We start from the raw sequence: 57,671 nt of genomic DNA on the forward strand, positions 1-57,671 counted from the left end.
TCTGGCCCAGGAGTATGCCAGCCGGTATCAGGAAAAGAAAAAGGAACGGAATGTGGTGGATTTTAACGATTTAGAGCACTATGCCCTGAAGATTCTTCTGACGAGAGAGGATGGAAAAACCGTTCCGTCAGAGGCTGCTGACGAATTGAGCCGTCAGTTTGAGGAGATACTGGTGGATGAATACCAGGACAGCAACGATGTGCAGGAGGCGCTCATCACCAGCATATCCAGAGAACGGTTTGGAAATCCCAACGTGTTCATGGTGGGGGATGTAAAGCAGAGCATTTACCAGTTCCGCCTTGCAAGGCCCCAGCTCTTTCTGGAAAAGTATGAGACGTACTCTGCTGAGGAAGGGAAGTACCAGAAAATCGAGCTCCACCAGAATTTCCGAAGCAGGACAGAGGTCCTGGAGAGCATCAACCAGGTTTTTTACCAGATCATGACCAGAAACCTGGGAAATATCCGGTATACCAGGGAAACGGCCCTTCATCCGGGAGCCAGCTTCCCTGACTGTGAGGAAAGAGGAACGGAAAAATCAGAGCTTCTCATGATCCATGGGGAAGGAAGTCTGCTAAAGCAGTTGGAGGGAGACGATGCCGATTATACCGGCAGGGAGCTGGAGGCAAAGGCCATTGCAGCCAGAATCCGGGAGCTTACGGACCCTGTAAGAGGCTTAAAAGTATGGGATGGAAAGCTGGGCGGAACGGGAGGCTACCGGAGTGCCGGCTACGGGGATATTGTCATCCTGTTAAGAAGCACCAGCGGATGGGCTGAAGATTTTGTCAATGTTTTGATGAATGAGGGCATTCCTGCTTATGCGGAGAGAAAGACCGGATATTTTACCGCAACCGAGGTGGAGGCTGTTTTATCCATGCTCAGCATCATTGACAATCCCATGCAGGATATTCCTCTGGCCGCTGCATTCAAATCTCCGGTGGCAGGTGTGACGGATGAGGAAATGGCACATCTCATGGCCTTATGGAAAAAAACGGCCAAAAAGGGCCAGGACCGGGGCTTATATGGAGCCTGGCAGAATTATCTGGAGGAATACAGGGAAAAGGAAGACGCTGAATATCCGGGACTTTTTAAGAAGCTGGAGGATTTTTCTCTCATGCTGGCAGGCTATCGGAAGAAGTCGGCTTACCTTTCCATTCATGAGCTGCTGTATGATCTGTATGAAGGAACCGGATATTATGATTACGTTTCCGCCATGCCGGCAGGAGAGGCCAGAAGGGCCAATCTGCGTATGCTGGTGGAAAAGGCCTCTGCTTATGAAAAAACCAGCTATACGGGCTTGTTTCATTTTATCCGCTACATTGAAAACCTGAAAAAATATGAAACGGACTTCGGTGAGGCTTCTCTGGCAGGAGAAGGGGATACGGTCCGGGTCATGACCATTCATAAGAGCAAGGGCCTGGAGTTTCCAGTGGTGTTTCTGGCCGGAATGGGGAAAAAGTTCAACAAACAGGATGCTTACGGAAAAATCCTCATTGATCCTGACCTGGGAATCGGAACCGATTACCTGGACTTAGACCGCAGAGTGAAGGCGCCGACTTTAAAAAAACACGTTTTAAAACGGAGCATGGAACTTAGTGCCATGGGGGAGGAGCTGCGGGTCCTCTATGTGGCTATGACAAGGGCGAAGGAAAAGCTGATCATGACAGGCTTTGACCGCTACCTGGATAAAAAGATGGAGCGATTTGACGGTATCTTGCGGACAGAAGGACAGATTCCCTTTACCATACTCTCCTCTGCCGACTCCTATCTGGACTGGCTGCTCATGAGCCTTTCGGGAAAGTATTCACGGGATGGTATTTTATCCGGGGAAGGGCTTGATACGGGAACTTTAGTGGTAAAGGAGCTTCCCCTGACCAATCTGGTGGGATATGAGATGGAGCGGCAGGCAGAGAAAAGGCTGACGAGGGAAAGTCTTCTCGCCCTTAACCCGGACCTGGTTTACGATTCGGCTTTTGAGGCGGATTTAAAGTCGGCCTTTGAGTATGAATACCCCTACGAATCTGACATCGGTTTATATACCAAGATATCCGTGTCTGAGCTGAAAAAGAGGGGGCAGTTTACCGATGAAGAGGAAAGCGCATTTCTTCCCACCATTCCTGCCTTTTTAATGGAAGAAGGACAGGAGGAAAAAGCCAGGGGTGCATTCCGGGGAACCGCGTATCACCGGGCTCTGGAACTTTTAGACTTTGGAAAGGTCCGCACCGGGGAGGAAGTGGAGGAAGCTCTGGAGGGCATTTTAAAGGCCCGGAAAATAGATGAGGAAAGCCTCTCCCTCTTATCAGCCAAACAGCTTGCCGCATTCTTAGGCTCCCCTCTGGGGCAGCGCATGGGAGCGGCACAGGCGGAAGGAAGGCTTAAAAAAGAGCAGCAGTTTGTGGTTGGTATTCCCGCCAGAGATATGGACCTGGGAGATTCCGGTGAGCTGATTCTCGTTCAGGGAATTATGGATGCCTGGATGGAAGAGGAAGGGGAACTGGTCCTGGTGGACTACAAAACCGACCGGATTAAAGAGGGCGAAGAACAGGTTTTGAGGGACCGTTATCAGGTCCAGATGGAGTATTATCAGCGGGCTCTGGAGCAGATGACCGGGAAAAAGGTGAAGGAAAAAATCATTTATTCCATGGCCCTGGAAAGGGAAATAAGGCTGGAGTAAAAAAATGTCCAAAATTGCACCGTAAAAATCCAGCCTTGATAAAAGGCCAGAATGTGTTAAAATAGTAATAGAAAATATCTATAAATAGAAAAAAGAGGGACAGATATGATACCAGATAGCGAAGTAAGACTTACACAAATGACAAAGACAGCAGGCTGTGCAGCCAAGATCGGACCGGGAACCCTTGCCGGGATTTTAGACAGCCTGCCTAAATTTCAGGACCCGGCCCTTATGGTGGGAATTGAAACCTCAGACGACGGAGCCATTTACCGGGTAAATGATGAAGTGGCCCTGATTCAGACGCTGGACTTTTTCACTCCTGTGGTAGATGATCCTTACGTGTTCGGCCAGGTGGCAGCAGCCAATGCCTTAAGCGACATCTATGCCATGGGAGGAGAGCCTAAGATTGCCTTAAACATTGTGGCATGGCCCAACTGCGTGAATCCGGAGATACTGGGAAGGATCTTGCAGGGAGGCGCTTCCAAGGTATTAGAGGCAGGCGCAGTGCTGGCAGGAGGCCACTCCATTCAGGATGACGAACCAAAGTACGGGCTCAGCGTCACAGGATTTGTCCATCCGGACAAGGTCTTTAAAAACAGCGGAGCAAAGCCGGGAGACGTGCTGATCCTGACCAAACCCCTTGGAACCGGCATCATCAACACGGCAGTCAAGGCGGACATGGCTTCAGAAGAAGCAAAGGAAGAGGTCGTCCGGGTCATGACAACTTTAAATAAGAAGGCAAAGCAGATCATCGAGCATTATGATGTCCACGGCTGCACCGATGTGACAGGCTTTGGCCTGGCAGGCCACGGTGCCGAGATGGCGGAGGGCAGCAATGTGACTCTGGAGATATCTGCAAAGGATCTGCCGGTTCAAAAAGAGGCCTTTTCCCTGGCCCAAATGGGACTGATTCCGGAAGGAGCCTATAAGAACAGATATTATACAGAGAACAAGGTGGACTATGGAGAAACCGAAGAGTATTTTCGTGACATTTTCTGCGATCCCCAGACCTCAGGCGGACTCTTAGTCAGCGTTTCCCCAGAGGATGCAAAGCGGATTGCAGAGGATTTTAAGGCTGCGTCAATGGAAACAGACTGGGCCGTCATCGGACGGGTCGTGGAACGCGAAGAAAAACTGGTAAAGCTGAGGTAATGATCATGATTTATCTGGACAATGCGGCCACCTCTTACCGGAAGCCGGAGGAGGTGGGCAAGGCTGTAGCCGATGCCATCATTCATATGGGAAACTCCGGAAGGGGAGCTTATGGAGCGGCCTTAGATGCCTCCCGCATGATTTTTCACACCCGGAAAATGCTGGCAGGGCTGTTTCACGCAGGAGACCCAACCAGGGTGGCTTTTACCGCCAATTCCACGGAGAGCTTAAACATCGCCATTCAGGGGCTGTTTAATCCGGGGGATCATGTGATCACCACCATGATGGAGCACAATTCCGTGCTGCGCCCCTTGTACCTCATGGAAACGAGAGGGGTGGAGCTGACCATTCTCCCTGCGAACCAGGACGGAAATATCCGGTATGAGGATGTGTCAAAGGCAGTCAGGAAAAACACCAGAGGGCTGGTCTGCACCCATGCCTCCAACTTGACCGGAAATATGAACGATCTGGAGGCTCTGGGAAAAATCTGCCGTCAAAACGGGCTTTTCTTTGTGGTGGATGCCTCTCAGACAGCAGGTGTATTTGACATTGATATGGAAAGAATGGCAATTGATGTCTTGTGCTTTACAGGCCATAAAAGCCTTCTAGGCCCTCAGGGAACGGGAGGGATATGCGTCAGAGAGGGAGTTTCTATCCGACCTCTTTTGGTGGGAGGAACAGGAGTCCACAGCTATTCCACCACCCAGCCGGAGGAGATGCCGGAGGCTTTGGAGGCGGGAACCTTAAACAGCCACGGAATTGCCGGGCTTCATGCCGCTCTGGAGTATTTGCAGAAAACCGGAATTGAAACCATCCGCAGCCGGGAACTGATGCTGATGAAGCGGTTTTATGAAGGCGTGAAGGAGATTTCCGGAGTCCGGATATACGGGGATTTTTCAGAAGAAAAGTTCTTTTTCCGCGCCCCGGTAGTGGCTCTTAACATCAGGGATTACGATTCAGGAGAAGTGGCCGATGAGCTGGCTTCTGAGTATGGGATATACACCAGGGCAGGAGCCCACTGCGCGCCCCTCATGCATCAGGCTCTGGGAACTGCAGAACAGGGAGCAGTCCGTTTTTCCATGTCCCATTATAATACAGAAGCAGAAATCGATCAGGCCGTTTGTGCAGTAAGGGAGTTAAGCCTATGAATTTAAAACAACTGGAAGCATTTGTATGCGTGGCAGAGGCAAAAAGCTTTTCTGCGGCAGCCAGGAAGCTCTATCTGACCCAGCCCACGGTCAGCGCCCACATAAGCGCTTTGGAAAAGGAGCTGGGAGCAAGGCTCTTTGCCCGCACCACAAAAGAAGTGGAGCTGTCCCATGAGGGAGAGCTGCTCTATGGCAATGCCAAAAAGATGCTGCAATTGGAAAAAAACATCCTCCGGGATTTCACTCAAAAGGATGTGAGCGGAGTACAGAAAATCGTGGTGGGAGCTTCCACAGTGCCGGGACAGTATATTCTGCCTCAGATTCTCTCACTCTTTGCCAGAACCTATCCGGGAAACCAGCTGGAGCTTAAGGAAGCGGACAGCATGGAAGTGGTCAGGCTGGTCCAGGAAGGGGAAGTGGAAATCGGTTTTACAGGAACCGCAGGAACAGACCCCACCTGTGTATTTGAGCCCTTTTATGCGGACCGCCTGGTGGTGGTTACCCCTAATATTGAACGGTACAAAAAATATGAACAGACCGGGTTTCCCCTGGAGCAGTTTTACAAGGAACGCTGGATCGTCCGGGAAGAAGGTTCCGGCACCAGAAAAGAAACGGAGCGCTGCTTAAGGGAAATGGGGCTGGATTTGAGCCGTCTGGAAACTGTGGCGACCATCAGCAACCAGGAGGCCATTAAAAAGTCAGTGGGAGCGGATATGGGGATTTCCATTCTCTCCGGAGCGGCTGCAGAGGATTTTGTCAGACAGGGACTTTTGCTGCGGTTTTCCCTGGGCTCAGAAGAGACTTACAGAAATTTGTATATGGTATGGAGCAAGAACCACAAGCCAGGCAAGGCTGCCAGGCTGTTTATCCGGTTTGTCCGGGAGCTTTATACCGGTCCTTAAAAATCGATCCCATTTACCGGTAAGGTGAATTTGCCCGAAGGGCAAAGAGAGGACCCCCTGGGGGTAAGGTGAATTTGCCCGAAGGGCAAAAAGAGGCCCCCCTGAGAGTGAGGAAATGCCATGAGAAAAAAAGAATTGAAAATCGTTATTTCTTTTCACACCACTGCAGAAGCCATTGCCATGGAAGCGGAGTGCCTAAAGGATGAAATTCCGGGCCGCTTAATTCCGGTTCCGAGACAGATTTCAGCAGGCTGCGGCCTGGCCTGGTCAATGCCGGTGACCTGGGAAGGGGATGTGGACCAGTGGATGAAGGAGAAAAAACTCCGTTGGGACAGCCTTGGAGTATATGAGATTTAAGGAGAAAATATTAATAGAAATAATCTATAAATAACGAATAAACGGTTTCCCCAATTTCAGGGAAAAATGCGATAAAATTGTGTAAAACATACAAAGATGAAAATCGTATTGACACATACTTGTGCAATATGATATGGTTAAAATGTAAAAAATCACAAGGCCTGTGATTCAAAAAAATTAAAATTTAAGAAACTTATATATGCTCATAATTGGTTGAGCGTTTCTACAAACTACCGTAATAGTTGTCTATAAGTTTCCGCGTATTCATAATTAAGTAATATTTATGGGATACGTCGGAAAAAATAGAGATATCGGTGGTTTTTTTATTGCTTAAAATTCTGCAATCTGGCTGCCGTATTTCATCTCATTAGTTCAATAACAAGGAGGAAATTCTATGACTGATGGCAGAAATTTTATTTTAAAGGGCAATATTTGCTACAGTAAGGATGTCAAAACCTTAAAGACGGTAGAACAGGGTTATTTGATTTGCCAGGCTGGAAGGTCAGCAGGAGTGTTTGAAGAGATTCCTGAACAGTACAAAGACTATCCTGTTAAGGACTGCGGGGATATGATGATCATTCCCGGACTGGTAGATATGCACATTCATGCTCCCCAATTTGCTTTCAGGGGTCTGGGCATGGATCTGGAACTTCTGGATTGGCTCAATACCAATACATTTCCGGAAGAAGCCAAGTACAAAGATTTGGAATATGCAAGAAAAGCTTATGAAATTTTTGCAGAAGCCATGAAAAAAAGCGGTACAACGAGAGCCTGTATCTTTGGCACCATTCACAATCAGGCTACAGAGCTTTTGATGGATTTAATGGAGGAGACCGGAATCAAGTCCATGATCGGAAAGGTCAATATGGACCGGAACTCTCCGGACTATCTCCGGGAACAGGATGCACAGCAGGCGGAGCAGAATACGATTCAGTGGCTTGAGCAGACGAGTACGAAGTATAAAAATGTAAAGCCGATTCTCACGCCAAGGTTCATTCCTTCCTGTACGGATGACTTGATGGAGCGCTTAGGAAGGCTCAGAAAAGAGCGTGAACTTCCTGTTCAGTCCCACTTGTCAGAAAACCAGGGGGAAATTCACTGGGTAAAGGAACTTTGCCCGGATTCACAGTCCTACAGTGACGCTTATGACAAATTCGGCCTGCTTGGGGAAGCGGGAGAAACAGTTATGGCCCATTGTGTATATTTAACAGAAGAAGAAATTGACCTGATCAAAGCGAGAGGAACTTACATCGCCCACTGTCCTAATTCCAATACGAATTTATCTTCGGGTGTAGCTCCAATCAGAACATTCCTGGAAAAGGGATTGAATATCGGACTGGGAAGTGACGTGGCAGGAGGAAGCGGGGAATCCATATTCCGTGCCATGGCAGATTCCATTCAGACATCCAAACTGAGATGGAGACTCAAAGACGACAGTTTAAAACCACTTACCGTGGAAGAAGTCTTCTATATGGGAACAGCCGGAGGCGGCTCTTTCTTTGGAAAAGTGGGAAGCTTTGAAGAAGGTTATGAATTTGATGCTTTGATTTTAGATGACAGCAGTCTTCGTCATCCACAGCCGCTGACTCTGCGGGAACGGCTGGAACGTTTTATCTACCTGTCTGATGACAGGCACATTACGGGGAAATACGCAGAAGGAGTAAAGGTATTTTAAAATAAAATCTGATTTGAGAATCAGAACAGCCGGTCGTGGGGAAACTATGGGGCATCACTTTGATAAGCATTTGCGCTTAAAAAGGTTTTGTCCCTGCCGGCTTTTCAAAGAGAAGGTTTCAAATAGCTGTTTATACATTCAGAATTAAAATTAGGAGGCATGTATATGATAATCGGAAAAAGTGTTACCCGTGTTGACGCATTTGACAAGGTCACGGGAAGAACTAAATACACCGATGACCTTTGTGAGAAGAATGCCCTGGTATGTAAGATTTACCATTCTACCATAGCAAATGGTGTGGTTAAATCAATTGATACTTCAGAGGCTGAAAAAGTACCAGGAGTGGTTAAGGTGGTGACCTGCTTTGATGTGCCCAAATATTATTTTCCGACAGCAGGCCATCCATGGTCCACAGACCCATCACATCAGGACGTGGCGGATCGTCTTCTTTTGACAGACCGCGTGCGTTTTTACGGCGATGACGTGGCTGCAGTCGTAGCAGAAAATGAAGTGGCTGCCAAGCAGGCTATCCATGCGCTGAAAGTGGAATACGAAGAGTATCCATTTGTTCTTGACCCTCAGGAAGCAATGAAAGAAGGAGCTCCTCTCCTTCATGAGAAATACACGAATAATATCCTTGGCCATTCCAGCATCAGAAAAGGAAACCTGGAAGAAGCGATTAAAGAGCCGGGACTGATCAAAGTGGAGCAGTGGTATGATACTCCAGTTGTTCAGCATTGTCACATTGAAAACCATATTTGTTTTGCCAGCATGGACAACGGAAAAATAACCGTGGTGTCTTCCACCCAGATCCCTCACATCGTCAGACGTGTGGTAGGTCAGGCTCTTGGAATTCCGTGGGGAAGTGTCCGTATCGTTAAACCATATATCGGAGGCGGCTTCGGAAACAAGCAGGATGCCCTGTATGAGCCCCTTTGTGCATATCTTTCAACCGCAGTGGGAGGACGTCTTGTAAAGCTTGATGTCACCCGTGAAGAGACCTTTGTAAGCAACCGTACAAGACACGCGATCCGCAGCCGTATCATAAGCTGGGTGCGTCCTGACGGAACCTTTGCAGCCCGTAAACTGGAGTGTTATTCCAACCAGGGAGCTTACGCTTCCCACGGCCATGGAATTGCAGCAAAGGGCATGGGTGCATTCCCTCAGCTCTATCCTTGTGAAAACGTGGAATGTGACGCTTATACGGTATTTACCAATATGCCTGTAGCAGGCGCCATGCGTGGTTATGGAATTCCTCAGGCCATGTTCCCGGTAGAGAGCCAGACAGATGATATCGCCCTGGCAATCGGTATGGACCCCGTAGAGTTCCGCCGCAAGAACCTGATGCCTGTAGGATACGTGGATGGATTCTCCAAAAATGAAAACTACTTTGACACCTTTAACCAGTGTATGGATAAAGGAAAGGCCTATATAGATTATGACCGCAAGATAAAGGAATACGCAAACCAGACCGGCCCCATCCGCAAAGGCGTGGGATGTGCAGTGTTCTGGTACAACACAGCGGTATGGCCAATCAGCTTGGAAAGCTCCTCCTGCCGTATGGTAATGAACCAGGACGGTTCCATACAGGTTCAGCTTGGAGAGACAGAAATCGGCCAGGGTGCTGATACGGCATTTGCCCAGATGGCAGCGGATACCCTGGGAGTGCCTTTTGAAATGGTTCATGTGGTTTCCTGCCAGGATACCGATGTCACACCGTTTGGAACAGGCTCCTATGCTTCCAGACAGACGTATGTAGGAGGCTTTGCTATCAAGCAGACAGCCCTTTTACTGAAAGAAAGAGTGTTAAAATACGCTCATGAACTGACCCGTATGCCAGTGTTCAACTTAGACCTCAAAGATGGAAAAATCATACGGACCACCGACGGAAGAGAGCTTTTGACCTTAGGCGAACTGGCTACAGAAGCCCTTTACAGCATGATCAACAGCCAGCACTTAACCTCTGAGAGCACCTACCAGATCAAGTCCAACGCATACTCCTTTGGCTGCTGTTTTGCCGAGGTAGAAGTGGATATTCCCATGTGTAAAGTGAAACTGGTCGACATCATCAATGTCCATGACTGCGGAACCTTAATCAACCCGGCTCTTGCCCAGGCTCAGGTTCACGGCGGAATGAGCATGGGAATCGGTTATGCCCTCTCTGAGCAGCTTCTCATCGATGAGAAGTCAGGAAAGACCTTAAATGACAACCTGCTGGATTATAAACTGTCCACCACCATGGATCATCCTCATTTAGAGGCTCAGTTCGTGGAAAATGGCGAACCCACCAGTGCGTATGGAACAAAATCTCTGGGAGAGCCCCCGGCTTGTCCAGTGGCACCAGCCATCCGTAACGCCATATTAAATGCAACAGGCGTTCAGATGTACAAAATACCGATGACATCCCAGGAATTATTCAAACGGTTCAAAGAAGAGGGACTGATCTGATAGAAGGAGGAAGGCTTTATGTATGACATGAAAGCATTATATGAAGCGCATACCGTAGAAGAAGCGGTAAAGCTTCGTTTAGAGCATCCGGAAGCCCAGATCATAGCTGGCGGAAGCGATGTTTTAATACAGATGAGAGAAGGAAAACGTGCTGGAAAAGAATTGATCAGCATTTATATGATCGATGAGATGAGAGGTGTGACGCTGGATGAAGAAGAATCCATCCGCATCGGTTCCCTCACCAGTTTTTCCCATATCACAAAGGACCCCATCATCCAGAAATACATCAACGTGCTCGGAGAAGCTGTTGATATGGTGGGCGGACCACAGATAAGAAATATTGCCACAATCGGAGGAAATACCTGTAACGGCGTTACCTCAGCGGATTCCGCTTCCACATTATTCGCGTGGGATGCAGTGATTGAGCTGACAGGACCGGAAGGCAGACGCCGCATTCCCATCAGCGAGTTCTATATAAAAGCAGGAACCGTGGATATCAGGGAAGGGGAGCTCCAGACAGCAGTAATTATCCCTAAGAAGAGCTATGAGGGCTATAAAGGCCATTATATCAAGTATGCCAACAGAAATGCCATGGATATCGCTACAACCGGCTGTTCGGTCAATGTGAAGCTGTCAGAGGATAAAAAGACAGTGGAAGATGTCAGAATCGCATACGGAGTGGCAGGACCTATTCCCATGCGCACCAGGAGCTCAGAAGCTCTGGCAAAGGGACAGCAGGTTTCAGCGAAGCTGGCAGAGGACTTTGGAAAAGCGGTTCTTGAAGACATCAACCCAAGAGACAGCTGGCGTGCTTCCAAGGACTTCCGTAAGCACGTTGCCGTAGAAATGGCAACCCGCTGCTTTAAAGAGTCAGTGAAACTTTCAGGAGGTGAGATCTGATGTCAGTACAATACAAATTAGTCAAATGTACCATCAATGGAAAATATACAGAGACAATGGTAGATGTCCGGGCTTCCCTGACTGATATGCTCCGGGATGATTACCGTCTGACCTCCGTCAAAAAAGGATGTGAGGTAGGAGAGTGCGGAGCCTGTAACGTGATCATCGATCATGAGTGCTTCAACTCCTGCATCTATTTAGCCATCTGGGCTGACGGAAAAGAGATCAAGACGCTGGAAAACCTTATGGGACCAAACGGAGAGCTCTCCGATATCCAGCAGGCATTTATCGACGAAGCAGCCGTTCAGTGCGGATTCTGTACACCGGGCTTTATCATGTCAGCGGTGGAGATTTTAGAGAGCGGAATAGAGTATACCAGAGATGAACTGAGAAAGCTGATGTCCGGCCACTTATGCCGGTGCACAGGCTATGAGAATATCATCAATGCGGTAGAGAAGACCATGCTCCGCAGACTGGGAAAATTAGATTAAAGAGACATCGAAATAAAAAGAAAAAGCTGAGAAGCCTTTGCAGGCCCTCAGCTTTTTCCTATTTTTTTTCCTTTCCTTCATACGGAAGTATGATGTTGAGGAAAATAGCCACAATCGTAGCCACAACTACCGGAGAACGGCCGAAGATAGTAACGACCCAGTCAGGAAAGGCGTGGAGAGCAGCAGCGGCTTCGGAAATACCCATGCCCAGAGCAGCAGCCAGTCCTACAATTGAAGAATTGCGGTAAGTCATTTCTTCTGACATTACAAGTTTCATACCAGTCATGGCGATGGAGGCAAATACAGACACTGTGGCGCCTCCCAGCACGCACTGGGGAATGGTTGTAAGAAGAGCTGAGAACTTTGGAATCAGGCCCGCTGCCAGCAGGATCACTGCTGTCAGGCCCATAACCCATCGGTTCACAACTTTTGTCGTGGTTACGATACCCACGTTCTGGCTGTAGGTTGCAGTCGGAAGACCGCCTAAAAAAGCGCTCAGAATGTTAGAAATACCGTAGCCCACAATACCGCCCCGAAGTTCCGGGTCGGTTGGCTCTCTGTCAATAGAGCCTGTGGTTGTAGCTGTAAAATCTCCGATTGCCTGGACTGAGTTGATTGCGAATAAAAGTCCGATGGCAACGCAGGAGGATGGTTCAAATACCACTCCGAAATGAAGAGGCTGGGGAACTTGGAAGTAAGTTGCGGTTCCTATGTTTGTAAAGTCTACCATGTTGAAGAACAGAGCAACAATATAGCCCACAATAATCCCGATCAGAATGGAAGCCAGCTTATAAAAGCCTTTTCCAAAGTGATTTAAGGAGGTAACAACGGTTAAAGTGATAACGGCTACGACCCAGTTCTGCCAGGACCCGTAGGTGGGACTGGAAACACCGCCAGCCATGTAATTAATGGCAGTGGGATAAAGAGAGAGTCCTATGGTAAAAACAACTGTTCCAGTAATGAGCGGCGGGAAAAACCTGCGGATCTGTGTAACAGCAAGTCCTACGACCACTGCAACGATACCGCCCACTATCTGGGCTCCTAAAATTGCCGCTACCCCGAAGCTTTCTGCAATAGCCTGCATACTTGGCACATAAGCGAAGCTGATGCCCATGATGACAGGAAGGGCCGAGCCCAGGCGGAATCCGTTTTTGGCTCCAATAGGGAAAAGCTGGAGCACTGTGGATAATGCGGATACCACCAGAGCAGCCTGGATCAAAATGACCCTGTCCGCCGGGTTGAGGCCAACAATGTTTGCAACAATGATAGGAGGGGTAACACATCCTACGATCATGGCAACCAGATGCTGGATAGCCAGGGGAAGTGCGTGTGAAAACTTTGGAATACCGTCTAATTCAAAAATAGAAGCATGTTGTGTATCTGTTTGTTTCATTACAAAAATTCCTCCTTAGGGAGCGGTTAACGGTTTACTTATGAATATGAGTTCCGGTCTTTCCCAGGATTCCTTCTTTTGCTTTTTCAAGCAGTGTGATAAGAGCGTTGCGTCCTTCTTTGGAATCTGCAAACTTTACTGCAGCCTGAACCTTTGGCAGCATGGAGCCTGGAGCAAAATGTCCTTCTCCGATGTACTGACGGGCTTCATCTGTTGAGATGTCATCCAGCCATTTCTCTTCCGGCTTGCCGAAGTTGATTGCTACTTTTTCAACTGCTGTGAGGATGATTAAGAAGTCTGCATCAAGCTCTTCAGCTAACAGCTCACTTGCGAAATCCTTATCGATAACTGCGCTTGCGCCCTTTAAGTGATTTCCCTGAAGAGTAACAGGAATACCGCCGCCGCCGCAGGCGATTACAAGCTGTCCTGAATCCACGAGAGAACGGATTGCGCCGATTTCGATGATTTCAGAAGGGTTTGGAGAAGCTACTACACGACGGTATCCGCGTCCAGCGTCTTCTTTTGTGATATATCCGTATTTTTCTTCAGCAACCTTTGCTTCTTCGGCTGTCATGAAGTGGCCGATTGGCTTGGAAGGAGCGTTGAATGCAGGATCATTTTCATCTACACGAACCTGTGTGATCATGGTGGTTACAGGGATGTTGGTGATGTTTCTGTTTACCAGTTCTTCTCTTAATGCGTTCTGTAAGTCATAGCCGATATAAGCCTGGCTCATAGCTACGCAAACGGAGAGAGGTGTGTTTGGCTGCTTCGGATCTTCTCTTGTCAAAGCGCTCATAGCGTTGTTGATCATACCAACCTGAGGTCCGTTTCCGTGTACAACAACTACTTCGCAGCCTTCTTCGATGAGGTCAACGATTGCCTTTGAAGTGATTTTTACTGCTGTCATCTGCTCAGGAAGAGTGTTTCCCAGAGCGTTTCCGCCTAATGCGATAACGATTCTTTTTTTCTTTGCCATGATTTTTTCCTCTCAATCATATGATTATTATTGGAATATATAGGAATTTTTAGAATAAAAGCGCACCTGCATCCATTGGCCGGTTGCAGGTGCGCACGGAGCTCATAAATATGGGGCATTACCCCAATATGAAATTACTCGTAGATTCTTGGTGTTTTCTCAGCAGCCAGTTTGTTTAAAGTCTCCTGAGGATTAGCAAACTTGCTTAAGAAGATCATAGCAGCGATTACATATGGCTTGTAGCTAGCTTCTTTGTATAACGGATCGCGGTAACGATCGAATACGGAAGCTACAACTTCACCGTCTTTGCAGCTTACATCGTTGATGTCAGCTGGCAGGCAGTGCATATAAAGAGCCTTGCCGTCTTTTGTTGTTGCCATTAATTCTTCTGTACAGCACCAGTCTTTGTGGTTAGCGTTCTGAGCCAGTAATTCCTGCTCAAGAGCTTTGATACCTGCTGTATCACCTTCGCCGTAAAGGTTGGTTCTCTTTTCCATAGCTGCAAATGGAGCCCAGCTCTTTGGATATACGATGTCAGCATCTTTGAAAGCGTCAGCCATATCGTTGGAGATACGGAAGGAACCGCCGGATTTCTCAGCGTTAGCCTTAGCAACTTCAGCAACTTCTGGCATTACTTCGTAGCCTTCTGGATGAGCCAGAACAACTTCCATACCCATACGTGTCATTAAGCCGATGATTCCCTGAGGAACGGATAATGGCTTTCCGTAGGAAGGAGAGTAAGCCCATGTCATAGCGATCTTCTTGCCCTTTAAGTTCTCAAGGCCGCCGAACTCGTTGATGATGTGAAGAGCGTCAGACATACTCTGAGTTGGATGGTCGATATCGCACTGTAAGTTAACTAAAGAAGGTCTCTGCTCTAAGATTCCGTCCTTGTTTCCCTGGGTAACTGCGTCCATGAACTCGTGCATGTAAGCATTTCCCTTGCCGATATACATATCATCACGGATACCGATAACGTCTGCCATGAAAGAAACCATGTTAGCTGTTTCACGAACAGTCTCGCCGTGAGCTACCTGAGATTTGCCTTCGTCTAAATCCTGAACTTCCAGACCAAGTAAGTTACATGCGGAAGCGAAGGAGAAACGTGTACGTGTGGAGTTGTCACGGAATAAAGAGATTCCAAGGCCGCTCTCGAATACTTTTGTGGAGATGTTGTTTTCTCTCATGAAACGAAGAGCATCAGCAACGGTCCAAACTGCTTCCAGTTCGTCTGTTGTCTTTTCCCAGGTTAAGAAGAAGTCGTTGTTGTACATTTCCTTGAAGTTTAAGGAATTAAGCTTGTCGATGTAATCCTGTAAGGTTTTCATTTTTTTGTTAGCCTCCTGATTTTCTTTGAGTTTAATAGTATCTATCCTTTATGCCGCGCCTGCCATTGATTTGGGGAAGGAATGGCAGGCAGCCGCAAAAATGATTGTAGGGAAATAATGAATTATTTGCAGTATGCGCTTGGAAGTGCTGCGTATACAGCTGCACATGTTACAAGATCCTGCTTCCATGTGATTTCGTTAGGAGCATGAGCCTGATCCTCTGCACCAGGTCCGAATCCGATACATGGGATTCCGTTACGGCCCATGATGGAAACGCCGTTGGTGGAGAAGGTCCACTTATCTGTCAGAGGACGAGCTGTTCTCTTAGCAAGAGTGAAGTCAGCACCGATTCTTGCATCGCCGTAAAGGTTCTTGTAAGCTTCTTCAAGAGCCTTAGTAACGTCGTGATCCTCCGGAATAACCCAGGTTGGGAAGTAGCACTCGATTGGGTAGGTAAGTCCTGTATAGGAAGGACGGGAATACTCGTACATGGAAACAGTAACGTCATCGCCGTATTTCTTTACGTTAGGCAGGTTACGGATTTCCTCTAAGCAGCTTTCCCATGTCTCACCAACTGTCATACGACGGTCTAAGGATACTGCACAGGAGTCAGCAACTGCACAGCGGCTTGGGGAGGTGAAGAAGATTTCAGAAGCAGTAACAGTACCGCGTCCTAAGAAGTTAGCTTCTTTCCACTCTTTGTTGTACTTCTCATCAAGCATCTTTACAAGGCCTTTGATTTCCTTGTCATCAGCAGCGTCATTCTCGTTAAGAGAGCGAACGTCCTGAAGAATGTCAGCCATCTTGTAGATAGCGTTGTCACCACGCTCTGGAGCAGAACCGTGACAGGAGATACCCTTAACGTCGATACGGATTTCCATACGTCCTCTCTGTCCGCGGTAGATTCCGCCGTCAGTAGGCTCTGTGGATACAACGAAATCAGGACGAACCTTGTCTTCGTTGATGATGTACTGCCAGCAAAGGCCGTCACAGTCTTCTTCCTGAACAGTACCTGTAACTAATACAGTGTACTTGTCATTTAAAAGACCTAAGTCCTTCATGATCTTAGCGCCGTAAACAGCAGATACGATACCGCCGCACTGGTCAGATACGCCACGGCCGCCGATTTCTGTGTCGTTCTCGTAGCCTTCGTATGGATCGAAAGTCCAGTTGTTCTTGTTACCGATACCAACAGTGTCGATGTGAGCGTCAAAACCGATTAAAGTTTTGCCGGTTCCCATATAGCCTAAAACGTTGCCCATGCCGTCGATTTCAACTTTGTTGAACTCCAGCTTTCTCATTTCTTCTGCGATGCGGTCGATATGAGCTTTCTCATCACAGCTCTCGCCTGGGAACTTTACGATTTCTCTTAAGAACTTGGTCATGTCTGCCTGATAATTCTGTGCTGCTTCTTTGATTTTGTTGTAATCCATTTTTTGTTGACCTCCATTTTTATAATTTATTTACGAAGTTCGACTCGCTTTTGGCTCATCGAACGTCTGATTTACTGAATCCAAGCGGTTTTACACCAGCTTTCATCAGGTAAATTACTCTTAGCGCTCTTTGCCTTCCCATACAATTGCTTTGTAACGGTCAGGATCAGTGTCTCCCTCGGTAGAGAAGAGAAGGATCTTGGAATCTTTGTTAAGTCCTAAATGCTCTCTTAATTCCTTGTACTCATCAAAGAGCATGATGCAGGCTAAAACTCCGAAAGGAGCGGCACCTGATTCGCCGGAAGTTACGGATACATCGCCTTTTACAGGAGCTGCAAGCATTCTCATGCCGAGTGCGGCTACCCAGTCAGGAGCGGAAACAAAGGTGTCTACGTGATTCTTTAAGATATCCCAGGAAATGGTGTTAGGCTCGCCGCAGGCAAGTCCGGCCATAATGGTCTGCATATCGCCGTCTACGATGCGGATTGCGCCGTCTCCAGCTTTAGCGCCCTTGTAAAGGCAGTCAGCCACATCAGCTTCCACAACAACAACTTTAGGAGGATTCTCAGGATAGCGGTTTGCAAAGTAACCCTGAACAGCTCCTGCAAGAGAACCTACACCGGCCTGTACGAATACGTGGGTCGGTCTGTCACAGCCGTACTCTTCAAGCTGCTCGTTGGCTTCTAAAGCCATGGTTCCGTAACCCTGCATGATCCATGCCGGAATCTCTTCGTAGCCATCCCATGCTGTATCCTGTACCACAACGCCGTTCTTTGTTTTAGAAGCGGCATCAGCAGCCATACGAACGCACTCATCGTAGTTAACTTCCTCGATGGTAACAGTAGCGCCTTCAGCCTTGATGTTGTTGAAACGGGTGAGAGTAGAACCCTTTGGCATGTAAACAACGGATTTCTGGCCTAACTTATTAGCTGCCCATGCAACGCCGCGGCCGTGGTTTCCGTCAGTAGCGGTAAAGAAGGTAGCCTGTCCGAATTCTTCTCTTAAAGCCTCAGAAGTGAGAACGCTGTAAGGAAGATCAGATACATCTTTGCCTGTCTGCTGCGCAATATACTTTGCAATAGCGAAGGAACCTCCCAGTACCTTAAAGGCATTTAAGCCGAAGCGGTAGGATTCATCCTTCAAGAAAATCTGGCCAAGGCCAAGATAATCAGCCATCTGGTCCAGCTTTGCAAGAGGAGTCTTGCTGTACTGAGGGAAGCTTTCGTGGAAGGTTCTGGCTTTCTTGATTTCCTCCAGAGCCATAACGGTAAGGTTCTTGTCCTCAGTCTTTGGCATGGTGTTTACAACCCATTCAAATGGTTTCATGATACTCATTCTCCTTTTTCTTTTATTTCCTATTTAATTAGGAAGTGATCACTTTTCTTTGTTTGCATCCATATAGCTGTACAAGGTGAACTTGGATATGCCGAAAAAATTGGATACTTTGTCGCCGGATTTGGTGATCAGGAAGGCTCCAGCATCGTTCAAATACTGAATGGCTGTGATCTTGTCCTCCTTGCTCATAAGAGCCACCGGCTTTCCGACCAGGGCCACAGATTCTTCGATCAGGGTATCCAGCAGGTCGTTGACGCTGTGGGTGATCTTTCTGGGCTTTCTGGTTTCGCCGTTTGTCTCGGAAGTGGAGAGAAGCGGCTTTAAGGCATTGTCTACGGTGAGCAGGCCCGTGATATCATAATTCACGGCTAAAATGTAATCGACGGTGTTATTCTTTCCTCTTACATACATGGTACTGGATTTTAGAATCCTTCCGTCATCGGTTCTGGTCAGATAAGAAAGCCGGTCTTTTAAGGCATCGGGTTTCTTCTTAAGTGTTTCCAAAACAATTTCAGAGGGGCCGTCCCCCAACTGGCGGTTGCTCACATGACCGTTTTCAATGTAGACCACGGAACGCTCTAAATCGTTCTTTTTTAAGTCATGGATAACCACCTCGCAGGTGTAGCCGAAATGGGCTGCAATTCCGTGGGCGATCTGCGTCAGTAATTCAAGATTTGAATCCATATCCGTATCCCCCTTATTTCAATTTCTTATACTCCCATCATAACATAAAAATTTTAAATTTCAAGGGGTTTCTAAAAATTTTTTAGGTAGACTAATTTATTTTGTATTTTTAGCTTGCATTTCTTTATATGAAATGATACACTGTACCTATAAAGAAAGTTATGGTGTAATGTGTATAGAAAAGTATAGAATCATTGATCAAGTGTGAGCAGATTGCCAGAATAAAGTACAGGCATATCGGAAAAGCTTATGTGCGGTTTGTATACTGAATGAAAAATCAAATTTTACCTCATAATCTTAAAAAACGAAAAAAAGGAGATGGAAACATGCTGATTATCGGTAATGGAAGAATGATCACAAGAGACCCTCAGAATCCATTTTTTGAAAATGGCGCAGTGGCAATGGAGGGAACAACAATCTGCAAGGTGGGAACCCTGGAGGAAGTGAAGAAAGCATATCCGGATGGGTCGTTTATTGATGCGAAAGGCGGAGTTATCATGCCGGCCTTTATCAATGCCCACGAGCACATTTACAGTTCCTTTGCAAGAGGTTTGAGCATCAACGGATACGATCCTCACGGTTTTCTGGAGATTTTAGACGGACTGTGGTGGACCATTGACAGAAACCTTACATTAGAAGATACCAGATTAAGCGCTATGGCGACTTATATCGATTCTATTAAAAACGGTGTGACAACTACATTTGACCATCATGCCAGCTTCGGCCACATTACGGATTCCTTATTTAAGATTGAAGAGGCTTCCAAGGAGACAGGCGTACGCTCATGTCTTTGTTATGAGGTTTCTGACCGTGACGGAATGGACAAGGCAAGAGAAGGCGTTCTGGAAAATGAAGCATTCATCAAGCATGCCCTTGCAGATGACAGCGATATGATCGCAGGTATGATGGGAATGCACGCTCAGTTCACCATCTCTGATGAGACTATGGAATTCGCAGCAGCTCACAAGCCTGAAGGTGTGGGATACCACATTCACGTGGCAGAGGGAATCGAAGATCTTCACCACTGCTTAAAGCATTACGGAAAACCCATCGTGAACCGTCTGATGGACTGCGGCATTTTAGGAGAGAAGACCCTTCTTGGACACTGCATCTACATCAACCCTCACGAGATGGCATTAATTAAAGAAACAAACACCATGGTCGTTCACAATCCGGAATCCAACATGGGCAATGCATGCGGCTGCCCTCCAACCATGGAGCTGGTTCACAGAGGAATCTTAACAGGCCTTGGAACTGATGGATACACACATGACATGCTGGAATCCTATAAAGTGGCAAACGTTCTTCACAAACACCACTTATGCGATCCTAACGCAGCCTGGGGCGAGGTTCCCAAGATGCTGTTTGAAGGAAATGCTCAGATCGCAGGCCGTTACTTCAAGAAGCCTTTAGGCGTATTGAAAGAGGGGGCAGCAGCAGACGTAATCGTTACCGATTACATTCCTCTCACACCGATGAACGCTGACAACTGCAACGGACACATTGTATTCGGCATGAACGGACGCAGCGTAGTGACCACAGTCGGAAACGGAAAGGTTCTCATGAAAGACCGTGCCTTCACCACCATTGATGAAGAGAAGGTAATGGCAGACTGCAGACAGGCTGCCGGAGAACTGGCAAGAAGAATCAACTCCAGATAGGACTTGACAAAAACCCTATAGAATATGGTAAAATAAGAAGCTATTCATTTATAGAATATTCACTGAGGCTGTCAGGCTGAAAAATCACTGGCAGCCTTAATACAGGAGGTAACCCTTTTGCGGGTACCCATATGCCCAGAGAATACGGGCAAGAAGGAGGAAAACAATGGGAGACAGAATGACACCAATGCCTTTTGAACAGTTAGTGAACTGGACATTAAAGGAGCACGAATTAAGCGGAAACGTTTTTGGCGTTTATAGACCATATAAGGCAGATGCGAAGAACAACCGCAGCATCTTCGGACGCAAACTGGAGACACCGGTAGGACCGGCAGCAGGACCTCATACCCAGCTGGCACAGAACATACTGGCTTCTTATTTTGCAGGAAGCCGCTTCTTTGAGCTTAAGACCGTTCAGATCTTAGACGGAGAGGACTTGCCTGTGAGCAAGCCATGTATCAAGGCTGATGACGAATGCTATAACTGCGAGTGGTCTACAGAGCTCTACGTTCCGGAAGCTCTTGATGAGTATATTAAGGCATGGTTCCTGCTTTATGTATTCGCAAAGGAATACGGTCTGGGAGATACTGACGGATTCCAGTTCAACATGAGCGTAGGCTATGACTTAGAGGGAATCAAGTCCCCGAAGATCGATAACTTCATTGAATCCATGAAGGATGCAAAGAACACAGAAATCTTTAAGGCATGTAAGCAGTACCTGATGGATAACATCGATCTCTTCAAGAACGTGACAAAAGAAGATATTGAAAAAATTCCTTCCGAAATCTGTAATTCCGTAACTCTGTCCACTCTTCACGGCTGCCCGCCACAGGAGATTCAGAGAATTGCTACTTATTTGATCGAAGTAAAAGGACTGAATACATTTATCAAATGTAATCCAACCCTTTTAGGATATGAATTTGCAAGAAAGACCATGGATGAGATGGGATATGACTATGTGGCATTCGGTGATTTCCATTTCCTCGATGACTTACAGTATGCTGATGCAATCCCAATGTTCAAGACTCTGATCGCTCTTTGCGAAGAGAAGAATCTGGCATTTGGCGTAAAGATCACCAACACCTTCCCGGTAGATGTAAAGGCAGGAGAACTTCCAAGCGAAGAGATGTATATGTCCGGAAAGTCCTTGTATCCTCTTTCCATCTCCCTGGCAGCAAAGCTCGCTGAGGAATTTGACGGAAAGCTGAGAATTTCCTTCTCCGGCGGTGCTGATTACCACAACATCAAAGCTATCGTAGATGCAGGAATCTGGCCTGTTACCGTGGCAACCACCCTGTTAAAGCCAGGCGGATACCAGAGACTGGTACAGATGACAGAGAAGCTGGAAGCAGGCAATGTGGAATTTACTGTCGTTGATCCGGAGAAGACAGCAAAGCTTGCATCAGACGCTATTACAGATCCTCACCATGTAAAATCCATTAAGCCTACTCCTAACAGAAAGATGGCCAAGTCTGTTCCCCTTGTGGACTGCTACGTGGCACCTTGTAAGGTTGGATGTCCTATCAACCAGGATATTACCACTTATTTACAGCTTTCCGGAGCAGGAAAATATGAAGAAGCCATCAAGGTTATTGCAGAGAAGAATCCGCTTCCATTCATCACCGGAACCATCTGTGCTCATAACTGTATGAGCGTATGTAACCGCAACTTCTATGAGGACCCGGTTAACATCCGCGGCGTGAAACTGGTTTGTGCAGAAGGCGGATATGACAGTCTGATGAAGGAAATCGAAGCAGGCGAGCTTAAAGGCAAGAAGACCGCTATCGTAGGCGGTGGCCCGGCTGGACTTGCAGCAGCATATTTCCTGACAAAACACGGAATGCCTGCAACTGTTTTTGAGAAGACCGGCAGCCTTGGCGGCGTGGTAAAACATGTCATTCCTGGTTTCCGTATTCCTGATGACGCCATTGAAAAAGATGCAGCTCTTTGCTTGGCTTATGGCGCAGAAGTCAGATATAACACAGAAGTAACCAGCTTAGAAGACCTTAAGAAGGAAGGATTTGACTATATCATCCTTGCTGCAGGCGCTTCCAAGCCAGGCGTACTGAACTTAAAAGCTGGAGAAGCCATCAACGCTCTGGACTTCCTGGCTCAGTTTAAGGCAACAGACGGCAAGCTGAACATTGGAAAGAACGTAGTCGTTATCGGCGGCGGAAATACAGCTATGGATACAGCAAGAGCCGTAAAGAAGACGGAAGGCGTAGAGCATTCTTACCTGGTATACCGCAGAACAAAACGCTACATGCCTGCTGATGAAGAAGAATTAGAGATGGCATTAGAGGATGGCGTAGAGTTCAAGGAACTGCTTTCCCCAGTAGAATTAAAAGACGGAAAACTGATCTGCAAGGTTATGAAGCTTGGCGATACTGATTCCAGCGGAAGAAGAGGCATTATCGAGACAGAGGAAATCGTAGAAGTTCCTGCTGATACCGTAATCGCAGCAGTTGGCGAGCAGGTTCCTGCAGAATTCTATCAGGCAAACGGCATTGAGCTGACCAGCCGCGGAAGAGTTATGGCAAACGACGATACTCTGGAAACCAGCGTAGCAGGCGTTTTCGCAATCGGTGACGGTCTTTACGGACCAGCAACCGTTGTAGAGGCCATGAGAGATGCACGTATGGCAGCAGAAGCTATCTTAGGCAAGAAGGCAGCCGTTGACTTTGACGATACCATCAAGGATTTAAGCGAAGTTTACGACAAGAGAGGTATCCTGGAAGGAACCAGAGACTACAAGGTAGAAGGCGCAAGATGTCTTGGCTGTTCCAATGTATGTGAGAACTGTGCAGAGGTATGCCCCAACCGTGCAAACCTGGCTCTCGATATCCCAGGACTTGATATGCACCAGATCGTTCATGTGGACTATATGTGTAACGAGTGCGGAAACTGTACAAGCTTCTGTCCTTATGACAGCTCACCATATTTAGATAAGTTCACCTTATTCGCCAGTGAGGCAGATATGGAAAACAGCAAGAACCAGGGCTTCACCGTACTGGATAAAGATGACGTTTCCTGCAAGGTTCGCTATCTTGGAAACATTTACGACTGGAAAGCAGGAGATGCAGACAGCGTAATTCCGGAGGCACTTGGAATGGTAATGGAGACTATCTGCAAAAAGTATGATTATCTTTTAGGTTAAAAACCATTATTTTAGCAGTGATTGGCGCAGTAGGAGAGATTTCTCTCCCTGCGCCTTTCAGGATTCAAAAGGAAAAAGAAAGCAGGTAAGTTTATGAAGACATTGTTAAAGGGCGGAACCGTGGTGTCGGGAAGCGGAGTCTTTGAAGCAGATGTATTGATGGAAGACGGAAAAATTAAGGCCGTAGAACTGGGACTCCAGGATCAGGAAGCTGAGGTCATTGATGTGTCAGGGAAGCTTTTATTCCCCGGATTTATCGATGCTCATACACATTTTGATTTGCATGTGGCAGGAACTGTGACTGCTGACAACTTTGAGACAGGAACAAAGGCAGCTTTGGCAGGCGGAACCACCATGATCATTGATTTTGCTACCCAGTACCATGGGGAAAGTCTTCATGAAGCCCTGGAAAATTGGCACAAAAAGTCTGATGGGAATGCTTCCTGCGACTACAGCTTTCATCTGGCAATATCGGACTGGACTCCGGCTGTGTGCGAGGAGCTGGAGACCGTTGTAAAAGAGGGAGTCACTTCCTTTAAAGTCTACATGACCTACACGGATATGGTTTTAGGTGACAAGCAGATTTATCTCGTCTTAAAGCGGTTAAAGGAAGTGGGAGGAATTGCAGGAGTCCACTGTGAAAATATGGGAATTATCCAGGCTCTGGTGGAAGAAGAAAAGGCAAAGGGAAACCTCGGTGTCAGCGGGCATAAAAATACGAGGCCGGCCGCAGTGGAAGCAGAGGCCATCAGCAGGCTGTTAAAAATCGCCGATCTGGTGAAAACTCCTGTCATTGTGGTTCATTTGAGTTCAGGCGCAGGATATCAGGAGGTCAAATACGCCAGAGAAAGAGGCCAGGAGGTCTATCTGGAAACATGTCCTCAATATCTGCTCATGGATGAAAGCCTTTACGATCTTCCCGGTTTTGAGGGCAGCAAGTATGTGATTTCTCCTACCATCAAAAAGACGACGGACAGCACCAGACTGTGGAATGCCATAAGAAAGGACAACATCCAGACCATTGCAACGGACCACTGCAGCTTTACCACCAGCCAGAAGGCAGCGGGAAAAGATGACTTTACCAGGATTCCCAATGGAATGCCGGGAGTGGAGTCCCGTCCTGCCCTGATCTATAACTTCGGCGTGCTGGAACACGATTTAAAGCTGGAGCAGTTCTGCCGCCTGCTTTCTGAAAATGTAGCAAAGCTTTACGGTGTTTATCCCCAGAAGGGCATAATTGCCCCCGGAAGCGACGGGGATATTGTGGTATGGAATCCGGATACCCAGTGGACCATGTCGGCGGAAAATCAACTGGCAAATGTGGATTACTGTCCTTTTGAAGGAACTGATGTGAAGGGAAGAGCAGAACTTGTATTCTTAAAAGGCCGCCTGGCTGCGGAAAACGGCAGGGTGGTTCTGGAAAAGACAGGTGAGTTCGTTCCCAGAAAGCCTCATATGGAGCTGTATTGATGGAATTAAAGTGGGCATATGCTTGTGAAATGCGGGATGGAAATCCTGTGATGATTCAAAAAAATTCCCTGTGGGAAGCCTTAGGGCTTCATTTGCCCGAAAGGCAAAGAGAAGCCCCCCTGGGGGGAATGGTAATCGCCTTTGTGGGCGGCGGCGGAAAGACAACTTCCATGTTTCGCCTGGCTGATGAGCTGGCAGAACAGGGAAAGCGGGTGATCGTCACCACCAGCACCAAGATTCGCAGGCCCGAAGACCGTCTCGTTGCAGAAGCGGAGACTGCGGAAGCGGTCAACTGCTTTATAAAGGCTCATGAAGAATTATTTCCTGGGGGCAGGGGGCAGGTTCTGGTCACAGGCCTGTCCAGCCCGGAAGGAAAGTTTCAGGGAATGAACCTTTCTGAGATGGAAAAGCTTGCGGACCTGGCCGATGTGCTTCTGGTGGAAGCGGACGGGGCGAAGATGCTGCCTTTAAAGATACCGAGAGAAGGAGAACCGGTCCTGTTAAAGGGAACCCACGCTGTGATCGGATGTGCGGGCCTGGACTGCCTGGGACAGACCTGGGAAGAAAAGTGTTTTCGGTATGAGCTTGCGGATAAGATATTTGACCGGGAAAAAGGTCCTGTCATCACTCCTGCCCATATTGCCCGGATTCTTACCAGTGACCAGGGAACGAGAAAGGGAGCCGAAAAACTGGAGTACCGGATTCTATTAAATAAAGCTGATGATGAAAAAAGGCTGTCTGCCGGAGCGGAGGTTTTAAAGGCTCTGGGAGAAGAGTGGGCCGGACACTGCGTGATAACCGGCTACTTAAGGCAATGAGAAGGAGGGCTTATGGCAGAAAATAAAGAACGGAAACTTCAATACCATCTGCGAATCCGTCTGTTTTACGAGGAGCGGAATTTCGGCCCCGGAGTGGTTGGACTGATGACCCTTGTCAGGGAACGGGGGTCTTTGTCTGCCGCCTGCCAGGAAATGCATATGGCTTATTCCAAGGCGTGGAAGATCATTCATAAGGCAGAAGAGGATTTGGGAATTGAGCTGATGGAAGGAAGAAGAGGGGGAGAGCACGGAGGAACCACTGTTCTGACTGAAAAGGGCGAGGATTTTCTGAATCAATATCTGGCTTTTGCAGAAGAAGTAGACATTTTTGCTGAAAAAGTGTTTCACAAATATTTCCCAGTGTGATATAATAGACAAGAATGATATTTTTTTTGAATATGGATATTCTTATTTGAGAATATCCCATTGAGAATCATAATCCGAAACCGGGTAAAAATATATACAATTGGTTTTAACAGATGAAAGGAAATGAATCATGAAGAAAATAAAAACAGTGGATGCGGTGGGACAGGTTCTCTGCCACGACATGACTCAGATTATTCCGGGTGTCACAAAAGACGCCAGATTCCGGAAAGGTCATGTGGTGACGGAAGAAGATGTCCCGGTGCTGCTGTCCATGGGAAAAGAACATATTTTTGTGTGGGAGAAGGATGAATCCTTATACCACGAAGACGAAGCCGCCGAGATTCTTTGCCGCCTGTGCATCAATGACCACATGGAGCGCAGTGAGGTAAAGGAAGGAAAAATTGAATTGAAATCAACGGTCCGGGGATTATTAAAAATCGATACCGGGCTTTTGGATAAAATCAACAGCATGGAAAACATGATGATCGCTTCCAGACACCCCAACACTCCGGTGGAGCCAGGGGACAAGCTGTGCGGAACGAGAATCATACCCCTTGTCATAGAAAAAGAAAAGATGGAAGAGGCAGAAGCGGTTTGCGGCGGCAAAAAGATATTCACCATACTGCCCTATAAAGAAAAGAAAATCGGAATCGTCACCACGGGAAGCGAGGTATTCCACGGAAGAATTAAGGATGCCTTCGGCCCTGTGCTGGTGAAAAAGGTCAAAGAGTACGGCGGAGAGGTTATGGGACAGACCATTACGGATGATAAGCCGGAGGATACCACAAAGGCCATTTTAGACTTCATTGAGCAGGGCGCCGATATGGTGCTGGTCAGCGGAGGCATGAGTGTGGACCCTGATGACAAGACCCCTCTTGCCATTCGAAATACAGGAGCTGAGATCATTTCCTACGGTGCGCCAGTTCTTCCGGGAGCCATGTTTTTACTGTCCTACTATGAAAAGGACGGAAAGAGGATTCCGGTGGCAGGGCTTCCCGGATGCGTCATGTATTCGAAAAAGACTATTTTTGACCTGCTTCTTCCAAGGCTGATGTCCGATGATCCGGTGACAAAGGAAGACCTGGTTAAGCTGGGAAAGGGCGGTCTCTGTCTTTCCTGTGACATCTGTACTTATCCCAACTGCGGATTTGGAAAGGGCTGGTAATATGAGCGGATTGACACATTTTGATGAACAGGGCAATGCCCGCATGGTGGATGTGGGAGATAAGGCCGAGACAGACCGGATCGCCGTTGCCCATGGAATGATCTATGTAAATGAAGCGGTCTTTGATGCCATTAAAAATAAGACGGCGAAAAAAGGCGATGTGCTGGCAGTGGCCAGAGTGGCTGGAATCATGGGAGCGAAGAGAACCTTTGAACTGATTCCCCTATGCCATCTGCTGATGCTGACAAAGTGTAACCTGGACTTCGTGCTTCACGAGGAAAAGAGGGCTGTAGAGGCCATCTGTACGGTGAAGACCCAGGGAAAGACCGGCGTGGAAATGGAAGCCTTAACAGGAGTTAATATCGGGCTTTTGACCATATACGATATGTGCAAGGCGATGGACCGCGGCATGGTCATTGACGGAGTCTGTCTCCTCAAAAAGGACGGAGGAAAGAGCGGCCTTTATGAAAGAGAGCCGGGGGATCAAAGGAGCGGCCTATGATCGATTGTTTAAACAGAACCATTGATTATATCAGGATATCGGTTACAGACCGGTGCAATTTACGGTGCGTCTACTGTATGCCTGAAGAAGGGGTAGTGCCCATGGATCACGAGGATATCCTGTCCTATCAGGAGATCGTGAGGATCTGTGAAGCAGGCGCCCGCCTTGGAATCCGCAAGGTGAAGATCACAGGCGGAGAACCTCTGGTGAGAAAAGACATTGAAAAGCTGATCGGCCAGCTTTCCCGGATTCCGGGAATCGATGACATCACCATGACCACCAACGGATGTCTCTTAAAGGAGAAAGGGGCGGCCTTAAAGGCAGCCGGAGTTTCCTCCATCAATGTGAGCCTGGATACCTTAGACCCCAAGCGGTTTGCGAAGATCACCAGAAGAGACTGCTTTCAAACCGTAATAGAGGGAATTGAAGCAGCAAAAGCCCTTGGATTAAATGTCAAGGTGAATTGCGCGGTTATGGAAGAGCTGACAAAAGAAGAAGTTCTGGCTTTTTCCCGTTTTTCCATGGAACAGGAAATTCCGGTGCGGTTTATCGAGATGATGCCCATTGGACAGGGAGCCAATTACAAGGCCATGAACAACGACGATCTGGCCGGGATTTTATCGGATGCTTACGGGAAACTGACGGAAAGCAAGCGGGTGATCGGCAACGGGCCTGCGGTTTATTATACATGGGGAGACGGCAGGGGAAGCATCGGCTTTATCAGCGCCGTCAACCACAAATTCTGCGGCACCTGCAACCGGGTGAGGCTGACTTCCGACGGCTTTTTAAAGCTCTGTCTGGACAGTCCCGCAGGAGTGGACTTAAAAGGCCCTATGAGGGCTGGCATTTCCCAGGATGAGCTGCTTCATTTGATGGAGCATACCATCTGGAATAAGCCGGAAAGCCACCATTTTGACAAAGAACACGAGAAAACGGATTTAAATATGAATCAGATAGGAGGATAAGCAGATGGGAGAAGTAATGGCTGTCTGTATCAGCGAAAAAAAAGGGACCCAGAAGGTCAGAGTTGACGAAGGGTTTTTTATAGAAGAGCACGGCATCGAAGGAGATGCCCATGCAGGCAAATGGCACCGTCAGGTAAGCCTGTTGTCTTTTGATACCATTGAGGCCTTTAAGGCAAAAGGAGCGGAAATAGGAGACGGCGCCTTTGGGGAAAATGTCATTGTGGCAGGAATTGATTTAATTCACCTTCCTGTGGGCACCAGATTAAAATGCAGGGAAATCCTTCTGGAAGTGACCCAGATCGGAAAGGAATGCCACAGCCACTGTGAGATTTATCACAAGATGGGAGAGTGCATCATGCCTACAAACGGCATCTTTGCGAGGGTGCTTCACGGAGGGCACATGAAGAAGGGAGATGAGATCACCATATGTACAGGGCTGGAATCGTAACCTTAAGTGACAAAGGAGCTGCCGGAGAGCGGGAAGATTTAAGCGGGGCAGTCATAAGAGAAATACTGGAACAGGCAGGCTTTGAAGTGGTCAGCTACAAGCTTCTGGCCGATGAAGGAGAGGACTTAAAGGCAGAGCTTGTGCGTTTAAGCGATGAAGTGAAATGCGATCTGGTGCTGACCACGGGCGGAACAGGCTTTTCCCCCAGGGATGTGACCCCGGAGGCCACTCTTGCCATCGCAGACCGGAATGCACCCGGCATTGCCGAAGCCATGCGGGCTTACAGCATGACTGTGACCAAAAGGGCCATGTTAAGCCGTGCAGTCAGTGTCATACGCAAGTCCACTCTGATCATCAACCTGCCCGGAAGCCCCAAAGCGGTGAGGGAGAGTCTGGAATACATTCTGGATACCCTTTCTCATGGCCTGGAAATTCTCTCAGGCAAGGGCGGAGAATGCGCCAGAAAATAAATGGAAAGTAAGGAACTGGAATGAAAGTATTGATCAAAGGAGCCGGTGACCTGGCAACCGGCATCGGCTGCCGCCTGCACAGGTGCGGTTTTGAACTGCTGATGACGGATATTGCCGTGCCCACCACGGTGAGAAGAACAGTGGCCTTTTCCAGGGCTGTCTATGAAGGACAGGCCAGGGTAGAGGAAATCACCGGAGTGCTGTGCCGCAATCTGGAGGAAATCCAGGAGGCAGCAGCAAGAGACCAGGTAGCGGTCATCGTGGATGAAGAATGCAAAATCCGGGAGATTTGGAAGCCGGATGTGGTGGTGGATGCCATCATTGCAAAGAAAAATATAGGAACCAGAATCACCGACGGGGAAACCGTCATAGGAGTCGGCCCCGGATTTACCGCAGGGGTGGACTGTCACGTTGTGGTGGAAACAAAAAGAGGCCACAACTTAGGCCGCTGCATCTGGGAAGGAAGCGCTGTTCCCAATACAGGGGTGCCCGGCATGATCGGCGGGTATGACAAGGAACGGATCATCCGTGCTGTCTCTGACGGCATATTTAAAGGTGCCGTATCCATCGGTGATATTGTGGAAAAAGGGACTGTAGTCGGCTACTCCGGCCCAGACCCCATATATGCCCTGATTGACGGAGTGGTAAGAGGACTGCTCCAGGATGGGGTGGAAGTAGTGAAAGGAATGAAATCGGGGGACATTGATCCAAGAGGAAATGTGGATCACTGTTTCACGGTGTCAGATAAAGCAGCCTCCATAGGAGGCGGCGTATTAGAGGCTATATTAAGCCTGAAGAAGAAAAGGAGAGAAAAGTTATGAAGAAGACAGCAATCACCATGGCATTAATTGGATTTGCAGCTATGGCACTGACAGCATGCGGAGGAGGTAAGGCAGCAGAAACAACCGCAGCTCCTACCACAGCAGCAGCAACCACAGAGGCAACCACTGCCGCACCGGAAACCACCACAGCAGCAGTAGAGGCTCAGACAGTGACCATCGCAGCAGCAGCCAGCCTGGAAAAATCCTTAACAGAGCAGATCATCCCCATGTTTGAGAAGAAATTCCCCGGCATCACCATCGAAGGAACCTATGACAGTTCAGGAAAGCTTCAGACTCAGATCGAAGAAGGCGCTCCTGTTGACCTGTTTTTCTCAGCAGCTACCAAGCAGATGGATGCGCTTAATGAGAAGGGCATGATTGCAGAGGGAACCGTTACAAATCTTCTGGAAAATAAGATCGTATTCATCGTTCCAAAGGGAGAAGAAGGCAATTACAAAGCTTTTGAGGACATCAAGAATGCAGAAACCATCGCTCTGGGCGATCCGGAAAGCGTTCCTGTAGGACAGTACTCCAAAGAAGCTTTAACGAGTTTAAACCTTTGGGATGAAGTATCCGCAAAGACCAGCTTCGGAACCAATGTAACCGAAGTATTGAACTGGGTAGCAGAAGGCAGCGCAAAAGCAGGTATCGTTTATGCTACAGACGCAGCTCAGAAGCCGGATCAGGTAGTTGTTGTAGCAGAAGCACCGGAAGGAAGCGTTAAAAAGGCAATCTATCCAATCGGAATCATCAAGGACAGCCAGAATCCTGACGGAGCACAGAAGTTTGCAGAATTCCTTCAGTCTGACGAAGCGATGAAGGTATTTACAGACAGCGGATTTACAGCAGCAAAATAAGTTTGATTAAAAACTGACAGGAGGCGGAGCCAGTGGACATATCTCCAGTACTGATATCGCTGAAAACATCGGTGGTATCCATCTTTTTTACATTTTTTCTCGGTATCTGGGCAGCCAAAGGAGTCATCGGACTGAAGTCGGAGCGACTGAAAAACCTTCTGGACGGAATTCTGACTCTTCCCCTGGTCCTGCCACCTACGGTGGCAGGATTTTTCCTGCTTTACATCTTTGGTGTAAAGAGGCCTGTGGGGAAAATTCTGACCGACCTTTTTAATTATAAGATCGTATTCACCTGGCAGGCCACGGTTTTAGCGGCAGTGGTGATTTCCTTTCCTCTCATGTACCGATCTGCCAGAGGCGCTTTTGAACAGGTGGATGAAAATGTGCTCCATGCGGCCAGAACCTTAGGCGTTCCGGAAAGGAAGATATTCTGGAGGGTGCTCCTTCCCATGGCCCGGCCGGGAATTTTATCCGGCGGAGTCCTGGCTTTTGCCAGAGGCCTGGGAGAGTTTGGCGCTACGGCTATGATTGCCGGAAATATTGCAGGAAAGACCAGGACCCTTCCCCTGGCCATCTATTCCGAAGTGGCTGCCGGTGACATGGGTGAGGCAGGCCAATATGTGCTGGTCATCGTGGCAGTTTCCCTGATTATTGTGGCAGGCATGAATGCCTTTGCCGGAAAAGGGGGAAGGCAGATATGAGTTTAAGTGTAAAAATCGTCAAAAAGCTGAAAGACATCACCTTGGACATTGAATTTGAAACCAGGGGAAACGGGGGAATCAGCGGAATTTTAGGCTCCTCCGGATGCGGAAAGAGCATGACCTTAAAGTCCATTGCAGGCATCGTCACCCCTGATGAGGGAAGAATCGTTTTAAATGACAGAGTTTTGTTTGATTCAAAACAGGGAATCAACGTAAAAATCCAGGACAGGGAAATCGGATACTTATTTCAGAATTACGCACTTTTCCCTCACATGACAGTGATGGAAAACATCAAAATGGCGGTAAAGGGAACAAGGGCTGAAAAAAAGGAGCTGGCGGAATTTTATCTTCATATGTTCCGCATTGAAGAGCTGGCAGGCCATTACCCCGGCAGGCTTTCAGGAGGACAGCAGCAAAGGGCTGCCCTGGCAAGAGTCATGGCCTCCAAACCCTCTGTGCTCATGCTGGACGAGCCATTTTCAGCTCTCGATTCCAGCTTAAAAGAAATGCTCCAGCTAGAGCTTTTGGAGGAATTAAAGACCTTTGAAGGGGATGTGCTTTTAGTCACCCACAGCCGGGATGAGATATACCGGTTCTGCGAGTCCATTCATGTGATCAACCGGGGAAATATTACGGCCTCAGGAAGCGTAAAGGAAGTGTTCCAGAATCCCGGAACAGTGTCTGCCGCAAGGCTGACAGGCTGTAAGAACATCGTTCCCATAAAATATATAGATTCCCATCGTTTTTTTGTGCCTGACTGGGATGCTGAGATTGCAGTAAAGAATAAGGAAGTGCCCAAAGAAGCGGACCACATTGGAATCAGAGCTCATTATTTGAGAAAAGCTCTGGAAAAAGATGAGGAGAATGTGGTAGAATGTAAGTTAAGACGTCTCTTGGAAGATCCCTTTGAGGTGGCTCTTGTTCTGGAGAACGGAATCTGGTGGAAGATTCCCAACGATATCTGGGCCTCAGAGTTAAAGGGGGAAATACCGGACCGGGTGGTGGTTCCGGAAGAGGGAATCTTTTTTTTAAAAGACTTATAAGCAGGAAAGGGAGGCTTGAACCATGAAGCTGGCACTGATTCTTTTAGCGGCAGGAGACAGCCGCAGATTTGACGGCAATAAGCTGCTTTATGAATTTTATGGGAAGCCCATGTACCGCTACATTGTGGAAGAGGTGGAAAAGCTTCCAGAGGATTTTTTCTGCCGGAAGCTGGTGGTTACCCAGTATGAGGAAATTATGGATTACATGGGAAGCCACGGGTATGAGGTGGTGGAAAATAAGGAAAGCAGTCTGGGCATCTCCCACTCCATTCACTTAGCCTTAAAGGCTTTGGAGGATGAGGATGCCGCGCTTTGCTTTGCAGTCTGCGACCAGCCCTACTTAAAGGCTGTCACCATAAAAGCTCTGGCAGAAGGCTGGCAGGCCAGCGGAAAGGGTATCGGCTGCTTATGCAACATGGGAGAATTTGGAAACCCCGCCATATTCTCCCAGGCTTACCGGGACGAGCTTTTAAAGCTGAAGGGAGATGTGGGCGGAAAACGGGTGATCCGAAGCCACATCGGAGACTTATATCTCCATGAGGTATCAGACAGCTTGGAGCTGGTTGACATTGACGTGAGAAATGTTCCCGGAATGGGAAGGAAGCCATAAAAATACCGCTGTTCCGGTTATCTGCCGGACAGCGGTGTTTTTAATTTTAAATTAAGAAAATTGTAGAAAAATGCAAATTTTGGAACCTAGAGTGTATAATTTTGGCATGTGGATTGAAAAAATTGCAAGTTAAGTATATAGTGTGGGGGAATTGACCTAGTTAAAAAATGATTCAAGCGAAAAGGGGAAAGAGGATGTTAGAAGTAGGAATTTGTGATGATGACCGTTTTCTGTTAAGGGAAATGGAGGAGAGGCTGAAAAGGCTGGGAGTCAAACATGAAGTAGACATCTGCATCGAGACTTATACCGATGGAGAGGACATTGTAAAGGCCGTCAATGAGGGAAAACGTTTTGACATTATTTATATGGATATTGAGATGAAAAGGCTGAACGGTCTGGCTGCAGCCCAGAAGATCCGGGAATTGGATCTGACCGTACAGATCATTTTTGTCAGTTCTTTTGAGAAATATATGAAGAAAACGTTCAAGGTAGCTCCCATCGGGTTTATTGACAAGCCTTTTTCAGAAAAGGTATTTGCCGGAGAATTTGAACACGTGTTAAGGCATGTCAGAAAAGGGGACAAGTACTACCGGTTCCGTTTTGCCAAAGAAAATTATAAGGTGCCTGTAAAAGATGTGATGTATTTTGAAAGGAAATACCGGGTAACAGAGATCATATGGACAGGAGAAAATTACAAGCTTTACAGGGATCTGGAGACCATCGAAAAGGACCTTAAGGACATCAATACCAACTTTATAAGGATTCATAAATCCTTTCTGGTCAACTATCAGCATATTGCAAGATTTTCCTCTTATTTTGTGGAATTACAGAACGGAATCTGCCTTCCAGTCAGCAGAAGCAGGAAACCGGAGCTTGAGATGATTTTACAAAATATGGAGGATCGGAACGTTTCCAGGGTGTAAAGTAGTAACATTTAGAAAAAAAGCAGTCAAAAGACTGCTTTTTTTGTTGCTAAAAATTACATCTAAGATGCTATTTATGACATCTTGGATTTTTGTGTCGATTTATGGTGTATACTGTAAAACATGAAAAATAGGAATTCACAGGGGGAAGAAATCAGTGAAAAAAATAAGGAATGCCTTATTTATATTAATTTGTTTTCTCTTTCTTTCTGCTTCCTTTTGTGCCTTCGGAGAGGAAATAGAAAGTGAAAAGAGCGGTCTGGATGTTACTTTTGTTATGGACTACAGCGGTTCCATGGCGGCCAATGATCCGGACCGGACGGCTATTGGTATGGTAAAGGCATTTATTGATACTGTCTACAGTGCTGATATCCGGATCGGATTCGTGGCTTACAATGATCACATTCTGTCTTCATCAGCACCTGTTTCTGTAAGGACCACCGAGGAACGGGAGTCCCTGAAGGGACTGATGGATTCTGTCGGTTATCAGGGCAATACGGACATAGGACTTGGATTAAACTACGCCTATGGACTGACCGGACAGGAAACAGGCCGCAAGCGGGTGATGGTTCTGATTTCAGATGGGGAAACAGATTTAAAGGGCTCTTCCACAGGCAGGACCAAAGAAAGCTCTGATCAGGACTTAAAGAATGCTCTCAATGCGTTCCGATCTGAAGACGTGGCGGTTTATACGGTGGCTTTCGGCAGGTATGAAGGAAGCAGCCAGGTTTTAAAGGAAATCTCCAGCGGAACAGGGGGAGAAAATTATACGGTTGAAAGGCCGGAAACCCTGATCGAAGTGCTGTACGGCATATTCCATGACAACATGGCTTACCAGATCCAGGAGATTGCCAATGGCATATACGGGGAAGGCAGCCAGAGCCTCCGTCTTAAGCTGGAGGATTCCTATATCGATGAGATGGCAATTCTCATGATTTCTCCCCAGCAGGTGGGAGATACCACAGTCTTTTACGGAGAACAGCAGATAAAACCGGTTAATCTGACCCATTATTCTGTGGCAAAGGTATGGGATGTGGAAAAAGATATTAAGGAAATGACCATACAGACCAGCACAGCCAGGAACCAGGAGCTGAAGATCTATCTGATCAGCTACAGGAATTTAATTCCGGTTCTGGAGATAGAAAGTTCGGCAGCAAGAAACCAGACCTTTCCTTACCGGATTTATTTTAAAGACGAAAGCGGGGCAGTCATTGCCGACGAGGCATTTTATAAGAACTTCACTCCAAAAATAGAAATGTACGGAGAGGGACAGTCGGAAAAGGGCAGGAAGGAACTGGAGATATCCATTCAAAACGGAATCCTTGAAGGTGAAATCGCCATATCCCGGTCAGGAACCTATTACATAGAGTCAAGGCTTGATGATGTTATGGAATCCTGTGTCTTTGATACAGCGAGAATCCAGGTCATCAACACCCCTCCAGCCGGAGGATTTCCGGGGAATATCCATTACAACCCCCTTACAAAAGAAAAACAGTTTGTTCTAGATGAGTATTTTACTGATTCCGATGGAGACAGTCTCTCCTACGAATTGGACCAGTCTCCCAATGATCTGGCAGAGGTCAGCTTAAACCAGGGAATCCTTTCCATAAAGCCTTTAAGGTCGGGAAATGAAAGCCTTATTTTGAAAATTTCTGACGGAGAAGCAGCCGCTTCCTACACATACTCCATCAGTGTGGTGCCTTTATGGAAAGCCTATTGGTGGGTTCTTGTTCTGGCAGCGGCAGTCTTAGGGGCAATCCTCTGGAAGATTTTTTACAAGCCTAAGCCTGAACTGGAAGTGATCACAGAAGAAAAGGCAAATAACCGTTTTCAGGGAAAGATGGATGGGTATTTTATGTGCCAGCCGGAGAATGAAGAAGAAATTCCTCCCCTCACATTTCCCTTATACAAGATCAGGGATAACCGGGTCAGCATTGGAGATCTGATGAAGAATTATCCGGAGGCATCTGACAGCATGGGACTGGACCGGATCTATTTAATTGCAGATGAGAACCGGAAGATGATTCTGTACCATTCCTCAGATTCGGTCATTATGCTGGGAAGCTCTATTTTGTGCAAAAACCTCAGGTACAGCGTGTGTTTCGGGGATATTATCTCCATTACGTCTCCTGATGGTGCTTATGATTTGGAAATTCATTATATTTCCATGATTCAGTAAAAGCAGGATCAAGTGCCTGCGGCAAAGATGATGTTCACGCTTTTGTCCGTACTAAGAGACAGAAGGCGAATGAATAAAAGTTAAGAAAGAGGGAGTATTGCATATGGAAACAATTACACAGACAAACCGAACGATCTTATTTTCTGAAATGAATCCTGAAAAGCTTAATCTTCTGACTTTAATCGGAGATGTAAGAGGAAAGACAAGCCTTGATGATGACAAGATCAAGGAAATCAACGAAACACTTCTGGTGGAAAGCTTTGGAGAATTTTTAGAGAAGTTTGCCCCAGTTGTCTATTCCTGGTGCGATGCCAACACAGGGAGCATTCAGTACAGTCTGGTAAACCCGGAAAATATACCGGATAACTGCATTACAGAAATACCGCTTAATGAAATGAATGATCTGCTTAACATGCTGATTACTTTACAGGATGCAAAAGGCTCCCTGGGAGTGGCAAATGTGGACTTTAAGTTCAGCAATGTTCTGGACATGATATCTCCGAAAAAGATTATGGAAGACATCCGTCAGGTGCGGAAAGAGGTTCAATACACCTACGGCCAGTACATGGAGCTGGATGAAGAAGATCCCAAACGCCTTGACCTGGGCGATAAGCTGAATTACCAGTTCGAGCAGGCCAGTCACAATTATAACAATGTGCTTGCCATGCTCCCCCTTGCCATTGAGGACATAAAAACCCGGCTGCTTTTGGGAGACGGAGAAGCAGCCCAGAGCGGCCAGGAATTTAAAGCAGGACTTTTAAGCATGGGAGATGACGGAGAATTAAAGATTCTGGAGATGAAGCAGGAGGAAGGAACTCAGCTGGCTATCGTCGATGACCAGATCAACACCAGTCTGATCCAGACTTTCCGGGATGATTACGATGCCCTCAATGAGAACCAGTCCGATTATGTGAGAGAACTGGTAGTCAGGACCTTCTGTCCTCTGGGTTCCACAGTAGAAAGCTCTGTGGACCGGGAAGCCGAGGTAAATAACTACAACACTTACCTGGAATTTTATAAAAAGAGCAAGGATGACTTTGTAAAAGCAGTCAAACCGCTTATTGAAAAAATTTTAGGGGTGAAGGCATTCTTTGACCAGTACCAGGTAAAGGAAAAAGGAATGCAGCCTAAGCTTTTAATTACCAACACTCCTTTGGAAATGATGGTAAAGTCAAGCAACCTGCCAAGACTTCTGACTTATTTAAATACCACCAATGATAAAAATGAATTTGAAAATACCATTTGGTTTGGAATCGTTCCTGATGTGGAACTGAACCAGTCCGGAGACGGAAAGCTGCAGAGAATGAGGTTTGCCGGAAACCAGAAGGTGAAAAAACCCGGAACCAATTCCATGGAAAGCCTTGCAACCCTGATGAATGCCATCAACCCATATAAGATAACCACATTTTTCAGCTTTTCCACCGGAGAAGAGAGCACATTTAATTATGTGGCAACAGAAGGAATCGGCATGTTTAAGGACAAGTGTACTCCTCTGATGAAGAAGGAGTACAGCGAGTTCGTAGTTCCCTGCATTCCCAACATCACCATCATACCGAAAGATAAGTCCGGGTTGATTCTGGACAAGCGTATGGTCATTGATGATAACGGAAACGTGGCTCTTTCCCAGGAGAAAGAGGATGTGATGAAGATGTGGATTGAAGGCGTATATGTGGGGGCTGCTTATGGAGCCGCCGGAATTTCCGCCTCATGGCAGTGCCCGGAATACTTAAAGCAGAGATTCCCTAACACCAGTATGGAGTATCCGGGTGTGCGTTATGACATAGAAACAGGTGATAATGCCCTTCTGGTTACCACCAGCATGACAAAGGAAATATCAGGATTTACCAATGCCATTAAAAATTCCATTAACAATACCGGTTTTGGATTTGTTTTCACCTCAGACAATGCCCAGCACAAGGGAAGGGAAATTAAAAATGTTATGGTCTATAAGGCCAGGAACTTACTGAGCGACGGAACGGAATTTGAACCGATTTACAAGACCCTTCTGGTCACCTATATTGAGAGAATGCTCCGGTTCTACAGCGGAGACTTTAAGAAAGATAAGATACTGCAGTTCTTCAGCAACAATCCCAACAGCCAGAAGAGCAAATGGGATGCAAGCCGCCAGTATGTCAACTCCCTGCTTCAGGATGGAGATGAACTGGATTACAGCATTGATGATAAGAATGGTATCTGCAATATTCAGCTGACCTTCAGCAATACCACAAGAAACTTAAAGGTGGAGCTGACCAGAAAAGGCCAGACCGCATAGACATGCCCCAATAAGGCATTGAAAAACCACTGTATCCGAAAGCCGGCGGTACAGGCTTATGGATTATAAAAAATTATTTATTAAGAATGGAGGACGTAATATGGGACTCAGAATGAAAATCACAGGCAGCGAATCCGTAGAGCTGCGTGAGACAAGTATCACCAACGTAGTGTTTGGAGCGGACATTCCCCATGATTCCAATGCCAGGTCCACAGACCTTGGCTCAACGGTACTGGTGGAAGGAAAGATCCTGGCTGCAGTAAACGGAGAGGCTGCTGATGATACCAGCAAGCTGGCCAGATGGTCTCTGGTTCCGGCGGAAAACTCAGACTGCTACCGGAATGTGCAGATTGATGTGGTAAGTGCCTCCCAGGTAGTGCGCCAGATCACAGTTCCCAATGCATTTGTGGTTGACTACACAGAAGACTTTACAGATGAAACAGGAACCGGCGTATTCAAGCTTCTTGTTAAACAGAAAAAAGACAAGATGGCTTCCCTGAAATTCGAAGGCGGATTCAGCGGAGAATAATCAGGAGGAATAAGAGAAAGGAAGGGACAAATTATGGGATTTACATTAAAAGTGGAAGGACCGTCTACCATTGATTTAGGAACCATCAGCATTACAGGAGTAAAATTCAGAACAGATATTCCCCATGATTCCAATGCACGTTCCACTGACCTGGGGAGTACAGTAGAGATTTCAGGAAAGATATTAACAGCAGTTGACGGAGATCCTTTTGACTCCACAAGACAGCTGGGCCTTTGGTCTTTAGTACCGGCAGAAAAGTCAGACTGCTACCGGAAGGTGACCATTGAAGTTATTGCAGCTTCTCAGGTAGTGAGGAAATATACATATCCCAATGCATTTGTAGTGGATTACAAAGAAGACTACGGTGATACAGAAGGTGTTGGAACATTCAGGCTTATTGTCAAGCAGAAAAAAGACAAGATGGCGCAGATCGCTGTGGAAGGCGGATACAGCGTGTAAACATGCGGAGGCTGCCGAAACGGTGGCCTCCTTTTGATAAGGGAAGAAAACACATGCTTGATTATTATAAGATCCTTGGAGTAAGCCCTCAGGCAGCAGATAAAGACATTAAGGCAGCCTACCGGAAGCTGGCTAAGAAATACCACCCGGATGTGATCAAAGACGATCCGGCAGGAAATAAAAAAATGTATGAGATCCAGGAAGCCTACGGGGTTCTGGGAGATGAAGATAAGAGAAAGAAATATGACGCCGCCTTAAAGGGGACGGGAAACAAAGAAAAGCCAAAGTCCCGGGAAGGGGAACGGGAGGCGGCTCCTGATATGAGCCAGTTTGAACGGTTCTTTGGTTTTCAGCCGGGGAAAGGGATGGAGACCTACCGGGATAAAAGACAGACGGCAGGCAGGGCGGAAGGACCTATTAAGCCGGAGGAAATGTTTGCTGCATTCTTTGGGACCGGAAAAGGAAAGTGACAGGAGCAGATAATAAAATGAAAAATAACAGAGAAAAGAAGATCAGGCTGGATATCACTATTTTAATCATTTCCTGTATTTTTGCAGCATCGGCCTATATGCTTCAGGTTCCCCCAAGCCTCTTTTATATGGCGGTGATTCTGTCACTGGTTCTGTGTGCAGCAGCGGCTGCTGATCTGTACAGGTTAAAGGGGCAGAAGGATTATGAAAGGGAAACGGCGGCCGGAGGCAGAGGCAGCCAGTATGGAGCCTGTGAGCTGATTTTGCTTAATGAAGAGGAAAAGCCGGTAAAATCCTGGGATTTAACTGGAGAAGTATCGGTAATTATCGGGCGGAAAAGCAAAGATGAGGATGTGGATGTAGATCTTGGAGAATGTGAATACAGTGCCATGATTGATGTTCAGCATGCCACTCTGAATTTTTGCCTCAATTCATGGTATTTGGAAGACCTGGATTCCCACAATGGAGTGAAGGTGAGAAAAATAGAAGACGGAGTCTGCTACCGTCTGGTTCAGAGCCGTCCGTGCAGGATCAGTCCGGGAGATGTGATCTATATTGCCAATACCAAACTTTTGTTTACATAGTTTTAGCAGTACCGGAAGAATAAGAAAGAAGAGATAGGAGACAAAAGCCATGAGTTTGACAAGGTGCCCGTCAGGACATGTTTATAATTCCATTCGTTATGGAAATACATGCCCTTACTGTAAGATGAAAAGCCAGGAGAATGAGGAAAGCGGTAAACCCATTGGATTTGAACCGCCTGTTGAGCTTTTACAGGAGGAAGTGAAACCGGTATGCGGCTGGCTGGTCTGCATTGCCGGAGCCAGAGTGGGAATGGATTACAAAATCCACAGCGGGAAAAATTTTGTGGGTCGGGGTGATGATATGGATATTCAGATCATCGGTGACAATGAGATCAACCGCCGCAATCACGCCATTGTGGTATACGATCCAAAAAAACGCAGTACAGTGCTTTTGCCGGGAGATTCCGAAGGTCTGGTTTATCTGAATGAAGAAGCTGTCTATATTCCTACTGATATCAAGCCTTACGATACCATAGAACTGGGAAAGAGCCGGTTTTTGTTTATTCCTCTTTGCGGAGATAACTTTGAATGGAATGATAAAACATGATGATGTCTGATATGAGAGCAGCATGGATTTTGGGAATATTGTTTATCGCTCTGATCTTCCTTGTTTTGAAACGGATGCAGTACGGATCTTCTCTTCCCGGGGAAAGTGCCGGAGGCAGATCAGGGGAATGGGCCGTCAGCCAGACAACCGGTAATCAGGAAATCCAGGCTGATTTTGTGGATGTATATAAAAACCACGCAGGTATTATGGGCGTTCTGGCAGATGGAATCGGAAAAGAGAATACGGGAAAGCTCTGTGCCCAGATGGCTGCTGATGCCCTTTTAGACGGTTTTGAGCCATACCATACCGTAAGCAATCCCCCGTATCTGTTTCGTACTGCCTTTCTGGAAGCCAACAGCCGCATTCAGAAAACCATAGGAAACCGGCGGGGAGGTGCCTGTCTGGGAGCCGTTTACACCGACGGTGCCATGCTCCATTACGGATTGGCGGGAAATATCCGGATTGCCTTGTTCCGGCGGGATGAATTAATTCCATTAAGCAAAGGGCAGACCATGGATGTGCTGGCAGTCAATGCCTATGAAGAGGGACGTTTGACGAAAAAAGAGACCATCTGGAGCCTGGAGGAAACCAGAATATGGAACTACCTGGGAAAAGACGGTTTCCGGGAAATAGAGCTGTGTGAGCAGCCGGTCCGGTTAAAGGCAGGAGATGTGATCTTTCTGGCCAGCTGCGGCATTTTCGAAGAGCTGTCCTGGGCAGAAATTGAGGATGTTCTTACAAGAGAAATGACATTACAGGAAAAAGCAGACTGCCTGGTAATGGCGGCTGACCAAAAGCCGGGCCAGGATAAAGACAATGGAAGCGTGCTGCTTTTGAAAGCGGAGGTTTTAAATGAGAAGGATCAATTCTGAGTTCCAGACACGTTATATGTCGGAAGAAGGGCAGAAGTTATCTAACCGTGATTATTTCGGATATGTGGAGATGGATGATTTCGCCTGTTATGTGTTGGCGGACAGTCTGGATGGGGATCTGGAGGCAAACAGCGCCAGATTTGCTGTGGAAAGCCTGATTCGAAGTTTTACGGAACATCCCTCCATGGGGAAAAGAAATCTCCTCCGTTTCATGCAGACGGCTCATAAAGAGCTTTTAAAAGAACACAAGGGGATGCATTTAAAGGCCTCCGTCAACATGATTGTGACGGACTATAAAAAGATCCGGTACTGCTATGTGGGAAACAGCCGGTTTTATTTGATCCGCAACAATCGGTATCTGGTTCAGACCGCAGATCAGTCTTTGACTCAGAACATGGTGAGAGAAGAAAAGATTCCCCTTGATCAGGCAGCTGTCCACGAAGAGCGGAACAATCTGTACTCTTATCTGGGAGAACGGGGACAGCCGGATATTCAGATATCCCCTAAAATCAAGGTGGAAGACGGCGATATTTTAGCCCAGCTCACCCGGGGGCTATGGGAGCGGTGCAGTGATGAAGAGCTGATGAACGCTGTTAAGGATGCAAAGGAGCCTGGGGATATTCTGGACAGAGTGGAAGATGTCATTCTGGGCCAGCAGGAGGAGAAAGCCTGGGGGAGCATTGATAACTACTCTCTGGCAGTGACCTTTATTCAAAAGGTTTATCAGAATCCAAAGAAACGGCTTTCATTAAAACAGATTCTGATGATTGCCATACCTGTCCTTCTGGTAGCGGGCGGTATCAGCCTGGGATTTTATTTAAGGCACCGCAGTGTGAAGAACAAGGAGCAGAATCTTTCCCAGCATATGGACAGCGGAGAGACCTATCTTCGGTATGACAATTACAAAAAGGCGGCTGAAGATTATACAGAGGCCAAAAAACTGGCTAACAGCCTGAAGAAAAAGAAGGAACTTTCAGAGGCGGACCAGTATTTGAAGCTGTCAGATCAGATATTACTGGCAGATGAAGCAATGACGGCAGGAGAATATAAGAAAGCGCAGGAGCTTTATTTAGGAGCCAGGGAACTGTCGGTGCAGGCAGGAAATGTGGGGAAAAAGTACATTGACCAGCAGCTGGAACAGACCAGGGCATATATAGATGTGTATGATTTAATCAGGCTGGGAGAAGAAAAAGAAGCCTACGGCGACATGGAGGGAGCAATTGCTTCTTACCGTCAGGCCAGAGATAAGGCGGCGGCTCTTTATTATGCAGCAGGAAAAGATGAAGCCTTAAGTAAACAGGCATCTGCCGAACAGAAGGCAGAAACAGCTGATCAAAAGGAGAAGGCAGCCGAGGCGGCGGCCAAGAAAGAAGCCCAGGAGGCTCAGGAGAAAGAAGCGGCGGCGATAAAGGAGTCTGAGGAGGCCCAGCTGGAGCTTGAAAACCAGCAGAAACTAAATGATCAGAAAAATGCCATTGATTTGGAAAACAAGGGAAATGAACTGCTGGCAGACGGGCAGTATGAAAGCGCCATTACTTATTACAGGACGGCCCAGTCCATTTACACCAGGCTGGAGCTTTACGAACTGGCAGATGCATTAAATGACAAGATTCGAGCGGCTAATGCCGGCATTACCGCAGAAGAAGCCTCTTTAAACCAACGCCAGGCAGAACCAGGAGATCACTTATGAGCCAATATACTTATACCTTAAACCCGGGAGCAAAAGATCCGGCAGAGAAAAATACATACAGAAGAAGTCAGCTGGAGAAGATGACTACATTTCAGCTGCGTGAAATATGCAGAAAGGAACGGCTGGTATCATCAGATATTTCTCCACTTGATAAAGAGGGCTTTATCCGTCTGATTATGCGTTTCAGAGGGCAGAAGGATTACCGCCACATTACAGAATTCTGTGAAGGGGGACTGGAAAGGCTCCAGATCCTGCTGGATTCTACTCCCATGGATGTGAAGACCGGAGAGGAAATACAGATACCGGCAAGTCTGGTTTTGTACATGGATATGGCTGTAGATGAGGTGGATGGTTACCAGGCCCAGGGAATAGGAACCTCTCTCTACGAGGGCAACTTACTTCTGGTGGATGAGAATTATCAGATTCACACCTGTCTTTACTTAAAGGAGAATAATGGAGAATATTGGATCTGCAAAGGAAAAGATGTTCCCATTGCCGAGCCCCAGAAGCATCAGTATTCCATCCTTTACTTTCCCGCAGAGCGGATTTCTGAACTGCTTTATGACCGGTATTACGGACAAGACAGGGGACTGCCGGGCAGCCTGTTCTGTATTCAGATTCCTCTTCTGGATCTGGAGCTTCGTCAGGCGGAGAAGAGCCAGCTCCCTCTGGTAATTGACTTTGGAAGCTGCAATACCACCATGGGAATCTGCCTGCCTGACGGAAGTATAAACGTGGCCAGGTGCGGAAACGGCCATGTGATTCCAAGCATGATAGGGGTATCGGGAATTCACGGGGAAACAGTGGAATATGTGTTTGGATATGATGCCATGGCTCTTAGCAGCAGCAATTATCTGGATCAGGATGTGCCGGTATTTTACGATATCAAACGGTGGATCAGCGATCCGGAGCGGAAGGAAAGCGTCATCCTGGAAAATGGAGCCAAGGTCTTAGTATGCAGAAAAGATATGCTGAAGGCTTTCTTTTTATATTTGATTGACATGGCGAGAAAGCAGTTTAAATGCTCCTTTCAGAATATCCAGATTCTGGCGCCTATCCGCCAAAAGGAGCGGTTTAAGGAGCTGTTTCAGGAGCTGCTGCCGGAGGCAGAGGTGGATTGCACCCTGGATGAAGGAGTGGCCGTATTATTTTCCAGTATCGATCATCTGATCTCCAGTGGAAATTATGAGCAGGATCACTGGTATCATGCCCTGATCATTGACTGCGGAGGCGGAACAACGGATTTGACCTCCGGAAGGTTCCGTATTCACAGCAGCCGGATTTCCTACAATGTGGATTTGGAAACCAGTTATGAAAATGGGGATACCAACTTTGGAGGCAACAACCTGACCTACCGGATTATGCAGCTTTTGAAAATATGCATCAGCAGACAGATTCAGTTTCATGGGCAGACAGATGCAGAGCTGTCCGGTCCGGGCGTGCTGGTGGAGGATGTGGGCAGCAAAAATCCCTATGAACGGCTGGAGGAGCAGTACCGGTTTGCAGAAAAGGTTTTTCCTACCAGATTCAAAGAGTATGCGGACCGTGGAAGAGAAATTTACTTTTATGTGAAAAATAATTATTATTACTTATTTCAGCTTGCAGAGCGGATTAAGAAATCATTTTTCCAGTCGGGTTTTCAGTATGAGCTTTGTATCAGTACGGAAAAAATGGCTGAAGAGGAACGAAAACAGCATTTGTTTTTAGATAAATGGAAACTGTCGGTAATGGAAGGCGGGCACTTGAAACGGCTGGAGAAAAACATATCCTTTCCCCTTTATCTGCACCAGATAGAGGAAATTCTAAGGCCCGATATATACCAGGTCATGGAGCGGTTTTTAAAGCATAAGTTTCAGACCGGAGAGCTTTCCAATTATGAGATGATCAAGCTGACGGGACAGTCCTGTAAGTCCAGGCTGTTTGAAGAGGCATTAAAAGAATATGTGCCTGGAGTGCTGATTCAGAGAAGCAGCAGCGAAGCCCGGGAAACAGAGCTTAAGATGTGCTGTCTGGAAGGGGCTCTTTCCTACTTCTTTAACCGTAAGCTGGGGTATATGAATGTGAGCCAGAGTTATCAGGTGGGTGCATTGCCTTATGAAATCATGTCTTATACCCATGAAGGAAAAGCGAAGACCCTGGTGCGCAGCCTGGACAGAGAGGGGCATATCGGTTATATTTCCCGGTTTATGATTGGAAAGCAGCTGGATATTCATTTGCTTGATGTATCAGGAAAAGAATTAAAAACCTCTTATTTCACCTGTGACATGAAGGAATTTGAACGGACCACTCAGCAGGAAATCAATACCCAGTACGCAGGAACGGTAATTCAGGAGGAGACAGATATCATTCAGGAAGGAGAAATGAAGTTTTTCGTTTGGGTTTCCAGAAAGCACTGGGGATTTGTGGTACTTCCTGTTATGAGAGAAAAAGAACTGCTTTACAAAGGAAAAGAAACCTTCTTTGCCTTTGAAGATGATACCTGGGAAGAAAACTTTTTTAATGGGAGGAAGTAGGCAGGATGGCTGGCAGTGAAGAGATGAAAGACATGATACGGGAAGAAATCCGTTCCATCACCAGCCTGGAAGAGCGGGTCGCTTTTAAGGATCTGATGGAGGGGGTGTTCTTATCCCTTTATGAAGCCAATGAAAAGATGTACCAGGAACTGGAGCAACGGGTTATGGATGATCTGGCTTATGACATAAATCTGTATCTGATCCGGACCGGACTGGTGGAAAAGGCCTATCTGGACCAGTCAGACCGGCTGATGAGCGCCATGTGTCCGGAGGATTTACAGGAGCATTCTTATAAAATATCAGAAATAAAAGAGGCAATTGAGGCCAAGGGGGAATTTCGGATTGCCACAGTACTTTTGCAGTGTGATGCAATGGAAATTCAAAGGATATTTGACCGGCAGGAAACGTTTTCAGGTATTTTAAAAGCAGAGGAGGAGTATCCGGTATCTGTAAGCCTGAAAAAATGTACCCGGTATTTAGATAAAATTGAGCATTTGTATCATTTGTTCATGAAAAACGGTATTTCCTGGAAAACGGTAAATGCTCCGTATTTATTTAAAATGGCAGATGTTTGTATTACCGGACTGCCTCAGGAAGCGGTGTCAGGGGCTGCGGTCACTGATTTGAGGACGGATTTGGGAGAATATAATGAGCTGGTGCATTATGACATGATTCCAATCTGGAATGTAGGCCATTTAAAGCTGGACAGCATTGGCTTTCCCATACCCTGTGGAGATCATAAGAATTATGAACATATCATGTCCATTAAAAATTATGGAACAGAACACGTTTATCTGGTGGATGAACAGGCCGGTATCCGCCACGTCCGGCAGAGCGGGGAAAAGCTGCTGGTAACGGGAGAGGTTTCCAGTGTGAAGAAATGGGATGTCTTCGTCATAAGAGGAGGAAACGGCAGTAAGCTGGACCGGCATACCTATCCGATTATGGAAAACTTGAGAAAAGACAGTTTTTCAGAACGGTTCCGTCAGCGGACAAATCAGGGAGTTAAGACCAAGGCGGAGCTGGAGCGTTTTATCCGGGGATTTGGGCTGGATCACATGATTGAATACCAGGACTGCCATTTGGCGGAGATCGGAGAGAGCCAGATTGAGACTTACTCCATGAACTTTTTCATGAAAGATGAAATTCGGGATGGCAGCAAAGGCAAGGCGCTGGTTCTGCTCTTTAAGGCAAAAGGAAGTGAAAGCTGGATTCTCCGGGATCTTGCCAGTTTTATTGCCTCGGAAGTGCAGGAGCTTTACCCGGAATATTGGTGCGGAGGAAAGCTGGTATGAATTATCTGTGGGAAACTCTGCTTCAGGCAAAGAATCAGGGATTAAAGGGAAGTGAAATCCGCTATGAACTGGCTGAACGCTACAGCGCGTATATAGAAGTGTCCGGGTCCTGTTTAAATCAGGAGTATCTGGAACCGGGGGCTGCCGTTGAGATAAATCCCTATTACCGTTTTTTTGATATTTTTAAAGATTTATTTCCACCGGACTCCGGAGAGTTTCCAAAGCTGCGGGAAAACCTGACAAATCTGATTTTGCATCAGCTGGCGGAAAATGACCTGCGGTCCGGTATGACCAAAGAAGAATACTATAAAAAAATGCTGTATCAGGATATTCAGAACGGCTCCTTTGGGGGAACGGTAAAAGAAAATATCAAGCTGTTTTGCCGGGAGGAGAGGGAAATCATCTTAAGCGGCCTTTTGCGCCAGTATGAGACAGGCAGTTCTTTGGACATTTTTCTGGATATGATGCAGTCATTGATAAAAAACAATATTGTCTATCAGAATAACTACAATTCTCTTGAGCTGCTGGTTTTTATCGGGCAGAAAAAGGGAGAAACGCTGGAATTGAAGATGGATTTTCTGATTCGGATGTTTGTGGATATTCCCTATCATGTGGAGCTGTTTTATGAGCATCATTTTGGCATCATTGGAATGGAAGAGGCCATGGTAATTGGCGAGACTATTTTATGTTAAGAGGTGAACCTTATGTTTCAGTATGTATATCCCCAGTTTCAGTTTAAATCACTGCTTCGGGGGGAGATGTTAGAACAGCTGAGAGACTACCCCAAATATTATCTCCAGCTTTCTTTTTCAGGGTTTGCTGAAGGGGTTGTTAGCGGCTGCAAACTGTCCTGGGATAACGGGAAACTGACTGTTGGGCCTGGGATGGTATACCGCGGGGGACATCTGTATTTTATGAAGGAGCCATATTCCCTGGAGTGTGAGCCGGACAACCGGAGAAGGTATTTGAAGCTCCAGTTTCTGACAGAGATGAAGGAGCTGAGACAGGTAAGCGGAAATACCCGGATTGTTCTGGCTCACGAAGCGCCGGACCCGGCCTGTGAAATGGAACTGTGCCGCTTCTGCCTTCAGGAAGGGGCCAGACTTCGGGATAAGCATGAAAACTTTGAAGACTTTTCTACGGAATTTGATACCATTAATCTCATTTATGCACCGTATGCCGGTGGGGGAGTGAGTACGCTGAACCCTGTGATATTAAAGCAGTTTGCAAGGGAGACCTTTCAAAATAGAACGAAGGATCCTTATGATGTGAGTTTTTCCATGAATGTTCTTGCTAATAAAGGGGTTATAGAGGAGGAGTGTATATTGGAGTATTTGAAGGTGAAGCTGGACGGGGAAGTTCGGGATCAGAGCACCTATGGAATGTACCGGGGGCTTTTGAAGGTGTTGAGGGAACAGGAACAGGGTGGCGGCAGGCAGGATAAGGAGTATCAGGGGAGAAGGAGTGTTATGTTGCTTTAAATATATTTAAAGTAGTGGGATTATTAAAGAGGAGGAACATTCATCTGGACACGCTACAATCCCAGGAAAAAGGAGGGGGAACTGATCCTTGATGTGCCATATTTTGAATTCAATTATTATATATAGTGTAGAACTACCGAGGAGGAAAGACAAATATGCATACTTTTAGGGGAATCATCAAGTTTCTGATTATTATTGGATCAGGAATTATTGTATTAGGATATTTAATAGCTACACAATTTTGGAGGAATTTTAAAGAGCCTGTGCAATTATCTCATGTTTCCGAAATGAAAACAGGAACCATTGTTGAGTTTACAACAGAGCTAGAAAATACAGGATTTCAATTATATTATTCAGACGGAGCACCATCTTATTATTTTTATCAAGGTTTTCTTAATGAAGATACGGTTATCGTATTTATACATAAAAATTATTTGCATCAAATTACCAAGAAAGATACTGACCAGTATTCTGTGATAGGAAAGGTTCTCGAACCAGATAAAGAAGCTGTTGAATATTTTGGAAAAGATATGTTATATGTGGAGCTATTGCGGGAAGATTACAAAGGAGATACCATAAAATTACTTTTATTTTCTCTGTTTTTAATTGGAATTGGGTCTATTATACCGATCTTTTTAATACAACAAAAGAAAAAAAGTAACTGACCATATTTATCTCATATGTTCTGTAGTATACCAGTAGCCTACAAGAGGAGAAAAACACAAAAAGAAGCGAAAGGGTATGGAGATTGACAGTGTTTCTGCAATATTTGAAGATGATGTTGGACGGAGAGTATGGGGCAGGACAGCCATAAACAAGGAGGGGAGCAATCGTATGTATTCAGATGAAAAAATAGCAATGCTTGAGCGGTATAGAAGACAGACTTTGCGTGCAGAGGAAGTGGAACATGAAGAGACAGATTTGGAGGCCCAGGAAGAGCTTTTGACCCTGGAAGAAGCAATTGCAGGGATTAAAAAGGGAGTATTAAAGCTTCATACAGGTGAAACCTTGGAGTTTGAGAATAGAGTTTACTTTGAAGAAAACATCCCGGTGCCTATTTTTAAAAACTTTTATCAGGCATCAGAAGAAGGGGAGGAATCGGCAGTATTTGTCAACCATGACCATGAGTTGAGCCAGACTGTTTTATGGCTGAGAGAAAATATCCGCACGATTACCATGGACCAGTGGGCCAATCTGCTGGTAAATGGAATGGCAAGAAATAATTTATTTGCCAGAGTTTTAAAAAAGAAGCAGCTGGAAAATATGGAATATCTCTGTTATGAAGTTCCCAGCGGAAAAGGCTGGATTTATAATGTGATGTTTCGCATGAAAGGAAAAGATAAACGCTTTACAGGTACTTTTAACTGTATGAAGAAAGAAAAGGACACTTATGGCATTGTTCTGGAAGCCATGGTCTGCCACATGGATCAGTGGTTTGGAACACGGTAAAGGGGGAGGAGTCATTGGAGAACTATAGAGAAGAGAGTCAGTGGGCTGTTACCTATAAAGACATGTTCCTGTCTGTTGCAGGAGCTGTATATGTGAAGCTTATCCAAATCAGCCAGATTCCAGGTGAGCATGCCAGATTATATGCAGAGGCTGTTTTAGACAGCGAGGCAGATGAGAATGAATTCCACGCAATATCAGACGAGGTGTTTTTAACTTATCAAAAAGGAAGTGAAAAAGGAATCTTATTTAAAGGGATTGTCGATTACATTTCCATGAGAAAAGATGGCGATGAACGCATCCTTTGCCTGGAGGCCTGGGATTCCACCAGATATATGGATATCGAACGCAGAAGCCGGGCGTTTCAAAATCCCCAGATGACAGTTAAGCAGCTGGTGGATGAAGTCATGAATTCCTATGGGAATGCGGACTACATGATCAATGTACCTGATGTTCCCATTGCCCAGGTTTTGATTCAATACGAAGAGACTGACTGGGAATTTTTAAAACGTTTCTTCTCAAAGTACCATGCGGCAATTTATCCGGACACATCATTTTGTGCTATTCGGTTTCAGGTGGATGTAAATCCAAGTCCTGAAAACTGGAACTGGGATGACCTGCCTTATACTGTGAGACAGGATTTTAACTGGCTGAAATCTATGCAGGAAAATGGGTTTGAGGGTCTGACAAAGGCACAGGGAGTTACTTATCAGGTGGATACTTATGACATTGCCATCATGGGAAGCCAGATTACATATAAAGGAGCTTCCTGGTATATTGCTTCCGTTGAGAGGATGTTGGATCATGGAATTTTGATAAACAGGTGTTTGTTAAAGCAAAAGGATGGACTGCTGGTCATGCCTTATTTCAATCAGCGCCTTACTGGAATTTCCATTGACGGCATCATATCAGGGGTTAACCGGGATAAGGTTCAGGTAAATATGGAAATTGACGCAGGCAGTGGAGGGGCTAATAACTACTGGTTACCATTTTCGACAGTAGCGTCATCTCCTGACGGCAGCGGCTGGTACTGTATGCCCGAACAGGGGGAGAGCATCCGCGTGTATTTTCCGGTGGATGATGAAAAGGAAGGATATGTCATTACTAATATTAAGCCTCATGACCCCAAATCCCAGGCAGGGAGCAGCATGGGCGGGGCAGCACCGGATCCAATGGGCAATCCAAATGTCAGGAGCATTTCCACAGCCCAGGGCAATCAGGTTCAGTTTACAGAGACAGGGGTTGTAATATCGGCAGGAGATCAGGGCAGTGTGTGCCTTAAGAAAGACGGAAGTGTGGTGCTGAACGCCATGAATGATATTTGCATTTCTGCAGCGGAAAAATTACAGTTTATAGCCCAGAATGAGCTCACTATTACGGCACAGACATCAATTAAGATGATCAATGATGCAGGTGCAGACTTTGAAATGACAGCCGGAAAGATTGAACTGCACGGTAAATTGATTCAGGAGAATTAGGAGGCGGTCTTATGGCATATGCATTGGATCAGATTTGCATAGAAGGATTGACATTTGAAAAACTGGAAGAACTGAAGATTGAATGCCGCCCCGGAGAGCATGGGAGTTTGTATATCAGCGGTTTCCTGGCGGAAGACAAAGGAAAGAGTACATTGTTTGAAATGAATGAATACGCCCCCATATCGGTTTCGGTGCAGGTGAAAGGTAAAAAGCAGACAATCTTTGCAGGAGTAATGACAGAGGCAGTGGTCCAGGGCTCTGGAGCCTTTCACCACATTGAAGTAAAGGCAAGAACTTACAGCTTATTCATGGATTTAAAAAAGAAATCCAGATCATTTCAGAATACGGCCATGACCTATGGACAATTAATTCATGCTGTTTTAGCAGATTATCCGGGCAGTGACATCAATCTTACAATTGAGGACAAACCCTTGGGGGAAATATCCGTTCAATACAGAGAAACGGACTGGGTATTTTTAAAGAGGATGTTATCACAGCTGAATGCGCCTCTGGCCTGTTACCCTGGCATGGAGCAAATTAAACTTTATGGCGGAATTCCTTCCATGGCACAAGGCGCCTGGGGATATAAACGGGTCAGAGCGGAAAAAGAGATGGGGGTCTGCAATTACTGGCAGCAGCAGGGAGCGGCTGTAGGGGATGTGGATTTTCTGATTTATACAATAGAGACTGATCATACCCCAGAGCTCTTTGAACAGATTAATTACCAGGGAGAGTCACTCAGGATTCGAGGATTTACCTATACGCTGGAACAGGGCTTGCTGTACTGCCGATGTGAGCTTCAGAAACAGACAGGTATTTTGGAGGCCAAGCAGTATCCCATGCATTTAATCGGAGCAGCTCTTGAAGGAAAGATTCTGGATGTGGCGGGAGAAAAGGTAAAAGCCCAGTTGATGATTGACGGGGAAAACAGTCAGGGTTCTGTATATTGGTTTCCATACTCTACCTTATCCGCTTCTCCCGATGGAAGCGGCTGGTATTATATGCCGGAACGGGGAGACCACGTCAGAATTTATTTTCCATCAAAGCATACGAAAGACGTAATTGCCGTCAGTTCAGTCAGTGACTATGACGGAACCGGTGGCGGTGGATCGGGGGGAGACCGGATGGGATCTCCGTCCACCAAATATTTAAGCAACGTCCACGGGCAGGAAATGAGTCTGGGAGAAGACGGAGTTAACTTAACATGTGCCGGAGGTGCCGCCAGTCTTAAGATTGGAAAGGATGGAAAGGTATCACTTTCTGCGCAAAGTGAAGTCATGGTCGGAGCCCAGAATAATATAGACATTACGGCGGAAACGGATGTGGTGCTTCATGGCAGTAAATGTGTATCCATCATGTGCTCCCAGGGAGGTCAGATTCAGGCGGCAGAAGATGGAAACCTGTATATCAAAGGTACTGAGGTAAAGATAGATTAGGAGGATGCAGATGACCAGAAATGAGGCATTGGAGCAGTTCAGAGAAAACGAAAAAAAGGCAATGGATCAAATAAAAGCAGAATTCTGGAATCATGCCCAGGAACAGGCAGAGACTCTTTCCGCTGTTTTAAAGCAGGTATTTTGCGGGGTCCGGAAAGGGGCAGAGGAATCAGAAAAGGAAAAGATCATGTTTATGTACTTTTCTTTGCTGAGGACAGACGTACTGAATCAAAGTTATCATGTTCTGGTCCAGGCTTTTGATGCCAGGTGGTATATGGATACAGAGCCGGTCTGCCTTACTTTTTCTCTTGATTTTCTTTTCCGGGTTCTTCAGCCTTTTAGGGATCAGTGCAGGGAGAATATCAGGAAATACATGGGAAAAGTGAATCAGTATGATGTAGAAAACTTATATCAGGATCTGGTTATGGAGTGCAATTCCATGCTGGCGGCCCAGCTTCGCTTTATGTTCCGGGATGTGGAACAAAATAAGGATTTTTCAGAAATACCAAAGGAAGAATCCTGGAGCATCCGCTGGGGAGAATACCGGGATAACAGCGAGGTGATTGCCAGCGTTGACCGGATACCTAAGGATCAGAAGGAGTGGGAACGCTCTGTTCAGAAAGCAGCCAGCCAGGAAGATGAGATGATTTCCGGCTATTGGTACAAAACCAATTTAAAGGATTCCATATGTCGGAATCAATGTCTGTATTTTACGGTTTTTGAAGATTGCAGCCTGAAATATGTGGTTTTTGACGGCTCCAATTTAACCGGAGTCCGCTTTAAGAACTGTCTGTTAGAAGAATGCAGCTTTAAAGGTGCGGTTTTGCGGCAGGCGGATTTTGAGGGCTGTATATTAAAGGATAACAATTTTGACGGTGCAGATATGACTCATACATCCTTCACAGAAAAAGAGGTGTTGGAAATTGATATCAGCCCGGAACAGGCTGAAGTCATTATAACCTGGCAGGAGGTGGCCCCCAAATGAGATTTTTTACGATGCAGCAGGATATCACATTGCCTGATGTGATTCAGTTTAGAGAGTTTGATATCTGTGGTCCAAGACATATTTTTTATAAAGAGGATGAAGCTGATTTAAATGACTCCACCGTGATGTATTTAAAAGAGGGAGGGGAGACGATTCCGGACTTTATTCAAAGTCCTATTGCTCTGGTATCAGATAAAGTCAAAAGAGTTTTAGATATGTATGAAGATGACATGGTGTTTAAGATCGTGGTTTTTGCAAACAAAGAGGAAGAGACCATGGTACTTTACCATCAGCTGCTTTTGGAACGTATGGATATGTTATCTGACCAGACAGAGTTTTATTCCAATGGCAGCATAAAACGGCTGGCTCTGGATGAAAAGAAAATAGGAGAACACAAGGCATTTATGCTGGAAGATAAGAGGTTTCCCCATCCGTTTATCAGCCTGGAAGTGGCAGAAAGCCTGCTTCGCAGACATGTGGTTGGAATCATTTTGAAGGAAGTAGAGGTGATTTAAATGCCGGATTTAAAGGATACCTATGTGGTTCACTGCTCCAGTGCTACCTGTACCATGGGAATGCGGCCTTCTTACGTTGTATTACGCCAGTCCCACGGTGTATTCATGCGGGGACAGGCATTGATGACGGTAAAAGACTGCCAGCCAGAGGTTAACATCATTTGCTTTGGAGGGTGCTTCAGCATGGAAAATCCCTCTACCATTGCAGCGGCAGAGGAAGTAAAGAGACAGATAGAGGAAGAAGCCCCGGATACGTTTATCGATAAGGTTATGAACCTTTTTGGCGGAGGGAAGAGTAAACAGGCAAAGCAGAATGATCCTTCGGCAGCTTTTGAAGGCATGCCTCAGGTAGTGGGCAAGTGTGAGCCCAAGATTGTGGGAGGCCAGGAGTGGGATAACGGGAAAGAAGATGTGGAAACTGATTCAGCCCATTCACTTTTAGGAGAAGCGAAGATTTTCTGCATGTATGGAGGCGAAATCAAATTGGAAAACGCAGGACAGCCAGAAGCCGGAGGTTGAGAATGAGGCAGCAGTATGAAAAACAGGCTGTGAACAAAGGAAAAGGGGGTAGCCATGAACCTAAGATATAAAGAGCTGAAAATAGAGCTGGCATTGGAAGGTATCATTGGGGTTGAGTCCTTTCATCTGAAGGAAGGCTTAAACCGCCATGCATTTCTTTCCATGAAGCTCCTGGCTGTTGAAGAAGATACGGAACAGATTGTTACGATGGCTTCTGCAGAGACTATTGTCATTACTGAAACAGAGCGAACAGGCGGAAGGATTATTTTCCAGGGAAAGATAGAGACCGTCCGGCTGGAGGTGGAACATGGTCTGCCTTATTTATACCTGGAAGCGTATTCCTTTACAAAGGACTGGGAGCGGGTGGAGAAAAGCCGAAGCTTTTTAGATGGCTCCAAAACCTACATAGAAGTGGCCAAAAAGGTCCTTTTGGATTATGGCAATACTGATATCAAAGATGAAGTGACCAGTGGAGCGGTCATTCCTGAGATGCTTTTGCAGTATGAAGAAAGCGACTGGGTATTTCTGCGGCGTTTAGCCAGTCATTTTGGTACATATCTCATTCCGGATGTTTCTGCTGACTGTGGAAAGGTCTACTTTGGCGTACCACAAATTAATTATGGAAAGACTCTGAACAGTGAAGATTATGTGATTTTGAAGGACATGGCTCATTATGCTAAAGTATTGCGTCCAAAGGAAATTCTCCCGCAGGAAGCGGCTCAGTGGGAGATCCGCGGTCGTGAGTTTTTGTGGATGGGAGAAGAGGTCCTGTTTAACCAGATTCCTGTAGTGGTAACGGATGTAGACATTGCAACGGAATATGGAGAACTGATTTACCGGTATAAGCTTTCCAGAAGAGACGGAATGAAACGGGATAAAGAAAAGAATCCCAGGATTTATGGAATGAGCATTCCGGCCACTGTTAAGGAGCGCAGCGGGAACCGCATTCGGGTTCATTTTGATATTGATCCAGTGTATGAAGGAGGAGCAAAGGAAAAATACTTCACATACGCCATAGAGAGCAGCAGTTTTTACTGTATGCCAGAGGAAAACAGCAGAGTACATATATATTTTCCGGATCATGACGAACAGAGTGCCATTGCGGTTCATGCCATTGGCAGCGGCGGAGGTGGTGGAGGCGGGAAAAAACCTGATAATAAGAGGTTTTCCGACCCAAGCGGCAGCGCTATGGACATGACTCCTCAGGATTTTAGCTTTACTTCTGACTCAGGAGGTTCTTCTGTTCTGTTTATCAGCGGCAGCGGTTCTGTGACCATGAACGGTAAGGATATTAATATAACCACCCAGAAAGGAATGATGGCAGGAGAGGGTGGTGAGAGTCCAACTGAAAATCTGATGATTTGCGGCGGAAATAAGGTTACGTTAAGTATTGGTGACGGCGGAGCTGACATGATAACCTTGAATACAGAAGCCAATATTGTATCCGCTTTTATCAAACAGTCCGCAGATTTAAAACCGGCGCCTCAGCCATCGGCAGAGTCTATAGAGGCAGAAATCACTGCTGATG

The 57,671-nt window shown here is 46.6% G+C and carries 52 protein-coding genes and 1 riboswitch (2 of these 53 cut by a window edge); of the genes, 46 read left to right on the forward strand and 6 right to left on the reverse strand.

Features of this window, described 5'->3' with window-relative positions; translation table 11 throughout:
* The 9 genes from addA to xdhC form a co-directional block, all read left to right on the forward strand.
* On the forward strand, positions 1–2,671 hold the 3' portion of the coding sequence (gene addA / locus QM657_RS02380) for a helicase-exonuclease AddAB subunit AddA (RefSeq protein WP_415064918.1). It extends 1,019 nt beyond the left edge of the window; only the last 2,671 of its 3,690 coding nucleotides appear in the window; its start codon lies beyond the left edge, outside the window; its stop codon occupies positions 2,669–2,671.
* Positions 2,672–2,776: 105 nt separating this feature from the next.
* On the forward strand, positions 2,777–3,823 hold the full coding sequence (selD, locus tag QM657_RS02385) for a selenide, water dikinase SelD (RefSeq protein ID WP_415064919.1): 1,047 nt from the start codon (positions 2,777–2,779) through the stop codon (positions 3,821–3,823).
* A 5-nt stretch (positions 3,824–3,828) separates the two neighbouring features.
* Positions 3,829–4,971 carry an aminotransferase class V-fold PLP-dependent enzyme gene (locus QM657_RS02390; protein WP_415064920.1) on the forward strand — a complete coding sequence of 381 codons (1,143 nt, stop codon included), beginning with the start codon at positions 3,829–3,831 and terminating at the stop codon, positions 4,969–4,971.
* Positions 4,968–5,873 (forward strand): selenium metabolism-associated LysR family transcriptional regulator, encoded by a 906-nt coding sequence (locus QM657_RS02395; protein WP_415064921.1) that lies wholly within the window; start codon positions 4,968–4,970, stop codon positions 5,871–5,873. Before QM657_RS02390 ends, QM657_RS02395 begins: the two co-directional genes overlap by 4 nt.
* A gap of 120 nt (positions 5,874–5,993) precedes the next feature.
* A complete protein-coding gene (locus tag QM657_RS02400; RefSeq protein ID WP_415064922.1) occupies positions 5,994–6,230 on the forward strand; it encodes a DUF3343 domain-containing protein in 237 nt (78 codons plus the stop codon).
* Between the two features lie 173 nt (positions 6,231–6,403).
* Positions 6,404–6,499: riboswitch (purine riboswitch) on the forward strand.
* Positions 6,500–6,624: 125 nt separating this feature from the next.
* Positions 6,625–7,905 carry a guanine deaminase gene (gene guaD, locus QM657_RS02405; protein WP_415064923.1) on the forward strand — a complete coding sequence of 427 codons (1,281 nt, stop codon included), beginning with the start codon at positions 6,625–6,627 and terminating at the stop codon, positions 7,903–7,905.
* Between the two features lie 165 nt (positions 7,906–8,070).
* Positions 8,071–10,353: a xanthine dehydrogenase subunit XdhA gene (xdhA, locus tag QM657_RS02410; RefSeq protein ID WP_415064924.1), complete on the forward strand. Its 2,283-nt coding sequence runs from the start codon at positions 8,071–8,073 to the stop codon at positions 10,351–10,353.
* A gap of 18 nt (positions 10,354–10,371) precedes the next feature.
* The gene (xdhB, locus tag QM657_RS02415; RefSeq protein WP_415064925.1) at positions 10,372–11,253 is read left to right on the forward strand and encodes a xanthine dehydrogenase subunit XdhB; all 882 of its coding nucleotides are present in this window, start codon (positions 10,372–10,374) and stop codon (positions 11,251–11,253) included.
* Positions 11,253–11,744 carry a xanthine dehydrogenase subunit XdhC gene (gene xdhC / locus QM657_RS02420; RefSeq protein WP_415064926.1) on the forward strand — a complete coding sequence of 164 codons (492 nt, stop codon included), beginning with the start codon at positions 11,253–11,255 and terminating at the stop codon, positions 11,742–11,744. The genes xdhB and xdhC overlap by 1 nt, the downstream gene beginning before the upstream one ends.
* 58 nt (positions 11,745–11,802) lie before the next feature.
* On the opposite strand, the gene QM657_RS02425 is transcribed toward xdhC, so the two are convergent.
* The 6 genes from QM657_RS02425 to QM657_RS02450 form a co-directional block, all read right to left on the reverse strand.
* Complete coding sequence (locus tag QM657_RS02425; RefSeq protein ID WP_415064927.1) at positions 11,803–13,137, reverse strand: uracil-xanthine permease family protein; 1,335 nt, start codon at positions 13,135–13,137, stop codon at positions 11,803–11,805.
* Positions 13,138–13,171: 34 nt separating this feature from the next.
* A complete protein-coding gene (gene arcC / locus QM657_RS02430; protein WP_415064974.1) occupies positions 13,172–14,119 on the reverse strand; it encodes a carbamate kinase in 948 nt (315 codons plus the stop codon).
* A gap of 131 nt (positions 14,120–14,250) precedes the next feature.
* On the reverse strand, positions 14,251–15,444 hold the full coding sequence (gene ygeW, locus QM657_RS02435) for a knotted carbamoyltransferase YgeW (protein WP_415064928.1): 1,194 nt from the start codon (positions 15,442–15,444) through the stop codon (positions 14,251–14,253).
* A gap of 122 nt (positions 15,445–15,566) precedes the next feature.
* The gene (locus QM657_RS02440; RefSeq protein WP_415064929.1) at positions 15,567–16,877 is read right to left on the reverse strand and encodes a YgeY family selenium metabolism-linked hydrolase; all 1,311 of its coding nucleotides are present in this window, start codon (positions 16,875–16,877) and stop codon (positions 15,567–15,569) included.
* A gap of 120 nt (positions 16,878–16,997) precedes the next feature.
* Positions 16,998–18,203: a diaminopropionate ammonia-lyase gene (dpaL, locus tag QM657_RS02445; protein WP_415064930.1), complete on the reverse strand. Its 1,206-nt coding sequence runs from the start codon at positions 18,201–18,203 to the stop codon at positions 16,998–17,000.
* Between the two features lie 48 nt (positions 18,204–18,251).
* On the reverse strand, positions 18,252–18,896 hold the full coding sequence (locus tag QM657_RS02450) for a helix-turn-helix transcriptional regulator (protein ID WP_415064931.1): 645 nt from the start codon (positions 18,894–18,896) through the stop codon (positions 18,252–18,254).
* 326 nt (positions 18,897–19,222) lie between these two features.
* Between QM657_RS02450 and ssnA the strand changes: the two genes are divergently transcribed.
* The 37 genes from ssnA to QM657_RS02635 form a co-directional block, all read left to right on the forward strand.
* Entirely contained in the window at positions 19,223–20,557 is a 1,335-nt protein-coding gene (gene ssnA / locus QM657_RS02455) for a putative aminohydrolase SsnA (RefSeq protein WP_415064932.1), read from the forward strand.
* 166 nt (positions 20,558–20,723) lie between these two features.
* Positions 20,724–23,714 carry a putative selenate reductase subunit YgfK gene (ygfK, locus tag QM657_RS02460; RefSeq protein WP_415064933.1) on the forward strand — a complete coding sequence of 997 codons (2,991 nt, stop codon included), beginning with the start codon at positions 20,724–20,726 and terminating at the stop codon, positions 23,712–23,714.
* 93 nt (positions 23,715–23,807) lie between these two features.
* A complete protein-coding gene (gene hydA, locus QM657_RS02465; protein ID WP_415064934.1) occupies positions 23,808–25,184 on the forward strand; it encodes a dihydropyrimidinase in 1,377 nt (458 codons plus the stop codon).
* Positions 25,184–26,002, forward strand: a complete 819-nt coding sequence (yqeC, locus tag QM657_RS02470; RefSeq protein WP_415064935.1) for a selenium cofactor biosynthesis protein YqeC — start codon at positions 25,184–25,186, stop codon at positions 26,000–26,002. Before hydA ends, yqeC begins: the two co-directional genes overlap by 1 nt.
* Positions 26,003–26,014: 12 nt before the next feature.
* Positions 26,015–26,368 carry a winged helix-turn-helix domain-containing protein gene (locus QM657_RS02475; RefSeq protein ID WP_415064936.1) on the forward strand — a complete coding sequence of 118 codons (354 nt, stop codon included), beginning with the start codon at positions 26,015–26,017 and terminating at the stop codon, positions 26,366–26,368.
* Positions 26,369–26,498: 130 nt separating this feature from the next.
* Positions 26,499–27,533, forward strand: a complete 1,035-nt coding sequence (locus tag QM657_RS02480) for a molybdopterin-binding protein (RefSeq protein WP_415064937.1) — start codon at positions 26,499–26,501, stop codon at positions 27,531–27,533.
* A gap of 1 nt (position 27,534) precedes the next feature.
* Complete coding sequence (moaC, locus tag QM657_RS02485) at positions 27,535–28,035, forward strand: cyclic pyranopterin monophosphate synthase MoaC (RefSeq protein ID WP_415064938.1); 501 nt, start codon at positions 27,535–27,537, stop codon at positions 28,033–28,035.
* Positions 28,032–29,000, forward strand: coding sequence for a GTP 3',8-cyclase MoaA (moaA, locus tag QM657_RS02490; protein ID WP_415064939.1), 969 nt, complete (start codon positions 28,032–28,034; stop codon positions 28,998–29,000). The genes moaC and moaA overlap by 4 nt, the downstream gene beginning before the upstream one ends.
* A gap of 4 nt (positions 29,001–29,004) precedes the next feature.
* A complete protein-coding gene (locus QM657_RS02495; protein ID WP_415064940.1) occupies positions 29,005–29,448 on the forward strand; it encodes an MOSC domain-containing protein in 444 nt (147 codons plus the stop codon).
* Positions 29,427–29,918 carry a MogA/MoaB family molybdenum cofactor biosynthesis protein gene (locus tag QM657_RS02500; RefSeq protein ID WP_415064941.1) on the forward strand — a complete coding sequence of 164 codons (492 nt, stop codon included), beginning with the start codon at positions 29,427–29,429 and terminating at the stop codon, positions 29,916–29,918. The genes QM657_RS02495 and QM657_RS02500 overlap by 22 nt, the downstream gene beginning before the upstream one ends.
* A 20-nt stretch (positions 29,919–29,938) precedes the next feature.
* Entirely contained in the window at positions 29,939–30,739 is an 801-nt protein-coding gene (gene yqeB, locus QM657_RS02505) for a selenium-dependent molybdenum cofactor biosynthesis protein YqeB (protein WP_415064942.1), read from the forward strand.
* The gene (modA, locus tag QM657_RS02510) at positions 30,736–31,596 is read left to right on the forward strand and encodes a molybdate ABC transporter substrate-binding protein (RefSeq protein WP_415064943.1); all 861 of its coding nucleotides are present in this window, start codon (positions 30,736–30,738) and stop codon (positions 31,594–31,596) included. Before yqeB ends, modA begins: the two co-directional genes overlap by 4 nt.
* A 32-nt stretch (positions 31,597–31,628) precedes the next feature.
* Positions 31,629–32,297: a molybdate ABC transporter permease subunit gene (modB, locus tag QM657_RS02515; RefSeq protein ID WP_415064944.1), complete on the forward strand. Its 669-nt coding sequence runs from the start codon at positions 31,629–31,631 to the stop codon at positions 32,295–32,297.
* Entirely contained in the window at positions 32,294–33,340 is a 1,047-nt protein-coding gene (locus tag QM657_RS02520) for a sulfate/molybdate ABC transporter ATP-binding protein (RefSeq protein WP_415064945.1), read from the forward strand. The genes modB and QM657_RS02520 overlap by 4 nt, the downstream gene beginning before the upstream one ends.
* Positions 33,341–33,362: 22 nt before the next feature.
* Positions 33,363–33,950 carry a nucleotidyltransferase family protein gene (locus tag QM657_RS02525; protein WP_415064946.1) on the forward strand — a complete coding sequence of 196 codons (588 nt, stop codon included), beginning with the start codon at positions 33,363–33,365 and terminating at the stop codon, positions 33,948–33,950.
* Positions 33,951–34,144: 194 nt separating this feature from the next.
* Positions 34,145–34,873, forward strand: a complete 729-nt coding sequence (locus QM657_RS02530; protein WP_415064947.1) for a LytR/AlgR family response regulator transcription factor — start codon at positions 34,145–34,147, stop codon at positions 34,871–34,873.
* A gap of 157 nt (positions 34,874–35,030) precedes the next feature.
* On the forward strand, positions 35,031–37,052 hold the full coding sequence (locus QM657_RS02535; RefSeq protein WP_415064948.1) for a vWA domain-containing protein: 2,022 nt from the start codon (positions 35,031–35,033) through the stop codon (positions 37,050–37,052).
* A 103-nt stretch (positions 37,053–37,155) separates the two neighbouring features.
* Positions 37,156–39,324, forward strand: a complete 2,169-nt coding sequence (locus tag QM657_RS02540; RefSeq protein ID WP_415064949.1) for a transcriptional regulator — start codon at positions 37,156–37,158, stop codon at positions 39,322–39,324.
* Positions 39,325–39,424: 100 nt separating this feature from the next.
* A complete protein-coding gene (locus QM657_RS02545) occupies positions 39,425–39,853 on the forward strand; it encodes a membrane-associated protease 1 (RefSeq protein ID WP_333651487.1) in 429 nt (142 codons plus the stop codon).
* A 33-nt stretch (positions 39,854–39,886) separates the two neighbouring features.
* Positions 39,887–40,312, forward strand: a complete 426-nt coding sequence (locus QM657_RS02550) for a membrane-associated protease 1 (protein ID WP_333651488.1) — start codon at positions 39,887–39,889, stop codon at positions 40,310–40,312.
* Positions 40,313–40,365: 53 nt separating this feature from the next.
* Positions 40,366–40,782 (forward strand): J domain-containing protein, encoded by a 417-nt coding sequence (locus tag QM657_RS02555; RefSeq protein ID WP_415064950.1) that lies wholly within the window; start codon positions 40,366–40,368, stop codon positions 40,780–40,782.
* A 17-nt stretch (positions 40,783–40,799) separates the two neighbouring features.
* Positions 40,800–41,366 (forward strand): FHA domain-containing protein, encoded by a 567-nt coding sequence (locus tag QM657_RS02560; protein ID WP_415064951.1) that lies wholly within the window; start codon positions 40,800–40,802, stop codon positions 41,364–41,366.
* 49 nt (positions 41,367–41,415) lie between these two features.
* Positions 41,416–41,913, forward strand: coding sequence for an FHA domain-containing protein (locus QM657_RS02565; protein ID WP_333651491.1), 498 nt, complete (start codon positions 41,416–41,418; stop codon positions 41,911–41,913).
* 11 nt (positions 41,914–41,924) lie between these two features.
* On the forward strand, positions 41,925–42,785 hold the full coding sequence (locus tag QM657_RS02570) for a protein serine/threonine phosphatase 2C family protein (RefSeq protein ID WP_333651492.1): 861 nt from the start codon (positions 41,925–41,927) through the stop codon (positions 42,783–42,785).
* A complete protein-coding gene (locus QM657_RS02575) occupies positions 42,766–44,475 on the forward strand; it encodes a hypothetical protein (RefSeq protein WP_415064952.1) in 1,710 nt (569 codons plus the stop codon). The genes QM657_RS02570 and QM657_RS02575 overlap by 20 nt, the downstream gene beginning before the upstream one ends.
* 80 nt (positions 44,476–44,555) lie before the next feature.
* Positions 44,556–46,988, forward strand: coding sequence for a hypothetical protein (locus QM657_RS02580; protein WP_415064954.1), 2,433 nt, complete (start codon positions 44,556–44,558; stop codon positions 46,986–46,988).
* Between the two features lie 5 nt (positions 46,989–46,993).
* Entirely contained in the window at positions 46,994–48,283 is a 1,290-nt protein-coding gene (locus tag QM657_RS02585; RefSeq protein WP_415064955.1) for a hypothetical protein, read from the forward strand.
* The gene (locus QM657_RS02590) at positions 48,280–48,975 is read left to right on the forward strand and encodes a hypothetical protein (protein ID WP_415064956.1); all 696 of its coding nucleotides are present in this window, start codon (positions 48,280–48,282) and stop codon (positions 48,973–48,975) included. Before QM657_RS02585 ends, QM657_RS02590 begins: the two co-directional genes overlap by 4 nt.
* Before the next feature lie 12 nt (positions 48,976–48,987).
* Positions 48,988–49,764: a hypothetical protein gene (locus tag QM657_RS02595; RefSeq protein WP_415064957.1), complete on the forward strand. Its 777-nt coding sequence runs from the start codon at positions 48,988–48,990 to the stop codon at positions 49,762–49,764.
* Positions 49,765–49,919: 155 nt separating this feature from the next.
* Positions 49,920–50,429, forward strand: a complete 510-nt coding sequence (locus QM657_RS02600; RefSeq protein ID WP_415064958.1) for a hypothetical protein — start codon at positions 49,920–49,922, stop codon at positions 50,427–50,429.
* Between the two features lie 169 nt (positions 50,430–50,598).
* On the forward strand, positions 50,599–51,213 hold the full coding sequence (locus QM657_RS02605; protein ID WP_415064959.1) for a hypothetical protein: 615 nt from the start codon (positions 50,599–50,601) through the stop codon (positions 51,211–51,213).
* Between the two features lie 14 nt (positions 51,214–51,227).
* The gene (locus QM657_RS02610) at positions 51,228–52,688 is read left to right on the forward strand and encodes a contractile injection system protein, VgrG/Pvc8 family (RefSeq protein WP_415064961.1); all 1,461 of its coding nucleotides are present in this window, start codon (positions 51,228–51,230) and stop codon (positions 52,686–52,688) included.
* A gap of 11 nt (positions 52,689–52,699) precedes the next feature.
* Positions 52,700–54,124 (forward strand): contractile injection system protein, VgrG/Pvc8 family, encoded by a 1,425-nt coding sequence (locus QM657_RS02615; RefSeq protein ID WP_415064962.1) that lies wholly within the window; start codon positions 52,700–52,702, stop codon positions 54,122–54,124.
* A gap of 10 nt (positions 54,125–54,134) precedes the next feature.
* Complete coding sequence (locus QM657_RS02620; protein ID WP_415064963.1) at positions 54,135–55,109, forward strand: pentapeptide repeat-containing protein; 975 nt, start codon at positions 54,135–54,137, stop codon at positions 55,107–55,109.
* Positions 55,106–55,624 (forward strand): hypothetical protein, encoded by a 519-nt coding sequence (locus QM657_RS02625; protein WP_415064964.1) that lies wholly within the window; start codon positions 55,106–55,108, stop codon positions 55,622–55,624. The genes QM657_RS02620 and QM657_RS02625 overlap by 4 nt, the downstream gene beginning before the upstream one ends.
* On the forward strand, positions 55,625–56,143 hold the full coding sequence (locus tag QM657_RS02630; protein ID WP_415064965.1) for a DUF4280 domain-containing protein: 519 nt from the start codon (positions 55,625–55,627) through the stop codon (positions 56,141–56,143).
* Between the two features lie 54 nt (positions 56,144–56,197).
* Positions 56,198–57,671, forward strand: part of the annotated coding region (locus tag QM657_RS02635; protein ID WP_415064966.1) for a DUF6531 domain-containing protein (this coding region is incomplete at its 3' end). The annotated region continues 4,934 nt past the right edge of the window; 1,474 of its 6,408 annotated nt are in view.

The organism is Lacrimispora sp. (assembly GCF_047605665.1).
Classification (GTDB): Bacteria; Bacillota; Clostridia; order Lachnospirales; family Lachnospiraceae; genus Lacrimispora.

Excerpts from the sequence above, each read along its gene's own strand:
- selD (WP_415064919.1), top strand. The coding sequence starts at position 2,777 with ATGATACCAGATAGCGAAGTAAGACTTACACAAATGACAAAGACAGCA.
- QM657_RS02390 (WP_415064920.1), top strand. The coding sequence starts at position 3,829 with ATGATTTATCTGGACAATGCGGCCACCTCTTACCGGAAGCCGGAGGAG.
- QM657_RS02395 (WP_415064921.1), top strand. The coding sequence starts at position 4,968 with ATGAATTTAAAACAACTGGAAGCATTTGTATGCGTGGCAGAGGCAAAA.
- QM657_RS02400 (WP_415064922.1), top strand. The coding sequence starts at position 5,994 with ATGAGAAAAAAAGAATTGAAAATCGTTATTTCTTTTCACACCACTGCA.
- guaD (WP_415064923.1), top strand. The coding sequence starts at position 6,625 with ATGACTGATGGCAGAAATTTTATTTTAAAGGGCAATATTTGCTACAGT.
- xdhA (WP_415064924.1), top strand. The coding sequence starts at position 8,071 with ATGATAATCGGAAAAAGTGTTACCCGTGTTGACGCATTTGACAAGGTC.
- xdhB (WP_415064925.1), top strand. The coding sequence starts at position 10,372 with ATGTATGACATGAAAGCATTATATGAAGCGCATACCGTAGAAGAAGCG.
- xdhC (WP_415064926.1), top strand. The coding sequence starts at position 11,253 with ATGTCAGTACAATACAAATTAGTCAAATGTACCATCAATGGAAAATAT.
- QM657_RS02425 (WP_415064927.1), bottom strand. The coding sequence starts at position 13,137 with ATGAAACAAACAGATACACAACATGCTTCTATTTTTGAATTAGACGGT.
- ygeW (WP_415064928.1), bottom strand. The coding sequence starts at position 15,444 with ATGAAAACCTTACAGGATTACATCGACAAGCTTAATTCCTTAAACTTC.
- QM657_RS02440 (WP_415064929.1), bottom strand. The coding sequence starts at position 16,877 with ATGGATTACAACAAAATCAAAGAAGCAGCACAGAATTATCAGGCAGAC.
- dpaL (WP_415064930.1), bottom strand. The coding sequence starts at position 18,203 with ATGAAACCATTTGAATGGGTTGTAAACACCATGCCAAAGACTGAGGAC.
- QM657_RS02450 (WP_415064931.1), bottom strand. The coding sequence starts at position 18,896 with ATGGATTCAAATCTTGAATTACTGACGCAGATCGCCCACGGAATTGCA.
- ssnA (WP_415064932.1), top strand. The coding sequence starts at position 19,223 with ATGCTGATTATCGGTAATGGAAGAATGATCACAAGAGACCCTCAGAAT.
- ygfK (WP_415064933.1), top strand. The coding sequence starts at position 20,724 with ATGGGAGACAGAATGACACCAATGCCTTTTGAACAGTTAGTGAACTGG.
- hydA (WP_415064934.1), top strand. The coding sequence starts at position 23,808 with ATGAAGACATTGTTAAAGGGCGGAACCGTGGTGTCGGGAAGCGGAGTC.
- yqeC (WP_415064935.1), top strand. The coding sequence starts at position 25,184 with ATGGAATTAAAGTGGGCATATGCTTGTGAAATGCGGGATGGAAATCCT.
- QM657_RS02475 (WP_415064936.1), top strand. The coding sequence starts at position 26,015 with ATGGCAGAAAATAAAGAACGGAAACTTCAATACCATCTGCGAATCCGT.
- QM657_RS02480 (WP_415064937.1), top strand. The coding sequence starts at position 26,499 with ATGAAGAAAATAAAAACAGTGGATGCGGTGGGACAGGTTCTCTGCCAC.
- moaC (WP_415064938.1), top strand. The coding sequence starts at position 27,535 with ATGAGCGGATTGACACATTTTGATGAACAGGGCAATGCCCGCATGGTG.
- moaA (WP_415064939.1), top strand. The coding sequence starts at position 28,032 with ATGATCGATTGTTTAAACAGAACCATTGATTATATCAGGATATCGGTT.
- QM657_RS02495 (WP_415064940.1), top strand. The coding sequence starts at position 29,005 with ATGGGAGAAGTAATGGCTGTCTGTATCAGCGAAAAAAAAGGGACCCAG.
- QM657_RS02500 (WP_415064941.1), top strand. The coding sequence starts at position 29,427 with ATGTACAGGGCTGGAATCGTAACCTTAAGTGACAAAGGAGCTGCCGGA.
- yqeB (WP_415064942.1), top strand. The coding sequence starts at position 29,939 with ATGAAAGTATTGATCAAAGGAGCCGGTGACCTGGCAACCGGCATCGGC.
- modA (WP_415064943.1), top strand. The coding sequence starts at position 30,736 with ATGAAGAAGACAGCAATCACCATGGCATTAATTGGATTTGCAGCTATG.
- QM657_RS02520 (WP_415064945.1), top strand. The coding sequence starts at position 32,294 with ATGAGTTTAAGTGTAAAAATCGTCAAAAAGCTGAAAGACATCACCTTG.
- QM657_RS02525 (WP_415064946.1), top strand. The coding sequence starts at position 33,363 with ATGAAGCTGGCACTGATTCTTTTAGCGGCAGGAGACAGCCGCAGATTT.
- QM657_RS02530 (WP_415064947.1), top strand. The coding sequence starts at position 34,145 with ATGTTAGAAGTAGGAATTTGTGATGATGACCGTTTTCTGTTAAGGGAA.
- QM657_RS02540 (WP_415064949.1), top strand. The coding sequence starts at position 37,156 with ATGGAAACAATTACACAGACAAACCGAACGATCTTATTTTCTGAAATG.
- QM657_RS02545 (WP_333651487.1), top strand. The coding sequence starts at position 39,425 with ATGGGACTCAGAATGAAAATCACAGGCAGCGAATCCGTAGAGCTGCGT.
- QM657_RS02550 (WP_333651488.1), top strand. The coding sequence starts at position 39,887 with ATGGGATTTACATTAAAAGTGGAAGGACCGTCTACCATTGATTTAGGA.
- QM657_RS02555 (WP_415064950.1), top strand. The coding sequence starts at position 40,366 with ATGCTTGATTATTATAAGATCCTTGGAGTAAGCCCTCAGGCAGCAGAT.
- QM657_RS02560 (WP_415064951.1), top strand. The coding sequence starts at position 40,800 with ATGAAAAATAACAGAGAAAAGAAGATCAGGCTGGATATCACTATTTTA.
- QM657_RS02565 (WP_333651491.1), top strand. The coding sequence starts at position 41,416 with ATGAGTTTGACAAGGTGCCCGTCAGGACATGTTTATAATTCCATTCGT.
- QM657_RS02570 (WP_333651492.1), top strand. The coding sequence starts at position 41,925 with ATGAGAGCAGCATGGATTTTGGGAATATTGTTTATCGCTCTGATCTTC.
- QM657_RS02575 (WP_415064952.1), top strand. The coding sequence starts at position 42,766 with ATGAGAAGGATCAATTCTGAGTTCCAGACACGTTATATGTCGGAAGAA.
- QM657_RS02580 (WP_415064954.1), top strand. The coding sequence starts at position 44,556 with ATGACTACATTTCAGCTGCGTGAAATATGCAGAAAGGAACGGCTGGTA.
- QM657_RS02585 (WP_415064955.1), top strand. The coding sequence starts at position 46,994 with ATGGCTGGCAGTGAAGAGATGAAAGACATGATACGGGAAGAAATCCGT.
- QM657_RS02590 (WP_415064956.1), top strand. The coding sequence starts at position 48,280 with ATGAATTATCTGTGGGAAACTCTGCTTCAGGCAAAGAATCAGGGATTA.
- QM657_RS02595 (WP_415064957.1), top strand. The coding sequence starts at position 48,988 with ATGTTTCAGTATGTATATCCCCAGTTTCAGTTTAAATCACTGCTTCGG.
- QM657_RS02600 (WP_415064958.1), top strand. The coding sequence starts at position 49,920 with ATGCATACTTTTAGGGGAATCATCAAGTTTCTGATTATTATTGGATCA.
- QM657_RS02605 (WP_415064959.1), top strand. The coding sequence starts at position 50,599 with ATGTATTCAGATGAAAAAATAGCAATGCTTGAGCGGTATAGAAGACAG.
- QM657_RS02615 (WP_415064962.1), top strand. The coding sequence starts at position 52,700 with ATGGCATATGCATTGGATCAGATTTGCATAGAAGGATTGACATTTGAA.
- QM657_RS02620 (WP_415064963.1), top strand. The coding sequence starts at position 54,135 with ATGACCAGAAATGAGGCATTGGAGCAGTTCAGAGAAAACGAAAAAAAG.
- QM657_RS02625 (WP_415064964.1), top strand. The coding sequence starts at position 55,106 with ATGAGATTTTTTACGATGCAGCAGGATATCACATTGCCTGATGTGATT.
- QM657_RS02630 (WP_415064965.1), top strand. The coding sequence starts at position 55,625 with ATGCCGGATTTAAAGGATACCTATGTGGTTCACTGCTCCAGTGCTACC.